This is a genomic window from Azonexus sp. R2A61, assembly GCF_021401135.1.
Lineage (GTDB): Bacteria > Pseudomonadota > Gammaproteobacteria > Burkholderiales > Rhodocyclaceae > Azonexus.
In genome coordinates, this window is sequence record NZ_JACBFO010000002.1 from 798,687 (window position 1) to 853,549 (window position 54,863).

General features: G+C 62.7%; 60 protein-coding genes (2 of these 60 cut by a window edge). 25 read left to right on the plus strand and 35 right to left on the minus strand.

Annotation, left to right across the window (positions count from 1 at the left end):
• Positions 1-555, minus strand: partial view of an MFS transporter gene (locus L0962_RS08820; RefSeq protein WP_234085998.1) — the start only. It extends 615 nt beyond the left edge of the window; the window shows 555 of its 1,170 coding nt (coding positions 1-555); it begins with the start codon at positions 553-555; its stop codon lies off the left edge, out of view.
• A 272-nt stretch (positions 556-827) separates the two neighbouring features.
• On the opposite strand from L0962_RS08820, the gene L0962_RS08825 reads away from it, so the two are divergent.
• Both L0962_RS08825 and L0962_RS08830 read left to right on the plus strand, forming a co-directional pair.
• Entirely contained in the window at positions 828-1,127 is a 300-nt protein-coding gene (locus L0962_RS08825) for a hypothetical protein (RefSeq protein WP_234085999.1), read from the plus strand.
• 94 nt (positions 1,128-1,221) lie between these two features.
• Entirely contained in the window at positions 1,222-2,850 is a 1,629-nt protein-coding gene (locus L0962_RS08830) for a Na/Pi cotransporter family protein (protein ID WP_234086000.1), read from the plus strand.
• Between the two features lie 21 nt (positions 2,851-2,871).
• On the opposite strand, the gene L0962_RS08835 is transcribed toward L0962_RS08830, so the two are convergent.
• The 3 genes from L0962_RS08835 to L0962_RS08845 form a co-directional block, all read right to left on the minus strand.
• Positions 2,872-3,819: an alpha-E domain-containing protein gene (locus L0962_RS08835; RefSeq protein WP_234086001.1), complete on the minus strand. Its 948-nt coding sequence runs from the start codon at positions 3,817-3,819 to the stop codon at positions 2,872-2,874.
• A gap of 15 nt (positions 3,820-3,834) precedes the next feature.
• The gene (locus L0962_RS08840; RefSeq protein ID WP_234086002.1) at positions 3,835-5,247 is read right to left on the minus strand and encodes a circularly permuted type 2 ATP-grasp protein; all 1,413 of its coding nucleotides are present in this window, start codon (positions 5,245-5,247) and stop codon (positions 3,835-3,837) included.
• 201 nt (positions 5,248-5,448) lie between these two features.
• The gene (locus tag L0962_RS08845) at positions 5,449-6,927 is read right to left on the minus strand and encodes a PLP-dependent aminotransferase family protein (protein ID WP_234086003.1); all 1,479 of its coding nucleotides are present in this window, start codon (positions 6,925-6,927) and stop codon (positions 5,449-5,451) included.
• Between the two features lie 108 nt (positions 6,928-7,035).
• Here L0962_RS08845 and L0962_RS08850 point away from each other — a divergent pair, with 108 nt between their 5' ends.
• The 5 genes from L0962_RS08850 to glyA are packed head-to-tail and all read left to right on the plus strand — an operon-like array spanning position 7,036 to position 12,244.
• On the plus strand, positions 7,036-8,265 hold the full coding sequence (locus L0962_RS08850; protein WP_234086004.1) for a benzoate/H(+) symporter BenE family transporter: 1,230 nt from the start codon (positions 7,036-7,038) through the stop codon (positions 8,263-8,265).
• On the plus strand, positions 8,265-9,056 hold the full coding sequence (locus L0962_RS08855; protein ID WP_234086005.1) for a YggS family pyridoxal phosphate-dependent enzyme: 792 nt from the start codon (positions 8,265-8,267) through the stop codon (positions 9,054-9,056). Before L0962_RS08850 ends, L0962_RS08855 begins: the two co-directional genes overlap by 1 nt.
• Complete coding sequence (locus L0962_RS08860; RefSeq protein ID WP_234086006.1) at positions 9,046-9,783, plus strand: GNAT family N-acetyltransferase; 738 nt, start codon at positions 9,046-9,048, stop codon at positions 9,781-9,783. Before L0962_RS08855 ends, L0962_RS08860 begins: the two co-directional genes overlap by 11 nt.
• Positions 9,780-10,976 (plus strand): aspartate aminotransferase family protein, encoded by a 1,197-nt coding sequence (locus L0962_RS08865; RefSeq protein ID WP_234086007.1) that lies wholly within the window; start codon positions 9,780-9,782, stop codon positions 10,974-10,976. The genes L0962_RS08860 and L0962_RS08865 overlap by 4 nt, the downstream gene beginning before the upstream one ends.
• Positions 10,973-12,244: a serine hydroxymethyltransferase gene (gene glyA / locus L0962_RS08870; RefSeq protein WP_234086008.1), complete on the plus strand. Its 1,272-nt coding sequence runs from the start codon at positions 10,973-10,975 to the stop codon at positions 12,242-12,244. The genes L0962_RS08865 and glyA overlap by 4 nt, the downstream gene beginning before the upstream one ends.
• Positions 12,245-12,348: 104 nt before the next feature.
• Here glyA and L0962_RS08875 read toward each other — a convergent pair whose 3' ends face one another.
• The 5 genes from L0962_RS08875 to L0962_RS08895 are packed head-to-tail and all read right to left on the minus strand — an operon-like array spanning position 12,349 to position 16,035.
• Positions 12,349-13,530, minus strand: coding sequence for an acetyl-CoA C-acyltransferase family protein (locus L0962_RS08875; RefSeq protein WP_234086009.1), 1,182 nt, complete (start codon positions 13,528-13,530; stop codon positions 12,349-12,351).
• 25 nt (positions 13,531-13,555) lie between these two features.
• Positions 13,556-14,479, minus strand: a complete 924-nt coding sequence (locus L0962_RS08880; protein WP_234086010.1) for a CobD/CbiB family protein — start codon at positions 14,477-14,479, stop codon at positions 13,556-13,558.
• Between the two features lie 48 nt (positions 14,480-14,527).
• On the minus strand, positions 14,528-15,118 hold the full coding sequence (locus L0962_RS08885) for a CoA pyrophosphatase (RefSeq protein ID WP_234086011.1): 591 nt from the start codon (positions 15,116-15,118) through the stop codon (positions 14,528-14,530).
• Complete coding sequence (locus tag L0962_RS08890) at positions 15,115-15,366, minus strand: hypothetical protein (protein ID WP_234086012.1); 252 nt, start codon at positions 15,364-15,366, stop codon at positions 15,115-15,117. The genes L0962_RS08885 and L0962_RS08890 overlap by 4 nt, the downstream gene beginning before the upstream one ends.
• A 9-nt stretch (positions 15,367-15,375) precedes the next feature.
• Positions 15,376-16,035, minus strand: coding sequence for a TIGR02281 family clan AA aspartic protease (locus L0962_RS08895; RefSeq protein WP_234086013.1), 660 nt, complete (start codon positions 16,033-16,035; stop codon positions 15,376-15,378).
• Between L0962_RS08895 and L0962_RS08900 the strand changes: the two genes are divergently transcribed.
• Positions 16,034-16,747 carry a type 1 glutamine amidotransferase gene (locus L0962_RS08900; RefSeq protein WP_234086014.1) on the plus strand — a complete coding sequence of 238 codons (714 nt, stop codon included), beginning with the start codon at positions 16,034-16,036 and terminating at the stop codon, positions 16,745-16,747. The two genes, L0962_RS08895 and L0962_RS08900, sit on opposite strands and share 2 nt — an antisense overlap.
• Before the next feature lie 67 nt (positions 16,748-16,814).
• Here the strand turns inward: L0962_RS08900 and L0962_RS08905 are convergent, their stop codons facing one another.
• The 6 genes from L0962_RS08905 to L0962_RS08930 form a co-directional block, all read right to left on the minus strand.
• Positions 16,815-17,309 (minus strand): YajQ family cyclic di-GMP-binding protein, encoded by a 495-nt coding sequence (locus L0962_RS08905; RefSeq protein ID WP_234086015.1) that lies wholly within the window; start codon positions 17,307-17,309, stop codon positions 16,815-16,817.
• Between the two features lie 69 nt (positions 17,310-17,378).
• Positions 17,379-17,690 carry a pyrimidine/purine nucleoside phosphorylase gene (locus tag L0962_RS08910; RefSeq protein ID WP_234086016.1) on the minus strand — a complete coding sequence of 104 codons (312 nt, stop codon included), beginning with the start codon at positions 17,688-17,690 and terminating at the stop codon, positions 17,379-17,381.
• Entirely contained in the window at positions 17,690-17,911 is a 222-nt protein-coding gene (locus L0962_RS08915) for a DUF2788 domain-containing protein (RefSeq protein ID WP_234086017.1), read from the minus strand. The genes L0962_RS08910 and L0962_RS08915 overlap by 1 nt, the downstream gene beginning before the upstream one ends.
• A 3-nt stretch (positions 17,912-17,914) precedes the next feature.
• On the minus strand, positions 17,915-19,147 hold the full coding sequence (locus tag L0962_RS08920; RefSeq protein WP_234086018.1) for an argininosuccinate synthase: 1,233 nt from the start codon (positions 19,145-19,147) through the stop codon (positions 17,915-17,917).
• Positions 19,148-19,353: 206 nt separating this feature from the next.
• Positions 19,354-20,274, minus strand: coding sequence for an ornithine carbamoyltransferase (gene argF, locus L0962_RS08925; protein WP_234086019.1), 921 nt, complete (start codon positions 20,272-20,274; stop codon positions 19,354-19,356).
• Positions 20,275-20,276: 2 nt separating this feature from the next.
• Positions 20,277-21,449, minus strand: a complete 1,173-nt coding sequence (locus L0962_RS08930; protein ID WP_234086020.1) for an aspartate aminotransferase family protein — start codon at positions 21,447-21,449, stop codon at positions 20,277-20,279.
• A gap of 138 nt (positions 21,450-21,587) precedes the next feature.
• On the opposite strand from L0962_RS08930, the gene L0962_RS08935 reads away from it, so the two are divergent.
• Both L0962_RS08935 and L0962_RS08940 read left to right on the plus strand, forming a co-directional pair.
• Positions 21,588-22,370 carry a ParA family protein gene (locus tag L0962_RS08935; RefSeq protein ID WP_234086021.1) on the plus strand — a complete coding sequence of 261 codons (783 nt, stop codon included), beginning with the start codon at positions 21,588-21,590 and terminating at the stop codon, positions 22,368-22,370.
• Positions 22,371-22,445: 75 nt separating this feature from the next.
• Positions 22,446-22,745, plus strand: coding sequence for a DUF3579 domain-containing protein (locus tag L0962_RS08940; RefSeq protein ID WP_234086022.1), 300 nt, complete (start codon positions 22,446-22,448; stop codon positions 22,743-22,745).
• Positions 22,746-22,840: 95 nt separating this feature from the next.
• Here L0962_RS08940 and rpsT read toward each other — a convergent pair whose 3' ends face one another.
• Complete coding sequence (gene rpsT, locus L0962_RS08945; RefSeq protein WP_234086023.1) at positions 22,841-23,113, minus strand: 30S ribosomal protein S20; 273 nt, start codon at positions 23,111-23,113, stop codon at positions 22,841-22,843.
• Between the two features lie 179 nt (positions 23,114-23,292).
• Here rpsT and L0962_RS08950 point away from each other — a divergent pair, with 179 nt between their 5' ends.
• Genes L0962_RS08950 through L0962_RS08980 form a run of 6 tightly spaced genes read left to right on the plus strand, consistent with a single transcriptional unit; the run spans position 23,293 to position 29,415 of the window.
• Positions 23,293-23,739, plus strand: a complete 447-nt coding sequence (locus tag L0962_RS08950) for a GspH/FimT family pseudopilin (RefSeq protein ID WP_255680771.1) — start codon at positions 23,293-23,295, stop codon at positions 23,737-23,739.
• A 12-nt stretch (positions 23,740-23,751) separates the two neighbouring features.
• A complete protein-coding gene (gene pilV / locus L0962_RS08955; protein ID WP_255680737.1) occupies positions 23,752-24,183 on the plus strand; it encodes a type IV pilus modification protein PilV in 432 nt (143 codons plus the stop codon).
• Positions 24,180-25,004: a PilW family protein gene (locus L0962_RS08960; RefSeq protein ID WP_234086026.1), complete on the plus strand. Its 825-nt coding sequence runs from the start codon at positions 24,180-24,182 to the stop codon at positions 25,002-25,004. The genes pilV and L0962_RS08960 overlap by 4 nt, the downstream gene beginning before the upstream one ends.
• A 3-nt stretch (positions 25,005-25,007) precedes the next feature.
• The gene (locus L0962_RS08965) at positions 25,008-25,619 is read left to right on the plus strand and encodes a PilX N-terminal domain-containing pilus assembly protein (protein ID WP_234086027.1); all 612 of its coding nucleotides are present in this window, start codon (positions 25,008-25,010) and stop codon (positions 25,617-25,619) included.
• A gap of 26 nt (positions 25,620-25,645) precedes the next feature.
• Positions 25,646-29,020, plus strand: coding sequence for a pilus assembly protein (locus L0962_RS08970; RefSeq protein ID WP_234086028.1), 3,375 nt, complete (start codon positions 25,646-25,648; stop codon positions 29,018-29,020).
• A complete protein-coding gene (locus L0962_RS08980) occupies positions 29,017-29,415 on the plus strand; it encodes a type IV pilin protein (protein ID WP_301332260.1) in 399 nt (132 codons plus the stop codon). Before L0962_RS08970 ends, L0962_RS08980 begins: the two co-directional genes overlap by 4 nt.
• Positions 29,416-29,427: 12 nt before the next feature.
• On the opposite strand, the gene ispH is transcribed toward L0962_RS08980, so the two are convergent.
• From ispH to L0962_RS09005, 5 genes are read right to left on the minus strand one after another with little or no spacing between them, the layout of a single operon-like run.
• On the minus strand, positions 29,428-30,357 hold the full coding sequence (ispH, locus tag L0962_RS08985) for a 4-hydroxy-3-methylbut-2-enyl diphosphate reductase (RefSeq protein ID WP_234086029.1): 930 nt from the start codon (positions 30,355-30,357) through the stop codon (positions 29,428-29,430).
• Positions 30,357-30,815, minus strand: a complete 459-nt coding sequence (locus L0962_RS08990; RefSeq protein WP_234086030.1) for a peptidylprolyl isomerase — start codon at positions 30,813-30,815, stop codon at positions 30,357-30,359. Before L0962_RS08990 ends, ispH begins: the two co-directional genes overlap by 1 nt.
• Before the next feature lie 2 nt (positions 30,816-30,817).
• The gene (lspA, locus tag L0962_RS08995; protein WP_234086031.1) at positions 30,818-31,288 is read right to left on the minus strand and encodes a signal peptidase II; all 471 of its coding nucleotides are present in this window, start codon (positions 31,286-31,288) and stop codon (positions 30,818-30,820) included.
• A complete protein-coding gene (ileS, locus tag L0962_RS09000) occupies positions 31,281-34,079 on the minus strand; it encodes an isoleucine--tRNA ligase (protein WP_234086032.1) in 2,799 nt (932 codons plus the stop codon). The genes lspA and ileS overlap by 8 nt, the downstream gene beginning before the upstream one ends.
• 9 nt (positions 34,080-34,088) lie before the next feature.
• Positions 34,089-35,009, minus strand: coding sequence for a bifunctional riboflavin kinase/FAD synthetase (locus tag L0962_RS09005; protein WP_234086033.1), 921 nt, complete (start codon positions 35,007-35,009; stop codon positions 34,089-34,091).
• Between the two features lie 16 nt (positions 35,010-35,025).
• Here L0962_RS09005 and L0962_RS09010 point away from each other — a divergent pair, with 16 nt between their 5' ends.
• Positions 35,026-36,168: a GGDEF domain-containing protein gene (locus tag L0962_RS09010; RefSeq protein WP_234086034.1), complete on the plus strand. Its 1,143-nt coding sequence runs from the start codon at positions 35,026-35,028 to the stop codon at positions 36,166-36,168.
• A 40-nt stretch (positions 36,169-36,208) separates the two neighbouring features.
• Here the strand turns inward: L0962_RS09010 and L0962_RS09015 are convergent, their stop codons facing one another.
• Positions 36,209-37,525 (minus strand): N-acetylmuramoyl-L-alanine amidase, encoded by a 1,317-nt coding sequence (locus L0962_RS09015; protein WP_234086035.1) that lies wholly within the window; start codon positions 37,523-37,525, stop codon positions 36,209-36,211.
• Positions 37,459-37,974 carry a tRNA (adenosine(37)-N6)-threonylcarbamoyltransferase complex ATPase subunit type 1 TsaE gene (tsaE, locus tag L0962_RS09020; protein ID WP_234086036.1) on the minus strand — a complete coding sequence of 172 codons (516 nt, stop codon included), beginning with the start codon at positions 37,972-37,974 and terminating at the stop codon, positions 37,459-37,461. The genes L0962_RS09015 and tsaE overlap by 67 nt, the downstream gene beginning before the upstream one ends.
• Here tsaE and queG point away from each other — a divergent pair.
• A complete protein-coding gene (gene queG / locus L0962_RS09025; RefSeq protein ID WP_234086037.1) occupies positions 37,969-39,030 on the plus strand; it encodes a tRNA epoxyqueuosine(34) reductase QueG in 1,062 nt (353 codons plus the stop codon). The two genes, tsaE and queG, sit on opposite strands and share 6 nt — an antisense overlap.
• Here queG and L0962_RS09030 read toward each other — a convergent pair.
• From L0962_RS09030 to L0962_RS09045, 4 genes are all read right to left on the minus strand, one after another.
• Entirely contained in the window at positions 39,027-39,866 is an 840-nt protein-coding gene (locus L0962_RS09030; protein ID WP_234086038.1) for a sulfurtransferase, read from the minus strand. The genes queG and L0962_RS09030 overlap by 4 nt on opposite strands.
• Entirely contained in the window at positions 39,863-40,213 is a 351-nt protein-coding gene (locus tag L0962_RS09035) for an STAS/SEC14 domain-containing protein (protein ID WP_234086039.1), read from the minus strand. The genes L0962_RS09030 and L0962_RS09035 overlap by 4 nt, the downstream gene beginning before the upstream one ends.
• The gene (locus L0962_RS09040) at positions 40,210-41,094 is read right to left on the minus strand and encodes a DMT family transporter (RefSeq protein ID WP_234086040.1); all 885 of its coding nucleotides are present in this window, start codon (positions 41,092-41,094) and stop codon (positions 40,210-40,212) included. The genes L0962_RS09035 and L0962_RS09040 overlap by 4 nt, the downstream gene beginning before the upstream one ends.
• Positions 41,095-41,181: 87 nt before the next feature.
• Entirely contained in the window at positions 41,182-42,330 is a 1,149-nt protein-coding gene (locus L0962_RS09045; RefSeq protein WP_234086041.1) for an aromatic ring-hydroxylating dioxygenase subunit alpha, read from the minus strand.
• Between the two features lie 112 nt (positions 42,331-42,442).
• Between L0962_RS09045 and xseB the strand changes: the two genes are divergently transcribed.
• The 4 genes from xseB to folE2 are packed head-to-tail and all read left to right on the plus strand — an operon-like array spanning position 42,443 to position 46,252.
• On the plus strand, positions 42,443-42,682 hold the full coding sequence (xseB, locus tag L0962_RS09050) for an exodeoxyribonuclease VII small subunit (RefSeq protein ID WP_234086042.1): 240 nt from the start codon (positions 42,443-42,445) through the stop codon (positions 42,680-42,682).
• 20 nt (positions 42,683-42,702) lie between these two features.
• Positions 42,703-43,569, plus strand: a complete 867-nt coding sequence (locus L0962_RS09055) for a polyprenyl synthetase family protein (RefSeq protein WP_234086227.1) — start codon at positions 42,703-42,705, stop codon at positions 43,567-43,569.
• A gap of 2 nt (positions 43,570-43,571) precedes the next feature.
• Positions 43,572-45,440 carry a 1-deoxy-D-xylulose-5-phosphate synthase gene (gene dxs, locus L0962_RS09060; RefSeq protein ID WP_234086043.1) on the plus strand — a complete coding sequence of 623 codons (1,869 nt, stop codon included), beginning with the start codon at positions 43,572-43,574 and terminating at the stop codon, positions 45,438-45,440.
• Between the two features lie 17 nt (positions 45,441-45,457).
• Positions 45,458-46,252 carry a GTP cyclohydrolase FolE2 gene (folE2, locus tag L0962_RS09065; protein ID WP_234086044.1) on the plus strand — a complete coding sequence of 265 codons (795 nt, stop codon included), beginning with the start codon at positions 45,458-45,460 and terminating at the stop codon, positions 46,250-46,252.
• A gap of 104 nt (positions 46,253-46,356) precedes the next feature.
• Here folE2 and rplS read toward each other — a convergent pair whose 3' ends face one another.
• The 4 genes from rplS to rpsP are packed head-to-tail and all read right to left on the minus strand — an operon-like array spanning position 46,357 to position 48,304.
• Positions 46,357-46,731, minus strand: coding sequence for a 50S ribosomal protein L19 (rplS, locus tag L0962_RS09070; RefSeq protein WP_234086045.1), 375 nt, complete (start codon positions 46,729-46,731; stop codon positions 46,357-46,359).
• A 22-nt stretch (positions 46,732-46,753) separates the two neighbouring features.
• Positions 46,754-47,530: a tRNA (guanosine(37)-N1)-methyltransferase TrmD gene (gene trmD, locus L0962_RS09075; protein WP_234086046.1), complete on the minus strand. Its 777-nt coding sequence runs from the start codon at positions 47,528-47,530 to the stop codon at positions 46,754-46,756.
• The gene (gene rimM, locus L0962_RS09080; protein ID WP_234086047.1) at positions 47,527-48,039 is read right to left on the minus strand and encodes a ribosome maturation factor RimM; all 513 of its coding nucleotides are present in this window, start codon (positions 48,037-48,039) and stop codon (positions 47,527-47,529) included. The genes trmD and rimM overlap by 4 nt, the downstream gene beginning before the upstream one ends.
• Positions 48,040-48,049: 10 nt before the next feature.
• A complete protein-coding gene (rpsP, locus tag L0962_RS09085) occupies positions 48,050-48,304 on the minus strand; it encodes a 30S ribosomal protein S16 (protein WP_234086048.1) in 255 nt (84 codons plus the stop codon).
• A 150-nt stretch (positions 48,305-48,454) separates the two neighbouring features.
• On the opposite strand from rpsP, the gene L0962_RS09090 reads away from it, so the two are divergent.
• The 3 genes from L0962_RS09090 to L0962_RS09100 are packed head-to-tail and all read left to right on the plus strand — an operon-like array spanning position 48,455 to position 50,955.
• Positions 48,455-49,957, plus strand: coding sequence for a hypothetical protein (locus L0962_RS09090; RefSeq protein ID WP_234086049.1), 1,503 nt, complete (start codon positions 48,455-48,457; stop codon positions 49,955-49,957).
• 30 nt (positions 49,958-49,987) lie between these two features.
• A complete protein-coding gene (gene wrbA, locus L0962_RS09095; protein ID WP_234086050.1) occupies positions 49,988-50,584 on the plus strand; it encodes an NAD(P)H:quinone oxidoreductase in 597 nt (198 codons plus the stop codon).
• Positions 50,572-50,955, plus strand: a complete 384-nt coding sequence (locus L0962_RS09100; protein WP_234086051.1) for a DUF2069 domain-containing protein — start codon at positions 50,572-50,574, stop codon at positions 50,953-50,955. The genes wrbA and L0962_RS09100 overlap by 13 nt, the downstream gene beginning before the upstream one ends.
• A 34-nt stretch (positions 50,956-50,989) precedes the next feature.
• Here the strand turns inward: L0962_RS09100 and L0962_RS09105 are convergent, their stop codons facing one another.
• The 4 genes from L0962_RS09105 to ilvN all read right to left on the minus strand — a co-directional run.
• Positions 50,990-52,531, minus strand: a complete 1,542-nt coding sequence (locus L0962_RS09105; RefSeq protein ID WP_234086052.1) for a 2-isopropylmalate synthase — start codon at positions 52,529-52,531, stop codon at positions 50,990-50,992.
• A 15-nt stretch (positions 52,532-52,546) separates the two neighbouring features.
• On the minus strand, positions 52,547-53,299 hold the full coding sequence (pssA, locus tag L0962_RS09110; protein WP_234086053.1) for a CDP-diacylglycerol--serine O-phosphatidyltransferase: 753 nt from the start codon (positions 53,297-53,299) through the stop codon (positions 52,547-52,549).
• Positions 53,300-53,477: 178 nt separating this feature from the next.
• Entirely contained in the window at positions 53,478-54,494 is a 1,017-nt protein-coding gene (ilvC, locus tag L0962_RS09115) for a ketol-acid reductoisomerase (protein WP_234086054.1), read from the minus strand.
• A gap of 24 nt (positions 54,495-54,518) precedes the next feature.
• Positions 54,519-54,863, minus strand: the 3' portion of a protein-coding gene (gene ilvN, locus L0962_RS09120) for an acetolactate synthase small subunit (RefSeq protein WP_234086055.1). The gene runs 147 nt beyond the window's last position; 345 of the gene's 492 nt are visible here — the last part of the coding sequence; the start codon falls outside the window, past its right edge; its stop codon occupies positions 54,519-54,521.

Below are 54,863 nucleotides of genomic sequence, written 5' to 3' on the forward strand. Positions count from 1 at the left end.
CAGGTGCGGCCCGTCGCCGAGCCGATGAATCAGGGCGGCGGCACACAAGGCCAGCCCGGACGAGGCCAGGATCGCCAGTTGCCACTCGGCGCTACTGGCCGCGAAGCGCACACCGTGCGGCAACGCGGTGCCCAGCGTCAGCATGCCGACCAGCCAGGCCAGCGCCGCCCCCGCTTCGGCCGGCACCCAGCTGACGACCAGCTTCATGCCCAGCGGGTAGACGCCGGCCAGACAGAAACCGACCGCGAACCGCCAGCCGATACCGGCCGCCAGGCCGTCCGCCAGCCAGGCAAAACCGGCATTGCACAAGGCACCGAGGACGGCGCAGACGGCAAAGATCCGGCTGGCCGGAAAACGGTCGGCCAGCCCGCTCAGCGAGAACAGCAGCGTGCCGGCGATGAAGCCGAACTGTACCGCGTTGGTCAGCGTACCGAGGTCGCCGACGCTCAGGCCCCACTGCCGCATCAGGTCTTCCGCCGCGGCGTTTGCCGAGAACCATAACGAGGTCCCGAACAATTGCGCGATCACGATGATCGCTACCGGATGTCTGCGCATCCTGGTCTCCTGTCTATTTTGTCTCCAGCCGCCTTATAGCACCGGAAACGGCGATCCCACCAGCGCCGGGACTTTCGTGCACCGCACCAAAACCAGCCGGAGAAAATTGCCCATGCACCACGGTCGACCGCAGAAAACCCGGGAAAACCAAGGGAATAAGCACTAAGCGGCTGAGTTGAAACCATTTTTCCGCAACGCAACAACAGGCACGATTTTCGCTGGCATGACTTGCCCCGCCCCAACGGGAAAAGTCGTACCCATAAGGAGAAACCATGTCGACCGATAAATCGATGGAAATCGCCCAGTTGCTCGCCCGCTTCAAACTCCGGGTCAAACGCTCGCTGGGACAGACGGTCGATCTGGAACGCCTGACCCGCGAGCCCGAATATGCCCGCCAGCGGCTGAGCGAGATCGAGGAAGCCGCCGAGGAAGAAGAACTGCTGATCATGCTCCTGCAACTGCGCAGCCATCTGCTGCCGGTCGCCGCGCCCCCCAGCCCTGCCAGCGACGAAGCCGCGCCGGCGCGAACGGCGGAAACCCGCAGCTATCTGCGCGGCGCCCGCGCCTGGTAAGCCCCCGGCTGCCAGTCGGCGGCCTTCCCCGACGCCCTTGACGGAATGGCTGGCGGACCGCAATCTGGCAGCCGGAAAACGGTAGGGGGAGTTCATGGAGCGCATCGACCTGGCCGGCCTGCTCGGCGGCATCGGCCTGTTCCTGCTCGGCATGACGATGATGACCGACGGCCTGAAAATGGCGCTCGGCCCCGCGCTTTCCCGCCTGTTGCAGGCGTGGACCGCAACCCGCCTGCGCGGCCTGCTGTTCGGCGTGCTGGCCACCGCTCTGGTGCAATCGTCGACGGCGATCACCGTCGCCACCATCGGTTTCGTCAATGCCGGTCTGCTGTCGCTCGGCCAGTCGCTGTGGGTCATCTTCGGCTCCAACCTGGGCAGCACCTTCACCGGCTGGCTGGTCGCCATGATCGGCTTCAAGCTCAAGCTCGAAGTCGCGGCGCTGCCGATGATCGGGATCGGCATCCTGTTGCGCCTGTCCGGTGCGGAAACCCGGCGCGGGGCGCTGGGCAGCGCGATCGGCGGCCTCGGCGTCCTGTTCCTGGGCATCGACTTCCTGCAGCAGGCGTTCGTGGCCGGCGGCGATGCCTTCGATTTCGAAGCCCTGTCGGGTTACGGTTTCTGGTCCCTGCTCGCCTTCGTCCTGGCCGGCACCGTGCTGACCGTGCTGCTGCAGGCCTCGGCGGCGACGCTGGCGATCGTGCTGACGCTGGCCGAGGCCGGGGTGCTGCCGCTGACCGAAGCCGCGGCGATGGTCATCGGCGCCAACATCGGAACCACGGCGACCGCGCTGATCGCCACCATCGGCGCAACCCCGAATGCCCGCCGGGCGGCCCTGGCGCACGTCGCATTCAACATCCTGGCCGGCGGTACGGCGCTGCTCGGCCTGCCCTGGATACTCGACCTGCTGGCAGTGCTGCGCGATGCATTGGCGCTGGGTAACCAGCCGGCGATGACGCTGGCGCTGTTCCATACCGCACAGAACCTGATCGGCATCCTGCTGATGTGGCCGCTCAGCGAGCGCCTGGCAAACTTCCTGCGCCGCTGTTTCCTGAGCCAGGAAGAGGAAATCGGCCGACCGCACTACATCGACCGCAATGTCGGCGCGGTGCCTTCCCTTGCGGTCGACGCGCTGCATCGGGAAATTTCCCGCGCCGGCCACCTGGTACTGGAACGAGCCCGCGCCCGCTGTGCGATGGACGAGGCCAACCTGGCCCGGGTCGATGCCTTTCCCGCGCTGGCCAAAGCCATCGTCGCCTTCGTCACCGAGGTCAACCGGCACCCGATGCCGGCCGATACGGCTGCGAATCTGGCATTGCTGCTGCGCGTCCATCGCTATTACGACACCTGCCACGAACTGGCTGCCGAAGCGGCGAGAACCCATGCGGCGCTGCCGGCGCTCGACAGCGAATTGGCTGGCGATGTCCGACGCACGCTGGACACCGCGCTGGCGCTGCTGCAAACGCTCGATCCCGGTCTACCGGCGTTCGCCACGCCCGGCGCCGAGGCGTTGAACGACTTCGAAAGCGCTTATCAGTGCGTCAAGGCCGCCCTGCTGCAGGCAGGGGCCAGCGGACGGCTGGATATCGACCGGATGGACGAGGCGATGAGCGGCCTGAGCGCGCTGCGCCGCTTGCTCGAACAGGCGAGGAAAGCGGCCGGCAGCCTGGCCGAATTGGCGCCGCAGCCCATCGGAACGCCGACTGCGGCAACCCAGGCGGCGTGAATCTGCCGCCGGAACGCCCAATCAGGCGGCTTCGCTCATCGGCACCAGGAAATCCTTGCTGATCCCATCGCCGAGCAGATAGATGCGATCCATGAAATCGGTCAGCCATTCATGCAGGCCGTCCTTGAGAATTTCCTCGATCCGGCCGTAGCGCAGCTGCGAATAGAGCATGCCGGCCTGCCGCTGGGTTTCGCCGGAATGGCTGTTGGCGATCAGTTCGAGGTTCTTGACCACGCTGGCCAGGCAGAAATGCAGTGAGCGCGGCATGTCGCGGTCGAGGATCAGCAGTTCAGCGACACGGTCGGGCGTGATGACATCGCGGTAAACCTTGCGATAGACCTCGAAAGCCGACACCGAACGCAGCAGCGCCCCCCATTCGTAGAAGTCGCTGGCGCCTTCTTCCTCGCTCGTCGGCAACACGTGGTATTTGACGTCGAGAATGCGCGCCGTGTTGTCGGCCCGTTCGAGCAGGGTGCCGAGCCGGATGAAGTTGTAGGACTCGTCCTGCAGCAGCGTACCCAGCGTCGTGCCGCGTGTCAGCGCGGAACGCAGCTTGACCCACTCGAAGTACTCGGTGATGCCGCTGTTGAGAATCTGCTCGAAACTCTTGCCCCGCGCTTCCAGCCACGTCGAATTGAGCGTTTCCCACATTTCGGTGGTCAGCGTGCCACGCACGGCGTGGGCATTTTCGCGGGCCATGCGCAGGCAACTGAAGATCGACGAGAAGTTGTCCGGGTCGGTGGTCATGAAACGCAGCACGTTTTCCCCGTTGACCGTGGCGTGCTTCGCGGCATACGCCTCTTCCAGACTGTTCAGGGCGATGATCCCGGCCCAACTCCGGTTGGCGGCTTCCATCGACTGCGGCACCAGCGACATCTGCCAGGTGACGTCGAGCAGGCGGGCGAGGTTCTCGGCCCGTTCCATGTAACGGGACATCCAGAACAGGTGATCGGCAGTACGGCTCAGCATTTTCTCTCTCCCTAATCAGTCTTCGAGGACCCAGGTATCCTTGGTGCCGCCGCCCTGCGACGAATTGACGACCAGCGACCCCTTGGTCAGCGCCACTCGGGTCAGGCCGCCCGGCACCATGTTCACGCACTTGCCCGAGGACAGCACGAAGGGACGCAAATCGAGGTGACGCGGCGCAATGCCTTCCTCGACGAAGGTCGGACAGTTGGACAGCGCCAGCGTCGGCTGGGCGATGTAGCCGTCCGGCTTGGCGATCAGCAGCTTGCGGAAATGCTCGATCTGCTCCCTGGTCGACGCCGGACCGACCAGCATGCCGTAACCGCCGGCCCCGTGCACTTCCTTGACCACCAGTTCCGGCAGGTGATCGAGCACGTAGGCCAGATCGTCCGGCTTGCGGCACATGTAGGTCGGCACGTTGTTGAGGATCGGCTCCTCGCCGAGATAGAAGCGGACCATGTCCGGCACGTAGGGATAAATCGACTTGTCATCGGCAACGCCGGTACCGATGGCGTTGGACAGCGTCACGTTGCCGGCCTGGTAAGCCTTCAGGATGCCCGGCACGCCGAGCGCGGAATCCGCCCGGAAGGCCTGCGGGTCGAGGAAGTCGTCGTCGATCCGCCGGTAGATCACATCAACGCGTTGCGGACCCTGCGTCGTACGCATGAAGACCACATCGTTCTTGACGAACAGATCCCGCCCCTCGACCAGTTCGACACCCATTTGCTGAGCCAGGAAGCTGTGCTCGAAATAAGCGCTGTTGTAGGCCCCGGGCGTCAGCACAACGACCGTCGGATCGGAGATGCCCTGCGGCGCAACGGCACGCAGTTTCTCGAGCAGCATGTCCGGATAGTGCTGGACCGGCGCCACCTTGTGCTTGGCGAACAGCTCCGGGAACAGCCGCATCATCATCTTGCGGTCCTCGAGCATGTAGGACACGCCCGACGGCACCCGCAGGTTGTCTTCCAGCACATAGAACTCGCCTGCTCCGGCACGCACCACATCGACGCCGGCGATATGTGCGTAGATGCCGGCCGGAACGTCGACGCCCTGCATCACCGGACGATACTGCGCGTTGTTCAGCACCTGCTCGGCCGGAATCTTGCCGGCCTTGAGGATTTCCTGATCGTGATAGATGTCCCACAGGAACATGTTCAGCGTCTTGACCCGCTGTCGCATGCCGCGCTCCAGCGCTTTCCATTCCTTTGAAGGAATGATGCGCGGCACGATGTCGAAGGGAATCAGTCGCTCTTTGCCGGCCTCCTCGCCATAAACAGCGAAGGTGATGCCGACGCGGTGAAAAGCCAGATCGGCTTCGGCCCGCTTGCGTTCGATCCGTTCCGGCGGCGTCGCCTTCAGCCACGCTTCGTATGCCTTGTAGTGCTCCCTGACGCTGCCGTCGGCGTCGTACATCTCGTTATAGAAGTTCATATTGGACTCTTCGTTTGAGGATGCTACCCACGGGAAAATTAGCAGGTTCCATGCCACGAAAAAACCCGAAACGAATCAGGACATTGGCAAAGCACCCCACCTATCGTCGCACGCTTTTGGTGCAGCAACAGACAAGCTGGTGCAATAAAGTCAAAGCGTGCACTGAAAAGGGAAAGTCGACCGGGATCGGCAAACGGAGGCCTAAGGCTTGGCCTTTGAGCGGAGGGCAGTTGCCAGTTGCCTGACCGCCTTTTCCATTTCCTCCGGCGTGTAGGCGGCAAAGCCCATCAGGAAGCCGGGCCGACCACTACCGCTACCGGACAAGGGACTCAGCCCGAGCAGTTCGACGCCCGCCCGCTGGGCGGCGGCGAGCGCCTGCGCCTCGTCGATGCCGGCGTGCAGGAAGCAGGGCATCTGCATGCCACCGGCCGGCACTTCTGCCGTCACGAAATCACCCAGATGTTCGTCGACCAGGCGCGCCAACCGATCGCGGCGGGCGGCATAGACGCTGCGCATGGCGCGCACGTGGGCGCCGAAATGCCCGCCTTCGATGAAACGCGCCAGGGTCAGCTGGGCGATCGTCGCGTTGTGGCCGTCCTGCAGGCTGCGCGCCACCGTCATCGGTGCCACCAGCGCCGGCGGCAGCAGCAGGTAGGCGATGCGCAGGCCGGGAAACAGGGATTTGGTGAAAGTGCCGATGTAGATCGTGCGCTGCTCGTCGTCCAGCCCCTGGACGCAGGCGGTCGGCTTGCCGGCGTAATGGAATTCGCTGTCGTAGTCGTCCTCGATGATCCAGGCCTGCTGCCGGCGCGCCCAGTCGATGACGCTCAGGCGCCGCGCCAGGCTCAGCGTCGTACCGCTGGGAAACTGGTGCGAGGGCGTCAGGAACACCGCCCGGGCGTTCGCCACCGCGTCCAGGTGGCCGACCTGCATGCCGTCGCCGTCCAGCGGAATCGGTACGCAGTCCAGACCGGCTGCATCGAAAGCCTTGCGGGCGCCGTGATAGACCGGGTCCTCGACGCAGATGCGCTCGCCGACATCGAGCAGGACCATGGCGCACAGGCTCAGGGCCTGCTGCGAGCTGGTCAGCACCAGAATGCGCTCGGGCGTGGCGCGGGCGCCCCGTTCCAGGTTGATGTAGTCGGCAATCGCCTGACGCAGGCTTTCCATGCCTTGCGGGTGACAATGGGCCAGGGCGCGCGCGCCGTGCTCCTTGAGCACCTGGCGCTGCAGGCGTTCCCAGACCGCCAGCGGGAAATTTCGGGTTTCCGGAATGCCCGGGGCGAAGGGTCGGGCGGTCAGCGATTCGCGCACGCCGCCGCCGGCCAGCATGGCGCTGCCGCGCCGGCTGAGCGCCGCCGCCGGCTGATCCGGCAGCAATGACGGCGGCCGTCGCGGCACCCGCAGCGCCTGCGCTGAAACAAAACTGCCGCTGCCAACCCGGCGCTCGATGAAACCTTCCGCATGCAACTGGCCGTAGGCCGCTTCGACCGTGTCGCGCGAAACCCCGAGCGATCGGGCCAAGGCCCGCGAGGCCGGCAGGGGCCGTCCGGCATCGAGGGCGCCGTCGAGGATCAACTGGCGGATCGCCCGCTGGACGCGGACATGCCGGGGCTGGGCCTGGTGGGCGGGATCACCGAGCCAGGCTTTGACCGATTCGAGTTGGGCATGGCGGAACAATTGGCCGGGTATCCAGTGATTAATTGGCGGGATTAGCCCGGCCATTCTAGCGCTATAACTGGGACTTTCCAGGCGGATCGTCGATCCCCTTTCTTCCGGAGCCGTCCCATGCATCCATCGCCCTCGCCACTACGCCTCAACGACCTCACCCATCCCGTCGTCGCCGCGCTGATCTCGGTCATCGTCAATTACGGCGGCACCTTCATCCTGGTTTTCCAGGCCGCCCAGGTGGCCGGACTCAGCCCGGCGCTGACGGCGTCGTGGGTGTGGTCGATCTCGATCGGTGTCGGCGTCACCGGCATCATCCTGAGCTGGCTGGCCCGCGAGCCGATCATCACCGCCTGGTCCACGCCTGCCGCCGCTTTCCTGGTCACCGCGCTGGCCGTCACGCCCTACGCCGAAGCGGTCGGCGCCTACCTGATCTCGGCCGCCGCCTTCGTCGCCCTCGGCTTGTCCGGCTACTTCGAGAAGCTAATCCGGCTGATTCCCCAGGGCGTCGCCGCCGGCCTGCTCGCCGGCATCCTGCTGCAATTCGGCATCAAGGCCTTTGCCGGCCTCAGCGTCGATCCGCTGCTGGCCGGGCTGCTGATCGTCGCCTACGTGGTGCTCAAGCGTTTCACCGCGCGCTACGCAGTGGTCGGCATTCTGGTGCTGGGGCTGGGTTTCCTGCTGTTGCAGGCGCGTGTCGACCTGTCCGGACTGGAATTGCGGCTGGCGGCGCCGCTGCTCACCGTCCCGGCGTTTTCGCTGAACGCCCTGCTCAGCGTCGCCCTGCCGCTGTTCCTGATCACCCTCACCGGTCAGTACATGCCAGGCATGCTGGTGCTGCGCAACGACGGTTTCCGGACCAGCGCCAACCCCATCGTCACCATCACCGGGCTGGGTTCGCTGCTGATGGCCCCCTTCGGCTCCCACGCCTTCAACATCGCGGCAATCACGGCGGCCATCTGCACCGGCCGCGAGGCCCACGAAGATCCGGCCAAGCGCTGGCTGGCCGGTATCGCCGCCGGCGTTTTCTACATCCTGGTCGGTGTGTTCGGATTGACCCTGGCCGCCGTCTTCATGGCCTTTCCCGCCACCTTCATCACCACCCTGGCCGGGCTGGCCCTGCTTGGCACCATCGGCGGCAGCCTGACCAACGCCCTGGCCGATGCCAGAACCCGCGAAGCGGCGCTGATCACCTTCGTCGCCGCCGCCGCCAACATCACCCTGCTCGGCATCGGCGGCGCCTTCTGGGGACTGGTCATCGGCCTGCTCGCCCACGCCGTGTTGAACGGCCACTTGCCCCGACTGTCGCGCCAGGCGCCGGCGGTAGCGGCCAGCGAGGCCGCCCGGTGATGCCCGACGTGCGCTACCCGGCGGCGCTGACGCTCGCCGACCTGCGCCGCAACCTGGCCGCCGTCGACACGCGGATCGCCGAGGCCTGCCACCGGGCCGGACGGGATCCGGCCGGCGTCCGCCTGCTGCCGGTGAGCAAGACTGTGGACGCGGCACGCCTGCGCCTCGCCCACGAGGCGGGCTGCCGGGAGCTGGGCGAAAACAAGGTCCAGGAAGCCTGGGGCAAAGCCCAGGCCCTGGCCGACCTGGACGACCTGCGCTGGGTCATCGTCGGCCACCTGCAAGGCAACAAGGCCGGGCTGGTGGCGCGCTTTGCCAGCGAATTCCAGGCCCTCGACAGCCTGCGCCTGGCCGAAACCCTGGAGCGGCGGCTGCAGGCAGAGGGGCGCGGCCTCGACGTGTTCGTCCAGGTGAACACCTCCGGCGAAGCCAGCAAGTACGGCCTGACGCCCGCCGAAGTGCCGGCCTTCCTGCGCGTCCTGCCGGCCTTTTCGACGCTGCGCGTGCGTGGGCTGATGACCCTGGCGCTGTTTTCCAGCGAACCCGAGCCGGTCCGCCGCTGCTTCCGCCAGCTGTACCAGCTACGCGAACAATGGCGCCAGGCAGCGCCGGCCGGCATCGACCTGAGCGAGCTGTCGATGGGCATGTCCGGCGACTTCGAGATCGCCGTCGAAGAAGGCGCTACCGTCGTCCGTGTCGGCCAGGCCATCTTCGGCGCCCGCAAGCTACCCGACGGTCATTACTGGCCGGCCGAGAGCAGCGCATCGACCCGGAGCGAACATGAAGCCTGAAACCCCATCCACCACCGCCCAAGCGCCCCTCGGCTATCCCGTCCCCGACTGGCAAGGCTGCCCGGCTCCCACACCGGTCACCCTGGCGGGCCGCTACTGCCGGCTCGAACCCCTTTCCGCCGTCGAACATGCCGAGGCCCTGTTTGCCGCCTACGCCGAGGACGTCGATGGCAGCGACTGGACCTATCTGCCGGTCGGCCCCTTCGCCAGTCTGGCCGCCTATCGCACTTATCTGCTCGCCACCACGGCCACTACCGACCCCCTGCATTTCCTGGTGCGCGACCGGGTCAGCGGGCGGGCCTTGGGGACTTTCGCCCTGATGCGCCAGCAGCCCGCCCATGGCGTGCTCGAAGTGGGCTACATCGCCTTTGCTCCGGCCCTGCAGCGCTCGCGGCTCGGTACCGAAGCCCACTTCCTGCTGATGGCCCACGTCTTCGAGACCCTCGGCTACCGCCGCTACGAGTGGAAGTGCGACAGCCTCAACGCCCGCTCGCGGCAGGCGGCGTTGCGCCTGGGCTTCACCGACGAAGGCTGCTTCCGCCAGGCCATGGTCTACAAGGGCCGCAACCGGGACACCGCCTGGTTCTCGATCATCGACCGGGAGTGGCCGGCCCTGCGCGCCGCCTTCCTGGCCTGGCTCGACGACGGCAATTTCGACGCCCGGGGCCAGCAACGGCAGCGGCTGGAAACCCTGCGCACGCAACTTGCCCAAGAGGATTCACCATGAACGACAACACCACCCACCTGATGGCAGCCTACGCCCGCCAACCCGTTTCCTTCGTCCGCGGTCGCGGCGCCCGCCTGTGGGACGCCGAGGGCCGGGAATACCTGGATGCCATCGCCGGCGTCGCCGTCACCAGCCTCGGCCACGCCCAGCCCGAGATCGCCGCGGTCATTGCCGAGCAGGCGAACACCCTGCTGCACACTTCCAACGTCTTCCGCATCGACTGGCAGGAACGGCTCGGCCAGTGCCTGTGCGGGCTGGCCGGCATGGACAAGGCCTTCTTCTGCAACTCCGGGGCCGAAGCCAACGAAGCAGCGCTCAAGCTTGCGCGTCTGCACGGGTATCGCCGGCAGGTGGCAAATCCGCTGATCCTGGTCATGGAAAACGCCTTCCATGGCCGCAGCCTGGCGACCTTGTCCGCCTCCGGCAACCCCGCCAAGCAGCAGGGTTTCGCCCCACTGCTGCCGGGTTTCCTGCGTCTGCCCTATAACGACACCGACGCCGTCCGCACAGCCGCCAGGCAGCACCCAGAAATCGTCGCCGTGCTGCTCGAACCGGTCCAGGGCGAGGGCGGCATCCGGGTCGCCGATGCCGCCTACCTGCAGCAACTACGCGAGCTGTGCGATGCCCGTGGCTGGCTGCTGATGCTCGACGAGGTGCAGACCGGCCTGGGCCGCACCGGCGCCTGGTTCGCCGCCGAGCATGGCGGAATTACGCCCGATGTCCTGATCCTGGCCAAGGCCCTGGGCAACGGCTTTCCCATCGGCGCCTGCCTGGCCCGGGGCGGCGCCGCCGAGCTGATCGCGCCGGGCCAGCACGGCTCGACCTTCGGCGGCAACCCGCTCGCTTGCCGGGTCGCCTGCACCGTCATCGACATCATGGCCCGCGAGGGGATTCCGGCCCGCGCTGCCGCCCTCGGCCAACGCCTGCTGAATGGGCTGCGCCAGGGTCTGGCCGGCCACCCCGAGGTATTGGCGATTCGCGGCCAGGGGCTGATGGTCGGCATCGAACTGCGACACAAGTGCACCGAGCTGGTCGGACGCGCCCTGGCCGAACAGCGCCTGCTCATCACCGTCACCCGCGACCGCGTCATCCGCCTGCTGCCGCCCCTGATCTGCGACGAAGCCCAGATCGACGCCATCGTCGCCCGGCTCGTCCGCCTGCTTGCCCCCATCGCCAAGGAGATTTCCGCATGAACGCCCATCAAGACCTGAACGCCTTCGATCCCGAGCTGGCCGCCGCCATCGCCGCCGAAGCCCGGCGCCAGGAGGATCACGCCGAGCTGATCGCCTCCGAGAACTACGTCAGCCGGCAAGTCATGGCCGTCCAGAATTCGGTATTCACCAACAAGTACGCCGAAGGCTATCCCGGCCGCCGTTACTACAGCGGCTGCGCGCATGTGGACGTTGCCGAGCGCCTGGCCATCGAGCGTGCCCAGGCCCTGTTCGACTGCGACTACGCCAACGTCCAGCCCCATGCCGGCGCCCAGGCCAACGCGGCAGTCTTCCTCGCCCTGGCGACGCCGGGCGACACGGTGATGGGCATGAACCTGGCCCAGGGCGGCCACCTGACCCATGGCAACCCGGCCAACTTCTCCGGCCGGCACTATCGCATCGTGCCCTACGGCCTCGACCCGGCAAGCGGCCTGATCGACTACGACGAGATGGAGCGGATCGCGCTGGAACATCGCCCGCGCCTGCTCATCGGCGGCTTTTCCGCCTACTCGCGGCACAAGGATTGGGCCCGCATGCGCGCCATTGCCGACAAGGTGGGCGCCATTTTCTGGGTGGACATGGCCCACGTAGCCGGACTGGTGGCGGCCGGCGAATATCCCGACCCGCTGCCCCATGCCCACGTGGTCACCAGCACCACCCACAAGACCCTGCGCGGTCCGCGCGGCGGCCTGATCCTCTCCCGGGGCCAGGACGACGCCTTCAAGCGCAAGCTCGACGCCGCCGTCTTCCCCGGCACCCAGGGCGGGCCGCTGATGCACGTCATCGCCGCCAAGGCGGTGGCCTTCAAGGAAGCGCTGCAACCCGAATTCAAGGTCTACCAGCAACAGGTGCTGGCCAATGCCCGGGCGATGGCCGCAGTGATCCAGCAGCGCGGCTACCGGATCGTCTCGGGCGGCACCAACAACCACCTGATGCTGATCGACCTGTCGAACCGCCCCTACACCGGCAAGGACGCTGACGCGGCCCTGAGCGCGGCCTGGATCACCGCCAACAAGAATTCCGTGCCCAACGATCCGCGTTCGCCCTTCGTTACCTCAGGGCTGCGCATCGGTACCCCGGCGGTGACGACACGGGGCTTCGACCCCCAGGCTTGCACCACCCTGGCCGGCTGGCTGTGCGATGTCCTCGATGCGCTGGAAAGCGGCGATCAGTCCGCCGTGACGGCTCGGGTCAGGGAAAACGTCAGGGACTTGTGCCGACTTCACCCTGTGTATCGTGCCCCTCTCTAACTAAGCAGAATCGCGCGACAATACTTTGTTCCGAGATATGTGGAATCCTCAAAAAACAAAAACCCGCCGGAAATCCCGGCGGGTTTTCATCTTCGGCCCGAAGATCAGGCGCGTTCTAGGATGACCGCGATACCCTGACCACCACCGATGCACATGGTGACCAGCGCGTACTTGCCGCCGATGCGTTCCAGTTCGTACAGCGCCTTGGTGGCGATGAAGGCGCCGGAGCAGCCGACCGGGTGACCGAGGGCGATGGCGCCGCCGTTCGGATTGGTCTTGGCCGGGTCGAGGCCGAGCACCTTGGACACCGACAGGGCCTGCGCGGCGAAGGCTTCGTTGGATTCGATGACGTCCATCTGATCCAGCGTCAGGCCGGCCTTCTTCAGCGCCAGCTTGGTGGCCGGGATCGGGCCTTCGCCCATGACATCGTTCGGCACACCGGCAACGGCGTAACCGGCGATGCGGGCACGCGCCTTGTAGCCGGCCTTGGCAGCGACATCGGCCGCAGCAAGCACGAAGAAGGCGGCGCCGTCGTTGATGCCGGAAGCGTTACCGGCGGTGACGGTACCATCCTTCTTGAACGCCGGTTTCATCTTGGCCAGAGCTTCGACCGTGGTACCACGCTTGACGTACTCGTCGGTATCGAAAACGACTTCGCCCTTGCGGGTCTGCTTGACGATCGGCACGATCTGCGACTTGAAGTAGCCGGCATCGATGGCGGCAGCGGCGCGGCGCTGCGATTCGACGGCGAATTCATCCTGCGCTTCACGGGTGATGCCGTGCTTTGCCGCCAGGTTTTCGGCGGTAATGCCCATGTGACCAACGCCGAACGGGTCAGTCAGCACGGCGACCATCGAGTCGACAGCCTTAGTGTCGCCCATACGGGCGCCGGAACGCAGCGCCGGCATCAGGTAGGCGGCCTTGGACATGACTTCGACACCGCCGCCAATACCGTAGTCGGCATCGTTCAGCATGATGTTCTGGGCCGTGGTCACGATGCCTTGCAGGCCGGAGGCACACAGCCGGGAAACCTGCATGGCCACCGATTCCATCGGCAGGCCAGCCTGGATGGAAGCAACACGGGATGCGTAGGCGTAACGGGAATCGGTCGGCATCGTGGTCCCGACCGTGACATAGTTGATCTGCTGCGGATCGACGCCGGAGCGGGCAACCGCCTCCTTCATCACCAGGCCAGCCAGTTCGCTGGTTTCGAAATCAGCCAGGGAGCCGCCAAAGGAACCGATCGGCGAACGAACTGCGCTCAGTACGACAACATCTCTGCTCATGTACTACCTCCTGTAGAAATTATTTTCAGCCCACCAGACTGGCGAGCCCCAGCAAAAAGAGCAACAACATCCACAGCACCGTGGCACGCCAGACCAGACCGACGGCACTTTGCATGAAATCGACGTCAGCCGGCTCGCCAAGACCCAATTCGGCCCGGTCGGCAGCATCACCTTCCTCGATCACGGATCCCCCCAGGCGCACCCCCAGCGCCCCCGCGCCGCCAGCAAGGACAATTCCCATATCCTTGTCCGGCCACAAGGCTGCCTGAGTCCGCCAGCAGTGAACAGCATCTTCGAAATCACCGACGATGGCGAAGGCCGAAGCCGTTGCCCGCAAGGGCAGCCAATCGATCATACCGAAAACCTGGCGGGCAAATTGCGAAAAATCGTTGTGCTGGGCAATATCAGAAAGCTGCCAGCGGTCGCGCACAATCAGGCCGAGACGATAAAGCAACGCACCGCACGGTCCAGGCAACAGCACGAAACAGAGCAGAACGCCGAAGACGTGACGATGCGATGCGACGAGTGCCCGTTCGATGGATACTCGGGCAATCTCCTCGCTGCCCATCCGCTGGGTCGGAATCTGCTGCCACTCGGCCAGCAACGCACGGGCACGATCCAGCTCTCCCAGACGCAGGGCGACCTGAATATCCGTGTAGTAATGACTGAATTGGCGGAATCCCATCGTCAGGTATAGCACGATCACGTTCAGCAGCCAGCCAAGCACGGGAGAAACTGCATGGAGCGCGGCATAGATCAGGGCCAGGACAATCACCGGCACCAACACGGCAACGCACCAAGCGGCAACGCCATGCCAACGGTTGCCGGCGTTGAAACCGGACTCCACGAGATCCGCCCACGCATTGGCCGGTCCCTCGACGATGCGACGGTAATCCAGCGGCTTCAGCTGTTCGATCAGGAAAACGGCGATCAGCGACAGGAGGCTCATGGGGACTCTAATTACCGCTTGCAGCGGCTATTCTCGATTATTGAAACGTCAAGATACCACAAGCCTGTCGGTCAACGAACGGATCATGCCGGCGGTCGCCCCCCAGATGAAATGCTCGCCGTAAGGCATGGCGTAGTAATGGCGCAGCGCGCCGCGGATGTTCGCACTGTGGCGCTGGTGGTTGCGCACGTCGAGCAGAAAGTCGAGCGGAACCTCGAAGACTTCCGCAACCTCGAAGGCATCCAGTTTCAGTTCGAACGGCGGTGTCACCAGCGCGACCACAGGAACGACCTGGAACCCCGTTCCGGTCCGGTATTCCGGCAGATATCCCAACGGTTCGACGTGCCGGCGATCAAGGCCGATCTCCTCTTCCGTCTCGCGCAACGCGGTAGCCAGCGGCGAAACATCTTCCGCCTCGACCCGCCCGCCGGGAAAGCTGACCTGCCCGGCGTGATCACGCAGATGTGCGGTGCGCCGGGTGAGCAATACGGTCAGATCATTTTCGTGCCGGACAATGGGAAACAGTACCGCGGCCGGCGTCAATTGCCCGGCCGCCGCACCATCCTCGGCGACGAACTGCCCGTTCGCAGGCTCCGGCAGCAGACAGGCGCGCAGTCCGGAGAGGTCAATGCGACTCATCGTACCGCCGAATCCTCCTCGATTTCGACGTGGACCGCGGCCAGCGCATCGTGCAGTGTTTCCTCGGGCAGCGCGTTGATCGCCGTCGCGACCAGATCGGCCGATTCGACCGCGCCGACCGGCAAGCGTTTGCTGTCGAGCGACGCAATCAGCGCGGCAGCGGCACCGACCACACGCAACAAGGCCTGACGCTCTCCCATGAGCATTTCCAGTTCGCCGCGCAACAAGGCGATTTCCTGATGAGGCATCTCTCTCTCCTAGAATCGTTTTTTTAAGGTCATGGTGTCGCCGTCCCGCTTCATTTCCATGCGGTTCAGGAAACTCATGCCGAGCAGCGCGACCGGCAGGTCGTTCTGATGAATCGCCGCATCGACCTGATGCAGCGTGATACCGCCGATGCGCACACTGTTCAGCTTGACGATGCTGATCTGCGTCTGGCCATTGGCGGTCTGGGAAACGCCCCGCTCGCCCTTGGCCGGATCGATGCCCAAGCGACGGGCATCGCTGGCGCCGAGCGAAACCAGGCTGGCACCGGTATCGACGACAAAGCGGACAGAACCGCCGTTGACCGTGCCATTGGTCACGAAATGTCCCTGGCTGTCGGCGTTTAGCGTAACCAGTTCGGCGCCACTGTCGGCCGCATTGCCGACCGCATGCTGACCGACCCGCAACGGCCGTTTCTTGCCGCCGATCTCGACGATCACCTGATCGCCCTGAACGGCCACGACCTTGATACCGTCGATGGTCGTTCCCAACGGCACGGAACGCGGCGGCGCACCGTTGATCATCAGCAGGGCCTTGTTGCCGATGACGCCGGCCAGTCCGACCTCTTGCGCCGCAACGGGCAACGCGACCAGACAGCCCAGCAAGGCCGACGTAAAATGGACGGCCTTCCATCGATTGCCCAACCGAGCCATGAAACCAGTCGCCATCTTTCGTCACTCCCCTACCGAAGGTCCGGGCTATTTTGCCATATTCCTTGAGCAGCACGGGATTCCATGGAAATTGATCGCCCTCGATGCCGGTGAACCGGTTCCTGCGACAACCGACGATTTCGCCGGCCTGTGCTTCATGGGCGGCCCGATGAGCGTCAACGACCCACTGCCGTGGATCGACGGTGTTTGCGCATTGATCCGCCAGGCTGTCGACCGTGGCGTGCCGGTGATCGGCCACTGCCTGGGCGGGCAGTTGATCAGCAAGGCACTGGGCGGCCAGGTGACCGGCAACGCGGCCAAGGAAATCGGCTGGGGCGAGGCGCTGGCCGAGGATCACGATGTCGCACGGCACTGGCTGGGCGATTTCGCCGGACACCGGGGCACGGTCTTCCAGTGGCACGGCGAAACCTTCAGCATCCCGCCCGGTGCCACCCGCCTGTTTTCGAACGCCTATTGCGCCAACCAGATGTATGCGCTCGGCCCGCATCTCGGCATGCAGTGTCATGTCGAGATGACGCCGGAAATGATCGCCACCTGGTGCGATCAATGGGCCGAGGAAGCCGCCGCCGTCGCCGACCAGCCGAGCGTGCAGACGCCGGACGAGATGAACGGCCAGGTCGGCGAACGTCTGCCGGCGATGCGCGCCTTGTCCGACCAACTGTATTCGGTATGGATTCGCGGCCTGGCCCGCTGAACACGCCCAAAAATGAAAAGGGTGGCCATGGCCACCCTTTTTTGCCGAATCCTGCGGTCGACCGCAATCAATCGCGATAATTGCCGTCCTTGATCGGGAAGTCGGTAATCTTCGAACGGACCAGCGCGATCGCCTCGCGCAACTCGTCGATCTTCTTGCCGGAAACACGCACCGCATCGCCCTGAATCGACGCCTGCGCCTTCAGCTTGGCATCCTTGATCAACTTGACGATCTTCTTGGCCAGCTCGCTGTCGATGCCGTCCTTGATCTTCATTTCCTGCTTGGCCTTGTTGCCGGAAACGCTCTGGATCTTCTGCACGTCAAGGCGCTTGACGCTGTCCTTTTCCTTCTTTTCGAGGGCTGGGAACAGCAGGTCCTTGATCTGGTCGAGCTGGAATTCGGAATCGCCCCACAGCGTGATCAGCTTGTCCTTCTCGTTCAGCTCGACCTTGGCCGAGGTGCCCTTGAAGTCGTAACGGTTGTCGATCTGGCGCGCCGCCACGTCGACGGCATTCTTCAGCGCCACCATGTCGGCTTCAGAGGTGAAATCGAAACTGGGCATGACCTTCTCCTTTGCTGAAATGCGAAGCCCGGCAGACGCCGGGCCAGTATTGCGGTCGACCGATGAAAATCAGCCGAAATGGCAGACGTAGTGATACGGCTCGTCGCAGGCGATCTCGAAACTCGAATTGCCCGGCACGTTGAACGACTGGCCGGCACCGTAGGCCTTCCACGCCGACTCGCCCTTCAGCTTGACGCGACAGGCACCGCCGACGCCTTCCATGATTTCCGGCGCCCCGGTATTGAAGGTCAGCGACGACGGCAGGATCACGCCGATCGTCTTCCTGGTCCCGTCGGCGAACACCACGGTGTGGCTGACGCACTTGCCGTCGAAGTAGACATTGGCGGCCTTGACCACGGAAACATTGTCGAATTGAGACATCAGATACCCCAGATTTTTTGAATGACGGACTTGGCGATGAAACCGACCATGCCGAAAGCGAGCACGAAGAACAGCACGAAGGTGCCCGTCTTGCCGGCTTTCGACTTCCAGGCGATCTCGCCGATGATAAACAGCATGAACAGGATGAAGGCACCGACGCCCCAGGTCGAGAAGAAATCGGCGATCTGTTCCTCGTTCAGGCCGAATACGGTGCCTTCCATCGCTTACTTGCCCTTCTTCGCCTGCAGGTTGGCGGCGATGCGCATGCGCAGGGCGTTGAGCTTGATGAAGCCGCCCGCGTCCTTCTGGTCGTAGGCGCCGGCATCGTCCTCGAAGGTGGCGATGGTCGGGTCGAACAGCGAATCGCTCTTCGAGTCGCGACCGACGACGATCACATTGCCCTTGTACAGTTTCAGGCGCACCGAACCGTTGACCGTGGACTGGGTGTGGTCGATCAGGGCCTGCAGCGCACGCCGCTCCGGGCTCCACCAGTAGCCGTTGTAGATCAGGCTGGCGTAGCGCGGCATCAGGTCGTCCTTGAGGTGGGCGACTTCGCGGTCGAGGGTGATCGACTCGATGGCACGGTGGGCACGCAGCAGGATCGTCCCGCCCGGGGTTTCGTAGCAGCCGCGGGACTTCATGCCGACGTAGCGGTTCTCGACCAGATCGAGACGGCCGATGCCGTGCTTGCCGCCGAGTTCGTTGAGCTTGGCCAGCAGTTCGTGCGCCTTCATGCGCACGCCGTCGATGGCGACCAGGTCGCCCTTCTCGAACTCGAGATCGAGGTACTGCGCGGCATCCGGCGCGGCTTCCGGCGACACCGTCCAGCGCCACATGCTTTCCTCGGCTTCGGCCGCCGGGTCTTCGAGGTGACGGCCTTCGAAGGAGATGTGCAGCAGGTTGGCGTCCATCGAATAGGGCGAACCGCCGTTGCGGTGCTTCATCTCGATCGGAATGCCGTTGGTTTCGGCGTAGGCGAGCAGCTTCTCGCGCGACAGCAGATCCCACTCGCGCCACGGCGCGATCACCTTGACGCCCGGCTTGAGCGCATAGGCGCCAAGCTCGAAGCGGACCTGGTCGTTGCCCTTGCCGGTCGCACCGTGCGAGATCGCGTCGGCGCCGGTGGCATTGGCGATCTCGATCAGGCGCTTGGCGATCAGCGGCCGGGCGATCGAGGTACCGAGCAGGTATTCGCCTTCATAGACGGTATTGGCACGGAACATCGGGAAGACGAAATCGCGCACGAACTCCTCGCGCACGTCGTCGATGAAGATGTTTTCCGGCTTGATCCCGAACTTCAGCGCCTTGGCGCGCGCCGGTTCGAGTTCCTCGCCCTGGCCGAGGTCGGCGGTGAAGGTCACCACCTCGCATTGATAGGTATCCTGCAGCCACTTGAGGATGACCGAGGTATCCAGACCGCCCGAATAGGCGAGAACCACTTTCTTGACGTCGCTCATTTGCTTTCCTGTTACGTTTTGACAATGCCGCCGGGCAAACCCGGCGGTTGATATTCCTGGCTTCTACCCCTGCAAACGGCCGAGGAGCAAGTACTCCATCAGCGCCTTCTGCACGCGGAGGAGGTTTTGGCTACGGCCGCCGCTACGCGGCTTAACTTGCTTGCGCAAGTTAGCCTGCACCGAAACCGCTTGCACGATCACCGCCATTACCCCTGCAAACGGCCGAGGAGCAAGTACTCCATCAGCGCCTTCTGCACGTGCAAGCGGTTTTCGGCTTCGTCCCAGACAACCGACTGCGGGCCGTCAATGACCTCGGCAGTCACTTCCTCGCCGCGATGGGCCGGCAGACAGTGCATGAACAGCGCCTGTTCGTGCGCAACGCCCATCATCTCGGCATCGACGCACCAATCAGCAAAAGCTTTCATGCGCGCTTCGTTTTCAGCCTCGTAGCCCATCGAGGTCCATACGTCGGTGGTCACCAGATCGGCGCCGCGGCAGGCGTCCATCGGATCGGCAAAAATGGCGTAGCGCGAGGCGTCGACCCCGGCAATCAGTTGCGGATTCAGTTCGTAGCCCGGCGGGGTCGACACGTGCACCTTGAAATCGAGCACTTCGGCCGCCTGCAGCCAGGTATTGCACATGTTGTTGGCGTCGCCGACCCAGGCCACCGTCTTGCCCTGAATCGAACCGCGATGCTCGATGTAGGTGAAGATGTCGGCAAGTATCTGGCAGGGATGGTATTCGTTGGTCAGGCCGTTGATCACCGGCACGCGCGAATTGGCGGCGAAACGCTCGATGATGTCCTGCTCGAAGGTGCGGATCATCACGATGTCGCTCATCCGCGAGATCACCTGCGCCGCATCCTCGACCGGCTCGCCACGCCCCAGTTGCGAATCGCGAGTATTCAGGTAGATCGCCGAACCGCCAAGTTGCTGGACACCAGCCTCGAACGACAGACGGGTACGCGTGCTGGCCTTCTCGAAGATCATCACCAGCGTGCGGTCGGTCAACGGCCAGTATTGCTGGTAGGACTTGAACTGCTGCTTGATCCAGGTGGCACGTTCGAAAACGTACTGATGTTCCTCACGCGAAAAATCCTTGAACTGCAGGAAGTGCTTGATCGCCATGCTCACCCCGCCAGAAAGGTCTTGATCAGCGGAATCATGCGGTCGACCAGTTCCCGCGCCTCACTTTCACTGAAATTGAGCGGCGGCAGCAGGCGGATCACAGTATCGCCGGTGACGTTGATCAGCAGACCGGCCGCCAACGCCTGACCGACCAGCGCAGCGCACGGGCGATCGAGTTCGACACCGATCATCAGACCGTGCCCCCGGATATCGACCAATCCCTCGACCCCGGCCAGCCCGTCGGCAAAGCCCTGGCGGATCAGCTTGCCGACACGATCGGCATTGGCCAGCAGACCCTCGTCCTCGATACAGGCCAGGGTCGTCAGGCCGGCCGTACAGGCCAGCGGATTGCCACCGAAGGTGGAGCCATGATTGCCCGGCCCGAACAGCCCGGCCGCCTTGCCACCGGTCATGCAGGCACCGATCGGCACGCCGGAGCCCAGGCCCTTGGCCAGCGTCGCAACATCCGGCTGGACGCCGGCCAACTGGTAGCCGAACCACTGGCCGGTACGGCCCATGCCGCACTGCACTTCGTCGCAAATCATCAGCCAGTCGCGGGCATCGCACAGTTCCCGGACACCGCGGTAATACGCAGCATCGCACAGGTGAATGCCGCCTTCGCCCTGGATGATCTCGAACATCACGGCGACGATGTTCTTGTTGTGTTCGGCGATCGCGCGAATCGCCTCGAGGTCGCCATAGGGCACCCGGACAAAACCTGCCACCAGCGGTTCGAAACCAGCCTGAACCTTGCGGTTGCCGGTGGCGGAAAGCGTCGCCATCGTGCGGCCGTGGAAGGCCTTTTCCATGACCACCACGGTCGGCAGCTCAACGCCCTTCTTGTGACCGAAATAGCGCGCCAGCTTGATTGCCGCTTCGTTCGCCTCACAACCGGAATTGGCAAAGAAAACTTCCTGCATCCCGGACAGTGCGCACAGCTTGTCGGCCAGTGTCTCCTGGCCGGCCACGCCGTAGAGATTGGAAGTGTGCAACAGACGACCGGCCTGCTCGGCCAGTGCGGCAACCAGGCGGGGATGGGCATGCCCGAGGGTATTGACGGCGATCCCGGAAAGCGCATCCAGGTATTCCCGGCCTTCGGTATCGGTGATCCGGCTCCCCTTGCCGTGACTGAACGTCACCGGCAAACGGGCGTAGGTGTTCATGACATGCGACATCAGACGACCTCTGAAAACAAAAACGGCGGCCAACGCCGCCGAAACGACCGCAACCCGAAGCCGGAAAAAGCCCCGGAAACAGTTGCAGAAAGCTGAATGTTAAGTGAAAAATAGCGCCTTGTATAGAACGGCCAAGCCATGCGAATCGCCATATTCAACCAGAAAGGCGGCGTCGGAAAAACCACGACCGCACTCAATCTCGGTGCCGCCCTGCATCGCGCCGGAGACCAACCGCTGCTGATCGACCTCGACCCGCAAGGGCACCTTTCCAGCATTCACGGCCAGGTCCCGCTGGAATCCGGACGCAGCCTCTTCGCCTTCTTTCAGGAGCAGAGCGGACTGGCCGAACTGGAAGTCGACTGGCACGAAATCGGCAGACTGATCCCGGCCCACCAGCAACTGATCAAGGTCGATTCGATCTTCGGCAAAGGCCCCTCCGTCCTCAACAAGCTGCGCGTCGGCCTCGACACCCTGGAGCAGGAAAACGGCGGCCGCCATATCGTCATCGACTGCTGCCCCTACATCGGCGTACTCGCCCTCAACGCGATCTTTGCCTGCGACCGGCTGATCATTCCGGTCTCCACCGACTACCTCTCACTGCAGGCGGCCGAACAGATCACCCGCACGCTGCAGGTCCTCGAACCCGTCCTCAAACGCCGGGTCGAACGCCGCTATCTGCTGACCCGCTTCGACCGCCGCCGAAGGATGAGCGACGATATCCGGCAAAAGCTGCGCGAGCGCTACGGTGAAGACGTCATGGAAACCGTCATCTCGGAGAATGTCGCGGTCGCCGAAAGTCCGTCGCTGAATCGGGATGTCTTCCGTCACAACGCCCACAGCCCGGGGGCCCACGATTATCGAAAAATGCTCGAAGAACTGGTTGACCGCAAGGATTTGAGCGTCACCGACAGATTGCGGTAAGACCACTTGGTTCTGCTAAAATGCCCAAAAAGCGAGATCGCACCGCCGCCCATCCGCACAGCGCAAGGCAGAACAATGACAACACAAGAACTGACGACATTCATCATCATCGGCGTCACAAAGGAAGGGCGAAAATTCCGCCCCAGTGACTGGGCCGAGCGCCTGTGCGGCGTAATGTCAGCCTTTGGTGCCGAACGCAAGATGAAGTACTCGCCTTACGTCGGCCCTGGCGACTACAACGGCGACAAGGCCGTATTCGTTGACGGCCGCCTGGCCGAGGTCGAGCCGATGGCTTACCGCTTCATGCTCAATTTCGCCCAGGACAACGACCTGCAGATCATTGACGGCGTCTGTTCGCTGGAAGACAAAAAATAAGCTGGTGCGGCAGTCGACCGTGCCGACAAAGACTCACGCAGCAGCACAAATAAAAATGGCGCCAGAGGCGCCATTTCTCATTGAGCGAAAAACGCTCAGGCCGCAGCGCCCAGTGCCTTGATCTGAGCAGACAGACGGCTCTTGGTGCGGGACACCGCGTTCTTGTGAACGATCTTCTTGTCAGCGATCCGGTCGATAACCGAAACGGCTTGCTGGAAAACGCCTTGTGCGGCGGCTTTGTCGCCGGCGACGATCGCCTTGCGCACGCTCTTGATCGCGGTACGCAGGGTCGAACGCAGGCTTGCGTTGTGGGCGCGCTGCTTGTCAGCTTGACGGGCGCGCTTGCGGGCTTGTGCGCTGTTGGCCATGGCAATGAATCCGTTAGAGATAAATTAAGCCGGCGATTCTAACACGACTACGCAGCGGCAACAAGCCCATCCACACCAATCCCGCTCATCCGGCAGCAACGACCGCTCAGCCATCAACAACAACAAGGAGATGATTAGGAAAGTACACTGGGGACATGGAAAATTGTGACTCGACATACATGCCCACAATACCTTCTCGCAAGGCGCGCGGCTTTTCCTTGATCGAACTGATGGTCGCCATCGCCATTCTGGCCATCCTCTCGGCGATCGCCGTCCCAGGAATGCAGGGATACATTGCATCCAGTCGTGCAACATCCGTCACCAACGAATTACTCGCCACGCTGATCCACGCACGCAGCGAAGCGATTCGACGGAACGCCCAAGTCACGGTGACGGCCAAGGATGCCGACTGGTCCAAGGGATGGACCACGACCACGGGTGGCAACACTCTCGTGTCAAGAGACAACCCATCCTCCGGAATCTCTATCGTCAGCGACGACACCGCCATTACCTTCAACGCGGACGGCACAACGGGAGACACCGGCGTAATCACCCTGACATCCAGTTATGGCAGTAGCAAAACCCTGCAGATTCTCGGTAGTGGCAAAACCCTCATCTCAAACTGACACGAACACACCATGCACCCCCCATCCCAGAACATTGCGTCGCGAAAAAGCAGGGAATCCGGCATGAGCATGATCGAAGTCCTTATCGCGATCGTCATACTCGCACTCGGCGCCCTTGGCATCGCAGGCCTGCAAGCCCGTGCACTAAAGGGAAACGAAGGCAGTCTGCAACGCAGCCAGGCGCTGATTGCGGCAAGCTACATGCTTGACTCGATTCGTGCTGACGCTGCACTCAGGGTAACCACCAGCATGGCAAGCAGTGGCTCGGGAACCATCGGCACCTGGCTGAGCGAACTCTCAAGAACGGTCGGCCCAGGTAGCCAAGGCATGATCGCATGTCAGGCCGTAACCCTGGGAACCAACTGTACCGTAACCGTGCAGTGGAATAACTCTCGAAGCGGAGGCAGTGCCTCTGAACAGCTTTCCTTGAGCACCCTGTTATGAAAACCCTTGCTCCGACCAAGCTGCAGCACGGCCTGACCATCGTTGAACTGATGGTTGCCATGGCCATTGGCATGATCCTGATGCTAGGCGCAACCGGCGTACTGGTAACAAACCAGAACGCCTTCCGCACCTCGGGAAGTCTGTCCGACATCCAGGAAAATGCGCGGATTGCCACTGAAATGATTGCCCGAGACCTCCGCGCCGCCGGCAGCAATCCCTGCACGGCAACCGACTTTTTTGATCGCACGGCTGCCAATCTCGGACTAACCGTGACCAACGAGGTTCAGACGCTCAAAACCAACCTGTCCAAAGGCTACACCCTGGAAAACGAGAATGTTGCCGGAACAGGCGTCATCAACGCCGTTGTTGCCGATGCCCAGACGATCTCCCTCACCGCCGGACAGACAACATTCAACATTACAAACCAACTCAAGGCAGGTGATCTGGTCGTGCTTTGCACGAATCAGGCTGGTTACGTACTCAAGGTTGCATCGGCCAGCGCCGCATCCTTCACAACCACGGTCGGCGTACCGAGTATTGCAAATCTGGACAGAGCGGTTCTGGTCACCAATCTGACAACCCGAGTCTGGAACGTGGGCAACGCTGGACGGAACACCCCATCGCTGTTCCGCAATGGGGTGGAAATGGTTGATCGTGTTGCAGGCCTGACCGTTCAGCAACAGGGGACGGCGATCAAGCTCACCCTCATTCTGTGCAGCCGGAATCCGGAACCTCAAGGCATCGACACCGTCGTCTCTCTATGCCCGGCCAGACACATAGAAAGAAGCGTCATCAACGTGGTTCAACGTCGAGCCAGCTAGACCATGAAAACCACTCCATACCATCAACAGCAGGGCATCGTCCTGATCGTTGCCATGATCATGCTTGTGATCATGAGCATTCTTGGCATTTCCAGTGTCCGCACCGTTGCTCTGGAAGAAAAGATGAGTGCTGCCGCGCTGGACTACAACATTGCCTTACAGGCGGCTGAAGCAGCCTTGATTGCCGGGCAGCAGGACGCGCGTAACCGTACCGGTGGAATCACCCCGGACCCCGGCGCCTCAGCGACGGACTGCCCGGGAGGCAACGCCGTAGCACCCAGCAACGGCTATGTTTCGACCATTTATCGCTGTGCTGACAACTGGATGGCTGGCAAGGACAACACTTGGTGGAGCGCCAACTCCCGCTTGCTTGCCAACAGCAATAGCGGCGCCAACCTGGGGGCTCTGGCAGGCAACAATACCCGCTACCTGATCGAATACCGCGGCACCCAGATTTGCAAGCCCAAAAGCGGTGAAATTGCCGACAAGGGCGCTTGCCTCAGTAAAAACCCCGACCCCTCCTGCAGTTGCTATCTCTTCCGGATCACTGCCAGGGCAAACCCGGCCAACGGTCGCGCGGACGTCATGCTGCAAACACTATTCACCACTTACTGAGCACTCGAGTCGCCAGGAGCATCAATATGACTTATTTCCCGAATCGCACTCGTTCATTCCAGCGCCTGACGGCGCGGACGCTCGCCGTCACCGTCGGTTTGATGGGTATCTCTCCGGGCTATGCACTCACCATTCCGGACACTCCCCTGCAAGCGAACGTTACGACCGATCCGAACATCATGATGATTCTTGACGATTCGGGTTCCATGCAGTTCGAGATCATGCCGGATGATTACACCCCAGGCAGCACCTACTATGTCTTCCCACGAGCTGATGGTATTTATGGCGGTGGCGACTACAACAACTATGTCTCGACTGTCGACAGCAACAATGCGTTCAACGCCCTGACTCGTTCGCCCCAGGTCAACACGATCTATTACAACCCATCCATTACCTATACCCCCTGGGCCAACCAGGACGGCTCGCTCTTTCCGCCAGCATCAATCACCTGCGCATTGCATAATCCGATGCGCTCGGGAACTGGCTCTGCCTATTGCCGCGATTTGACAAGCAACAACTCGCGCTACAACAGCAACACTTGGCGCTCCTGTAACTCTTCCAGTTCCTGCTCTTCCGATACCTCCAACAAGACTTTCTGGCCGGCCACCTATTTCTGGCATAACGGCGGCAGCATCTGGACATGGGGTAATTACACCCGTCAGGAAATCCGTTCAACAACCCCTTCATACTCGGGGCATGGGCGCAGTGCCCGCACCGATTGCACGGCCGGCGTCTGTACTTACGCGCAGGAAATCCAGAACTTCGCCAACTGGTACACCTACTACCGTTCCCGCGTATTGACAGCTCGCGCCGGCATCGGCCGCGCCTTCGCCGCCCAGGGAACAGGGCTGCGTGTCGGCTTTGCGGCCATCAACAAAGACAGCACAAGCATCGACGGCGTTTCCACCTCAACCGTCGTACGTGGTGTACGTCAGTTCAGCGGCACGAACCGGAGCACATTTTTCTCCGACCTGTACAACCACGTGATCCCCAATGCCGGCACCCCGCTGCGCGCGGCCTTGGATGATGTCGGCCAATATTACAGCCGAAGTGATGACCGAGGCCCCTGGAGCACTACGCCAGGAAGCACAGGTGGCGACAATTACGCCTGTCGACAGTCCTATAGCATTCTGATGACAGACGGCTACTGGACCGAAGGTACCTCATACCAAGCCAGCACCAGCGGTGCCCGGAGCGACAACGACAGCTCAAACGGAGTAACCATTACGGGTTCGAACAACCAGAGCTATACCTTCAACGCGAGCTCCCCTTTCAGGGATAGTCGATCAAATACGCTTGCCGATGTCGCAATGTACTACTGGAAGCGCGACCTGAGTTCATTGCCAAATGCCGTTCCAACCAGTGAAAAGGACCCCGCGTTCTGGCAACACATGGTGACTTTCGGGGTCGGACTTGGTGTTACCGGCTCGGTAAACCCTGATGACGCTTTTGCTGCTATCGGCAACACTTCAACCACGATCACCTGGCCCGATCCTGTGGGCAGCAATACCGGCAAACTGGATGACCTGCTGCATGCCGCCGTCAACAGCCGCGGCGGTTTCTTCAGCGCCAAGGACCCCAAGGAATTCGCGGATGCTTTGACCGCAATGCTCAACGACATCGTGGACCGCAAGAGCAGTTCAGGCTCGGTCAGTGCCAATAGCACCCGCCTCACCACCTCTTCGAAAGTCTTCAGTGCAAGTTTCAACACCACGGGCTGGGGCGGAGAGCTGGAAGCTTACAGCATCAGCGCCAGCGGCGTTGCCAGCACACCGGACTGGAAGGCTTCCGGCCTGATTCCGGCATATGGCAGCCGAAAGATTTACACGACCACCGGTGGCAACAAGCGGGAATTCCTCTGGACCAATCTGAGCAGCGCTGATCAGACGAGCATTGGTAGCCAGACAATCCTGAACTACCTGCGTGGCGACCGAAGCCAGGAAACCACAAACGGCGGCACATTGAGAAAGCGCACCTCGCTGCTTGGCGACATCATCCACTCATCGCCAGTTCTGCATAACGAAACTCAAACGGTTTACGTCGGTGCCAACGACGGCATGCTGCATGCTTTTGATGCAACGACCGGCGTAGAACGCTTCGCTTACGTACCAAGCCCGATGTATTCGAAACTCAGCCTGTTGAGTCAGACAACTTATGCCCACAAATATTTTGTCGACGGCGAACTCACTGTCGTCGACCGTTCGGAAAGTGGATTAACCAATTCTTATCTGGTTGGCACCCTGGGGGCGGGCGCCAAAGGACTGTTTGCGCTTGATGTCACGACTCCGGCGAATTTCACAGCATCCAGCATTGCCTGGGAATACGTCACTGCCTCGGACAACGACTTGGGCTACATGATCGGGCGCCCGGTCTACGCCAAAATGAACGATGGACAGAATGTCGTGATCGTCGGTAACGGCTACAACAGCGCCAGTGGCAAGGCCGCGTTGTACATCATCAATCTGGCCACCGGGGCTTTGGTAAGGAAATTCGACACCGGCATCGCCGGAGACAACGGCATGGCTACACCGGGCGTGGTCGACGAAGACGGTGATGGCGATATCGATTACATCTTTGCCGGGGACCTCAAGGGTAACCTCTGGAAATATGACGTCAGATCCAGCACTTCCTCCGTGTGGACCCAGTCGATATTCTTTGCGGCCAAAGACGCGAACAACAATGCACAACCGATTACCTCGCAGATCAGCTTTGGCATCAACTATCTGGCCAGCGATGCGAACGTCGGCAAGCGATTCATTTTCTTCGGTACGGGAGCTTACTTCCGCAACGCTGATCCGGACGACAAATCGGTGCAAACCTGGTACGGGCTGATCGACGGGGATTCGGCCATCAGCGGGCGGGGACAACTGACAGCAAGATCCCTCAAAACATCCTTTACCGCCGACGGCAAGGCCGCCCGGGCATTCAGTGAGCAGACCGACACCAACGACATGGCCGGTAAACGGGGTTGGTACATTGACTGGATCAATGCGGACGGCACCAAGGTCGGCGAGCGGATCGTCACTCCCTCAACGCTTTATCGCCTGACCGAGCCGACGCTTCTCGGCAGTTCGGTTATTCCGGAAGCAGACGACCCATGCCAGCCAGGTGGAACCGGCTACATCAACGCAATCAATGCTTTTACCGGTGCCAGTCTCAAGGAATCGATTTTCGTATTGACTTCGCTACCCAGCGGCGGCATCGTCGGGTCGATTGATCTCGGCATCGGCATGCCCAGCCAGCCAGCACTGTTTGTGGGTGATTCGGGGACCGGCCAGCTGATCGTCAGTGGTACCGGCGACAGTTCGGGGACTCAGGGTGGCAAGCCGATCAGCAAGGCCTTCAATCCATCCGACCGGGGTGGCAGGATATACTGGCGCGAAATCGTGAGGACACAATGATGCTCAAGCAACACCGTTCACAAACCGGATTCACGCTGGTCGAACTCCTGATCGTCGTCACCATCATCGGCATCCTGGCGTCGATCGCCTATCCCTCGTACCAGGAATACATCCGCACATCCCGACGTACGGCTGCGATGGGCTGCGTGATGGAGCAGACGCATTTCATGGAGCGTTTCTATTCAGGCAACATGACCTATGTCGGCGCAGTTCCGCCGGCCTGTCCGGGGGAAGTGACCAATTTCTATAACGTGGCAACGGCTAATCTTGGCGCGGCAACCTACACGATCTCGGCCGCACCTACCGGCGCACAGGCCTCTGATCGCTGCGGAACACTATCCGTCAACCAGGCCGGTACGCGTGCAGCGACAGGTACCGGTACCTGCTGGCGTTAAGCGACAGGAAAATCAGGGCGTAGCCAGTTCCCGCGGCAACGGAAAGGCAACGCCCTCCTCCACCCCTGCCAGTTGGGTCACACTGGCACCGCTGAGGTTGGCCAGCCGCTCGATCACTGCCTGAACCAGAACCTCCGGTGCCGACGCACCGGCGCTGACACCGATGCGCGCCTTGCCTTTCAGCCAGTCGGACTGGATTTCCGCGGCGTTATCGACGAGATGGGCCTCAATGCCCAGACCGGCAGCCACTTCGCGCAAGCGCCTCGAATTCGAACTGTTCGGACTGCCGACAACGATCACCAGGTCGCATCGCTCGGCCAGCACCTTGACCGCATCCTGGCGGTTTTGCGTGGCGTAGCAGATGTCGTCCTTCTTGGGGCCCTGGATCAGCGGGAAGCGGGCCCTGAGCGCGTCGATCACCCGTGATGCGTCGTCTACCGACAGGGTCGTCTGGGTGACGAAGGAGAGTTGTTCCGGCTCGGCCACCGTCAGACGCTCGACGTCCTCGGCAGTTTCCACCAGATACATGCCGGTGGTCGATTGCCCCATCGTGCCTTCGACCTCGGGATGCCCCTTGTGGCCGATCATCACCACTTCACGGGTCTGGCCGCGCATCTTGCCAACCTCGACGTGAACCTTGGTGACCAGCGGGCAAGTCGCATCGAAGACCTTCAGGCCGCGCGCCTCGGCTTCGGTGCGGACGGCCTTGGAAACCCCGTGGGCGCTGAAAATGACCGTGCTGCCAGCCGGCACTTCGGCCAGTTCCTCAATGAAGATGGCCCCCTTGGCACGCAAATCGTCGCAGACGAACTTGTTGTGCACCACTTCGTGGCGCACGTAGATCGGTGCACCGAACTTGGCCAGTGCACGCTCGACGATGGCGATCGCGCGCTCGACGCCGGCACAGAAGCCGCGGGGATTGGCGAGGAAAATCTGGCGCATTACATGATTCCGATGATTTTCACCTCGAAACGGATCGTTTTGCCCGCCATCGGGTGATTGAAGTCGAACAGGGCGTGCGTCGCGTCCAGCGAGCGCAGGAAACCCGCAAAAGTCGCGCCGTTGGGCGCGCTGAATTCGACGACCGAATTCTCCTTGAGTTCCATGCCTTCGGGCAGGCCGGTGCGGGCAATGCGTTCGACCAGACGCTCGTTATGCTCGCCAAAGGCCTGTGCGGGCGGCAGTTCGAATACGTAATGCTCGCCGGCATTCAGGCCGAGCAGGACATTTTCGAGGTTTTCGGCCAGTTGACCGCTACCCATCTGCAAGGTGGCCGGGCTCATGTCGAAGGTGGACAGAAATTCCTCGCCATCCAGCGCGGTTACCCGGTAATGCAGGGTCAGGTAGCTATCGGGACGGACAACCGGTTCATTCGTCTTGTTCGTGGTGCTCTCGACCATCTTCAATCTGCCTTTCTTGCGGTCAACGAGGCGAAAACCAGCAAAACCGCGCCGATGCTGATCGCCGAGTCGGCAACGTTGAATGCCGGCCAGTAATAACCGGCGGCGTGCCATTGGATGAAATCGACCACGGCGCCAAAGCGGATGCGGTCGATGACGTTGCCCAGCGCACCACCCATGATCAGCGCCAGCGCCAGCGACAGCAGCCGCTGTTCAGGATGGCGCCGCAGTTCCAGCGCGATCCAGCCGGAAACGCCGAGTGCCAGCAGGGTGAAGAACCAGCGCTGCCAGCCCGGCTGATCGGCGAGAAAACTGAACGCGGCCCCCGGATTGAAGGCAAGCACCCAGTTCCAGAATGGCGTGACGTAGATGCTGTCGGCCGGCCCCAGCGTGTTCAGCACGATCCATTTGCTCAACTGATCGAGCACCACCACGACGGCAGCCAGCGCATACCAGGAGCGTGCCTCACGCATGCGTACGTACCTCGCCGTCGCCATGCAGATTGCTGACACAACGGCCGCACAGGCCCGGATGCGCCGGATCGGCCCCGACATCGTCACGCACGTGCCAGCAACGCTCGCATTTGGCGTGGGTCAGCGGCGTGGCGGTGACGGATTCCTCGGCGGATTCGATCACTGCGGTCGACGAGCAGATGAAGACAAATTTCAGATCGTCGCCAAGCGCCGTCAGGGCAGCGAACTTGTCACCGGCACATCGGATTTCGACGGCCGCCTGCAGCGCGGCACCGATCTCGCCGGCCTCGCGACGGGCTTCCAGCGCCTTGGTCACGTCGTTGCGCACCTCGCGGACGATGCCCCAGCGGGCGAGCAGCGCCGCTTCATCGGCAACGGCCGGCAGTTCGTGCCAGGTCTGGAACATCACCGAATCGTCCTCGTTGCCTTGCAGCACGGCCCACACTTCTTCGCCGGTGAACGCGGCGATCGGCGCCAGCAGGCGAACGAAAGCCTGCGTGATGTGCCACAGCGCCGACTGCGCCGACCGGCGCGCACGCGATTGCGGGGCCGTCGTGTACAGACGGTCCTTCAGGATGTCGAGGTAGAAACCGCCCAGGTCTTCCGAACAGAAGGTCTGCAAGGCCTGGACCACGCGGTGGAACTCGTACTGGTCGTAATCGGCGCGGCAGTTCTCCTGCAGGTTGCGCGTCAGTGCCAGCGCATAGCGGTCGATTTCCAGCCACTGATCGACCGGCAGCATTGCGGTCGACGCATCGAAATCGGAAATATTGGCGAGCAGGAACCGCAAGGTGTTGCGAATGCGGCGGTAGCCCTCGACGACGCGCGCCAGGATTTCCTTGGACATCGCCAGCTCGCCGGAATAGTCGGTGGCGGCGACCCACAGGCGCAGGATGTCGGCGCCCATCTTGTCGGTGACTTCTTCCGGCAGGATGGTGTTGCCCAGCGACTTGCTCATCTTGCGGCCCTGCTGGTCGACGGTGAAACCGTGCGTCAGCAGCGCCTTGTACGGCGGATGACCGTCGATCGCCGAACCGGTGAGCAGCGAGGAATGGAACCAGCCGCGATGCTGGTCGGAACCTTCCAGATAGAGATCGGCACGCGGCCCGACGGCATGGCCATCGTTATGCGAACCGCGCAGCACGTGCCAGTGCGTCGTACCAGAGTCGAACCAGACGTCGAGCGTATCGCTGATCTTGTCGTACTGCGCGGCTTCTGCGCCCAGCAGTTCGGCGGCGTCGAGCTTGAACCAGGCCTCGATACCTTCCTTCTCGACGCGTTTGGCGACTTCTTCCATCAGCTCGACGGTCCGCGGATGCAGTTCGCCGGTTTCCTTGTGCAGGAAGAAGGGAATCGGCACGCCCCAGTTGCGCTGGCGCGAGATGCACCAGTCCGGCCGGTTGGCGATCATGTTGTGCAGGCGCGGCTTACCCCAGCCGGGATAGAACTCGGTCGCCTCGACGCCGCGCAGCGCGATCTGGCGCAGCGTTTCCGCCCCGGCATTGGCCGAGCGATCCATGCCGACGAACCATTGCGCGGTCGCCCGATAGATCACCGGCGTCTTGTGCCGCCAGCAATGCATGTAGCTGTGGCTGACGTTGCCGTGCGACAGCAGGCAGCCGACTTCGCTCAACTTGTCGCAGATCGGCTGATTGGCCTTCCAGATCAGTTGACCGCCGAAGTAAGGCAGATCGTCGACATAGACGCCATCGCCCTTGACGATGGAAATGATCTCGTCGTTGCCCCGCCCGTAGGCCAGCCAGGCGTTGAAGTCGTCGACGCCGTGCGCCGGCGCACAGTGCACGATGCCGGTGCCGGCATCGAGTCCGACATAGTCGGCCAGGAAAACCGGCGACACGCGGTCGTACAGCGGATGACGGAACTGCAGCCCTTCCAGCGCCTTGCCCGGCACGGTCGCCAGCACGCTGCCCGGCAGGCCGTAACGCTGCAGCGAGGCCTCAACCAGTTCGGCGGCCAGCACCAGCAGCCGCTCGCCGGTATCGACCAGCGCATACGCATGCTCGGGATGAATGTTCAGCGCCTGGTTGGCCGGGATGGTCCATGGCGTCGTCGTCCAGATCACCGCGAACGCCGGCCTGGTCAGCGCCGGCAGCCCGAAGGCGGCGGCCAGTTTTTGCCCGTCGGCGGCGTCGACCGGAAAAGCCACATCGATGGTCGGCGACTTCTTGTCGGCGTACTCGACCTCCGCCTCGGCCAGCGCCGAGCCGCAGTCGAAACACCAATTCACCGGCTTCAGGCCCTTGAACACGTAGCCCTGACGAACGATCTCGGCAAGCGCGCGGATTTCGCCGGCTTCGTTGGCGAAGTTCATCGTCAGGTAGGGATTGTCCCAGTCGCCCAGCACACCAAGGCGGATGAACCCGGCCTTCTGGATGTCGACCTGTTCGGCGGCGTAGGCACGGCACAATTCACGCACCTTGTCGGCCGACAGGTTCTTGCCGTGCGTGACCTCGATCTTGTGCTCGATCGGCAGACCATGACAGTCCCAGCCCGGCACGTAGGGCGCATCGTAGCCGGCCAGCGTCTTCGAGCGGACGATAATGTCCTTGAGGATCTTGTTCAGCGCATGCCCCAGGTGCAGGCTGCCGTTGGCGTACGGCGGGCCGTCGTGCAGAATGAACTTCGGCCGGCCGGCGCTGATCTCGCGGATGCGCTGGTAGCGCTTCTTCTGCTGCCAGTCGGCAACCCATTTCGGCTCGCGCTTCGGCAGATCGCCGCGCATCGGGAACGGGGTATCGGGAAGATTCAGGGTGTCCTTGTAGTCAGCCATCGCAATCACTCACAGCTTGAAGAAGGCCCGCGCCGCCGCGGCATCCGCCGCGATCTGCGCCTTGAGGGCATCGAAATTGGGAAAACGTTGCTCGTCGCGCAGCTTGTGCAGGAAGCGCACCGAAATGTGCGCGCCGTAGATGTCGCGGTCGAAATCAAAAAGATGCACTTCCAGCAGCGGCCGCGTACCGCCTACCGTCGGCCGGATGCCAAGATTGGCCACCCCGGGCAGCGGCCGCTCGCCGAGGCCGGCAACCTCGACGGCGAAAATGCCGCTCAACGGCAGCGGATTGTGCCGGATACGGATGTTCGCCGTGGCGAAACCGAGCTGCCGCCCCAGTTTCTGTCCATGCGAAACCTGGCCGTCCATCGCGTAGTGCCGGCCGAGCAGACGGCTGGCGTGCATCATCTCGCCGGCCGCCAGTGCCGCCCTGACCGACGAACTGGACACCCGCTCCCCGTCGAGCAGCACGCTGCCCACGGCATCCACGGAGAATCCCAGGCGCTCGCCCGCTTCCCGCAACATGACGGTATCGCCGGCGCGACTGCGGCCGAAACGGAAATCCTCGCCGACAATCACATGACGAACCCCAAGCGAGCGCAGCAGCACCTGCTGCACGAAGTCCTCGGCCGTCAGTGCCGCAAAAGCCGCATTGAACGGGCAGATCATCGTCTGCCGAACGCCGGCGTCGCCCAGCAGTTCGAGTTTCTCGCGCAAGGTGCTCAGTCGCGCCGGCGCGGATTCCGGCGCAAAAAATTCGCGCGGATGCGGTTCGAAGGTCAGCACGGTCGGCACCAACGCCCGCCGCTCGGCTTCCTGCCGGAGACGATCGAGCAAGGCAGCGTGTCCGAGATGCACGCCATCGAAATTGCCGATGGCCAGAACGACGGGAGCAGGAAGCGGACGCGAGTGACCGCGGAAGACGCGCATGGGATCGAAGCGAAAAATGGCGAATTATACCGGTGCTCACCCGGCTTCGCCCCAAAATGCCGCCGGACTCGCCGACATCAGTGGTTATAATCGGCCATCCGAACGCTACCCCGCTGCCATGCTCGAGCTGATCGCTCACGTCGTCAAGATTTCCGCCCGGCGCGACCGGACGGAAATCAATTCCGCCATGGTGGACGCGTTGATGGATCTGTTCAATCCGCAGCGGCTGACCATCTATCGATGCTACTCGGGGCACCGCAAGAGCGTCGTGTTTGCCTGCGCCGGCAGCGGGCCGCAAGGCCAGTTCCTGCGCAACGCCTACCTGCCGGACCACCGCTTCTGTCAGACGATCGAACGCGATCCCCTGCTTCGCCAGTGCCACAAGGAACTCTCGGCGGTCATCGACTTTCTTGAAGACGGCACCCACCGGATCATCTTTCCGGTCATCCGGCTCGACGAACCGATCTACTTCATCGACCTGGAGCTGACCGACGAGTTCTCGGCCGACCAGCGCGTCACGCTGATGGGATTGATCGAATACTTCGGCAACCATATCGCGCTGCTCGACTACGGCGAAGCCGATACGCTGACCGGGCTGTCCAGCCGCAAGACCTTCGACAAGCACCTGTTCGAACTGCTCGGCCAGGCGGCGACCGACCGGATGCTCGGCGAAAGCGGCTGGAAACGCCGCCAGGGCCCGCCCAACAGCAATCACTGGCTGGCCGTCTGCGATATCGACCATTTCAAGCAGATCAACGACAACCACGGCCACCTGATCGGCGATGAAGTGTTGATCATGCTGTCGCAGGTGATGCGTCAGGCTTTCCGTTTCGACGACCAGTTGTTTCGTTTCGGCGGCGAGGAATTCGTCGCGCTGCTCCAGCCGACCGACCAGAATTCGGCGCAAGCGGTGCTCGAACGCTTCCGGACCGATGTCGAGCAAACGGTGTTCAGCCGCGTCGGACACGTCACGGTCAGCGTCGGTTTCAGCAAGTTGCTGCCCAACGACACGCCGACCGATGTCATCGACCGTGCCGACGAGGCGCTGTACTACGCCAAGCGCAACGGACGAAACCGCGTCGACGGGTACGAACAACTGATCGCCAGCAACAAGCTGGCTGCCAGGGAAATCGCCAAGGGCGAGGTCGAACTGTTCTGAACCGGCCGCCTGCGGTCGACCGGCCGGTTAGCGGAAAAACTTAGCCCAGGCTGGCCAGCTTCGCCTTCGGCCCCGGCGGATGCTTGATGAAGAACTGGCGAATGCCGCGCATGATGGCATCGGCCAGTTTTTCCTGATAATCGGCATCGGCCAGGCGCAATTCCTCTTCCGGATTCGAGATGAACGCGGTTTCGATCAGCGCCGATGGAATATCCGGCGCCTTGAGTACGGCGAAACCGGCCTGTTCGACGCTTTCCTTGTGCAGGGTGTTGATTGCCCCCAACTCGCCGAGCAGGTACTTGCCGAGCTTCATGCTGTCGTTGATGGTGGCTGTCTGGGACAGGTCGAGCAAGGTACGCGCCAGGAACATGTCTTTGGTCTGTGCCAGATTGACCCCGCCGATCAGGTCGGCGCTGTTTTCCTTCTGTGCCAGCAGGCGAGCCTGGGTACTCGAAGCGCCCTTTTCGGACAGCACGAAGACCGACGACCCCCGCGCATCCGGCTTGATCCACGCATCGGCATGGATCGACAGGAACAGATCGGCCTGGATGCGGCGCGCTTTCTGCACACGCATCTGCAAGGGCACGAAGAAATCGGCATCGCGGGTTAGCACCGCGCGCATGTTCGGTTCGGCGTCGATGCGCGCCTTGAGCTGACGGGCAACGGCCAGCGTCACGTTCTTTTCGTAGGTGCCCCGCTTGCCGACCGCCCCCGGATCCTCGCCCCCGTGCCCCGGATCGAGCATGACGGTGACCAGCCGGTCGACCACCGGTTTGCCGGATTTCCGGGCGGTCTTGACCTCCGGCGCCTTGGCCGGCTCGTTCCGGCTTTCGCCGAGCGCCTGGTCCTGCTTGAGCGGCTGCACCGCATCCTCGCGCCCCTCGATCAGCGACAGCAATGGATCGACCGGTGTTTGCGGATAGACGTCGAGCACCAGACGATGGCCGTAGTTGCCAGCCGGTTCCAGCGAAAAGACCTGGGGCGCCACCTTGGTCTTCAATTCCATCACTAGGCGCACCACGCCCGGCTTGAAACGTCCGGCCCGCAACAACTTGATGTAGGGATCGTCGGCCGCCACCTTGCCGGCCAGACTGTCGAGCACGCTGTTGAATTCGACGCCTTCGATGTCGACCACCAGACGGTCCGGGTTTTCAACGGTGAACTGGTTGAACTTGAGCGGCGCATCGTGTTCCAGCGTGACCCGCGTGTAATCCTGGGCCGGCCAGATGCGCACGGCGACGATGGCCGGCCGGCTGGCGGCAGCGCCGGCCAGCGGCGTCACCGAAAGAATCAGCGCCGAACCGGCGCCCCGCAGGAGGTGCCGTCGGCGGGCGTCGATGCGATCTTGCTCAGACATGACCGTCCCCTTTCCGAGCAGGCTTCGAGTTCGGCGATGCGGCCGTCTGCGACATGACGCAGGCGGATCCGCAAATCCGGGGCCGGCACGCAACCCGCCGCCCTGTCAGGCCATTCGACCAGACAGACCGATGCATCGTTGAAATATTCGGCAAACCCCGCATCGAGGAATTCCTCTGCTGACTCGAAGCGATAAAAATCAAAGTGATACAAGTATAAGCTCGAAAATACGTAAACTTCAACCAAGGCATAGGTCGGACTCTTCACCGGTCCGGCATGACCCAATGCCCGAATCAGCGCCCGCGCCAGCGTCGTCTTGCCGGCCCCGAGGTCACCTTCGAGGAAAATGTTCAGGCCCGGCAGCAGCGAGCCGGCCAGCATCGCCCCCAGCGCCTGCGTGGCGGGCTCGTCGGGCAGGTCGAAAACGGCGGTAACATCCGGGCTATGCATGATGGTGACTCCACGAAACAGATTGCGGCGCTGCAGGAAAACATCCGCAGGCACGGCCGGCGCCTGGGTTTTTCAGCGATCGGCTTCGCCCGGGCCGAACCCGGCGCCGCGGTCGACCGGCTGCGCGCCTGGCTGGCCGCCGGCCGGCACGGGGAGATGGATTATATGGCCCGCCACTTCGATCTGCGCGCCGAACCGCAGCGCCTGCATCCCGGTACGCTGAGCGTGATTTCGACGGCCATCGACTATCTGCCGCACCGGGAAGCCGGTCAGGCCGGCGACCGGGCGGCGATTTCCCGCTATGCCCAGGGGCGCGACTACCACAAGGTCGTCCGCCAGCGTCTGCAGAAGCTGGCCGATGTAATCGCCGGCGAAATCGGCCCTTTCGGCTATCGCGTCTTTTCCGATTCGGCGCCGGTCATGGAGGTCGAGTTCGCCCGCCAGGCCGGACTCGGCTGGCGCGGCAAGCACACCCTGCTGCTGTCGCGTGAAGGCTCGTGGCGCTTCCTCGGCGAAATCTACTGCGATCTGCCGCTGACGCCCGATGCGCCGGCTGACGAACATTGCGGCCGTTGTACCGCCTGCCTGGATGCCTGTCCGACGGCGGCGATCGTCGCGCCCTACGAAGTCGATGCCCGCCGCTGCATTTCCTACCTGACCATCGAACTGGCCGGCGCCATTCCGGAAGCCCTGCGGCCGCTGATCGGCAACCGCATCTACGGCTGCGACGACTGCCAGACCTGCTGCCCGTGGAATCGCTTCGCCCGTCTCGGCGACCCCGATTTCGCGGCGCGTCACGGACTGGATTCGGCCAGCCTGATCGACCTGTTCAACTGGACTGAAGCGGCGTTCGACACGCGCCTGGCCGGCAACCCGATCCGCCGCATCGGGCATGAACGCTGGCTGCGCAACATCGCCGTCGCGCTCGGCAACGGGCCGGCCACGGTCGACGCGGAAAATGCACTGAAAACCCGGGCCGACCATCCGTCGGCACTGGTTCGCGAACACGTCGGCTGGGCGCTGCGGCGCCTCGCCGAAAACCGCGGGAAGGCCTAGGTCTCGACCGGGCGCACCGGATCGGCACACCATTCGCTCCACGACCCGGCGTACAGCCGCGAGCCCGGCAGGCCGGCGATTTCCATGGCCAGCAGGTTGTGGCAGGCGGAGACGCCGGAACCGCAGTAATGGACGATCTCCGTTGCCGGACGACCGGCGAGCCGCCGCAACCAGTCCTCGCGCAACTCGCCGGCCGCCTTGAAACGGCCGTCGGCCTGCAGGTTGTCGCGGAAGAAGCGATTGCCGGCACCGGGAATATGGCCGCCGACCGGATCGAGCGTTTCGTTCTCGCCGCGGAAACGATCCGGCGCCCGGCCATCGATCAGGCGGACCGACGGCGTAGCGAGCGTTTTCTGCACGAATGCCGCGTCGACCGCAGCCGGCTGAAGCGCAACCGGGAACGACAACGGCGTCGGTGTCCCCACCACTGTTTCCAGCGCGCCGCCCGCCGCCAGCCAGGCCTGCCATCCGCCATCGAGCACCGCCACCCGGGTATGCCCGAGCCAGCGTAGCAGCCACCACAGGCGGCCGGCGATCATTCCCTGGGCATCGTCGTAGACCACCACCTGCGTTTCCCGGTCGATGCCAATGTCGCCCAGCCGTCGGGCCAGCACCTGCGGATCGGGCAAGGGATGACGTCCGTTGACGCCGCTCATCGGCCCCGAAAGGTCGCGGTCGCAATGCAGGAACTGGGCGCCCGGCAGATGGCCGGCGGCATAACTGCGTTCGCCGTAGGTGACGTCGGCCAGTTGATGGCGCACATCGACGATGCGCCAGTCGGCGTCGTCCAGATGCGCCGCCAGCGTCGCAACGTCAACGACGGTGGTGAAACTCACGCCGCCCCGTCCAGCCAGCCGCGTGCTTCGGCAACATCGTCGAAGACCTCGACGTCGGCGCTGACGAAGGTCTGCGAAATCCAAGCACTCCAGGTCACCCACTGGCTGTCGGTCACCACGGCGACACGCTTGAAATCGCTGGCATGGGCCCGCGAAAACTTGACCTCTTCCCAGGCGACGTCGAGGGTCAGCCCGGCCATCTGGCCGAGATCGAACAGCAGGTCGACCGGGCCTTCGAATTTCACCTTGTAATTGACGACTTCTTCGAACTCCCGGTAGTCGGCCAGCGTGAATTCGCCGAACACCGATACATTGACGCGGTTCGGCTGATGGTCGATGACGATCATGGTCTTTCTCCTTTGTTGTTTTGTCCCCAGTTTAATCCGGTTCGCGCCGGCTGACGCGAAAACTGCGTCGCTGCGACGCCGGACAGCACGATCAGGCCGATCGCCGTCCACGCCGTCGTGTCGAGCAATTCCCCCCACACCGCCATGCCGAACAGGCTGGAGAAGATCACGGTCGAATAGGCCAGCGCCGCCGACAGTAGCGTCTTGCCGCGGGCGTAGGCGCGGGTCATCGCCAGTTGCGCGCCGGTGGCGAACACGCCGACGGCCAGCAGAATCGGCCCGCTCTGCCAGTCGACCGCATGCAGGTCGGCAAACGCCAGCCAGATTGCCGATCCTGCGGTCGACACCAGGGCGAAGTAAAAAACCGTCCGGGTCTCCGGCTCGCCGCGCGCGCCCAGTTCGCGCACACTGAAATAGGCCATGCCGGCCCCGGCCCCCGACAGCAGCCCGACCAGGCCGCCGAACAGCTGATCCTGGTGCAGCGTCGGCCGCAGCAGCAGGACGATGCCGAGCAGACCGAGCAGCAACGCGCCGAGCATGGCCTTGCGCAGGCGCATGCCGTCGAGCGCCAGGTACAGGGCAAGGAAGATCGCCGAGGTGTAATTCAGCGTCACCGCCGTCGCCAGCGGCAACAGGGTGATCGCGTAAAAATAGGCGAACAGCGCCAGAAACCCGACCGTCCCGCGGGTCAACTGCCAGCGCCAGTGCGGGGTGGCGAGCGGCACCCGGCGCAGGCGGACCAGCGCGAACATCAGCACCAGCGACACGGCGCCTCGCCAGAATGTGATCTCGACCGCCGAATGGGTCTGCGCGGCCAGCTTGACGCAAACGCCCATGCAGGCGAAGAGAAAGCTGGCGACCAGCATCCACAGGGATTGCATCGATCGAATCTCGCCGGAAAAAGAAAAGGCGCCGGATTTTACCCCGGCGCCTGCGGTCGACCGCGCGAATCGGCGAAAAACCGGCGTTCAGCCGGCAGTGCGCATGCGCTCGATATCCTGCTGCATGATCCGGCGGTAGAACTCGTGGAAGTGCTGCATGCCGTCCTCCATCGGGCTCTGGTACGGGCCGACCTCGTTCTTGCCTTCGGCCAGCAGCGCCTTGCGGCCGCGATCCATGCGCTCGCCGATGTCGTCGTCCTCGATGGCGGTTTCCATGTAGGCGGCGCGCTCGGCCTCGATGAACTCGCGCTCGAAATCGACGATTTCCTCGGGGTAATAGAACTCGACGACGTTCATCGTCTTGTCCGGCCCCATCGGGATCAGCGTCGACACGACCAGCACGTGCGGATACCACTCGACCATGATGTTCGGGTAGTAGGTCAGCCAGATCGCGCCCTGCGGCGGCGTCTCGCCACGGTCGCCGTAGTACTCGCGGACGACCTTCTGCCAGCGGTTGTAGGCAGACGAGGTGGAGTCCTTCATCAACGAAGTGATGCCGACCTTCTGCACCGAGTACCAGTCGCCGAACTGCCAGGTCAGGTCGTCGCAAGTGACGAAATTACCCAGGCCCGGGTGGTAGGGCACGACGTGGTAGTCCTCGAGATAGACCTCGATGAAGGTCTTCCAGTTGTAGTTGCACTCGTGCATCTCGACGTGGTCGAGCTTGTAGCCGGTGAAATCCAGATCGCGGGCAACGTTCATGCCGGCCAGGTCGCCGTTGGCCGAACGCGGCCCCTTGAACAACAGGCCGTTCCAGTTTTCCAGCTTGACCTTGTCGAGGTTCAGGCAGGGATTCTGCGGGAAGTGCGGGGCCCCGATCAGCTCGCCGGACTGCGCGTAGGTCCAGCGGTGGATCGGGCAGACCACCGGCCCGCTCAAGGTGCCGCTGCCCTGCAGCATGATCGCCTGGCGATGACGGCAGACGTTGGACATCTGCCAGAGTCCGGCATTTGTCCCGACTGTGCCGCCGTTGAGCAGCATCTGGCCGTGATCCTTCCATTCCAGGGAACGGTAATCGCCTGCACCGGGCACCATCAGCTGGTGGCCGACATAGCCGGGACCGGCATCGAAGATGAGTTTCTTCTCCAATGCGTAGATCCGTTCATCGAAGTACCAGTCCACCGGCAGTTGGGAAACTGCGGGTGCCAACCGGGACAGCGTCGCCATGTCGGACATTCCAAGCCTCCAGCGGGGTTGCAAAACAAGAAAAGGGCATGAATTTTAACCCGAATTTGACCGTGGCGCCCCGGATGGAGTATTTTCACGCGTTTCCCCGAATGCTGCAGCCATGGATCAGACTCCGCTCGCCGACATGAAATTCGAAACGGCGCTGGCCGAACTGGAGGCCATCGTCGCCAGCATGGAAGGCGGCCAGCTCGAACTGGACGCCTCGATCGCAGCCTACAAACGCGGTACCGAACTGATGAAACACTGCCAGGCCCAACTGGCCGACGCCGAAGCGCAGATCGCCGTTCTGGAAAACGGTGAAACCAGCCTCGTTGACCGCAACACGCTGGAGGCCCGGTGAACGCAAGTTTCAGCGACTGGATGGCGGGTACCCAGACCTGCGTCGAACACGCCCTGGCCCACTACCTCCCCGCTGCCGACAGCATTCCGCAACGCCTGCATGATGCGATGCGCTACGCAACGCTGGGCGGCGGCAAGCGGGTTCGCCCGCTGCTCGCCTTCGCCGCCGGCGAACTGACATCGGCACCGGCCGACCGGCTGGCCGTCGTTGCCTGCGCCGTGGAAATGATCCATGCCTATTCGCTGGTCCACGACGACTTGCCGTGCATGGACGACGATGTATTGCGGCGCGGTCGACCGACCTGTCACGTCGAATACGATGAACCGACCGCGCTGCTGGTCGGCGACAGCCTGCAGACCCAGGCTTTCGAACTGCTGGCCACGCAGCCGCTCGGCGAACCGCTCCGCCAGCTGGAAATGATCGCCCTGCTCGCGCACGCCAGCGGCTCGCGCGGCATGGCCGGCGGCCAGGCGATCGACCTGGCGTCGGTCGGCAAACCGCTGGAGCAGGCCGAACTGGAATTGATGCACGCACTGAAGACCGGTGCACTGATCCGTGCCGCCGTCCTGCTCGGCGCGCTGTGCGGCACACCGCTGAGCACCGACGAACGCCAGCGACTGGACCGCTTCGCCAAACGCGCCGGCCTGCTGTTCCAGGTCGTCGACGACATCCTCGACTGCACCGCCAGCACCGCCACGCTCGGCAAGACGGCCGGCAAGGACGAAGCCGCCGACAAACCCACCTATGTTGCCCTGCTCGGCCTCGACCGTGCCCGCCGCTACGCCGAGGAACTGCGCAACGACGCCCTCGACGCCCTGTCCGCCTTCGGCACGCGGGCCGCTCGCCTGACCGAACTGGCCGACTTCATCTGTCACCGGCAATTCTGACCATGGCCCAGGCCGAACCCACTCCCCTGCTCGACATCATCACCAGCCCGGCCGATCTTCGCTCGCTCGACCGCAAGCAACTCAAGCAACTGGCCGACGAACTGCGCAGTTTCCTGATCGATTCGGTCTCGCAAACCGGCGGCCACCTGTCGTCGAACCTCGGCACCGTCGAACTGACCATCGCGCTGCATGCCGTATTCGACACGCCGGCCGACCGGCTGGTCTGGGATGTCGGCCACCAGTGCTACCCGCACAAGGTGCTGACCGGGCGCCGCGGCGGCATGGACCGCCTGCGCATGCGGCACGGCATCGCCGGCTTTCCGAAGCGTTGCGAAAGCGAGTACGACACGTTCGGCGTCGGTCATTCCTCGACGTCGATCTCGGCCGCACTCGGCATGGCGCTGGCCGCCAAACACAAGGGCGAAGACCGGCAGGTCGTGGCGATCATCGGCGACGGTGCGATGTCGGCCGGCATGGCTTTCGAGGCACTGAACAACGCCGGCGTCGGCGACGCCGACATGCTGGTCATCCTGAACGACAACGAGATGTCGATCTCGCCACCGGTCGGCGCACTGAACCACATCCTGACGCGACTGACCTCGAGCAAGACCTACAATGCCGCGCGCAACGCCGGCCGGCACATGCTCGGCTTCGCCCCGCCGCTGCTCGAACTGGCGCGCCGCGCCGAGGAACACGTCAAGGGCATGATTGCGCCGGGTACGCTGTTCGAGGAATTCGGCTTCCACTATTACGGCCCGATCGACGGCCACGACCTCGACGCGCTGATCCCGACACTGGAAAACCTGAAGAAGATCAAGGGGCCGAAGTTCCTGCACGTGATCACCCGCAAGGGCCATGGCTACAAATTGGCCGAGGCCGATCCGGTGCTCTACCACGGCGTCGGCAAATTTTCGGCAGAAGAAGGCATCCAGACCGCCGGCAAGGCTGGCGGCAAGCTGACCTATACCCAGGTCTTCGGCGACTGGCTGTGCGACCAGGCCAGAGCGGACAGCCGGCTGATCGCCATCACCCCGGCGATGCGCGAAGGCTCTGGCATGGTCCGCTTCGCTCAGGAACACCCTGAACGCTACTTCGATGTCGGTATCGCCGAACAGCACGCCGTGACTTTCGCCGCCGGGCTCGCCTGCGAAGGCCTGAAACCGGTTGTCGCGATCTACTCGACCTTCCTGCAACGCGCCTACGACCAGTTGATCCACGACGTCGCCCTGCAGAATTTACCGGTCGTTTTCGCTGTCGACCGTGGCGGCCTGGTCGGCGCCGACGGCCCGACCCATCATGGGACCTTCGACCTGTCGTTTGCCACCTGCATTCCGAATCTCGTGGTGATGGCACCGGCCGACGAAGCCGAATGCCGGCGCATGCTGTCGACCGCCTACGGCCTCGACGGCCCGAGCCTGGTCCGCTACCCGCGCGGCGCCGGCACCGGCGCGCTGCCATCGACCCAGCTCGACACGCTGCCGGTCGGCCGGGCCGAAGTGCTGCGCCAGGGGCGCAACATCGCCCTGCTCGCCTTCGGCAGCCTGGTGCCTGCCGCACGGGCAGCAGGCGAAGTGCTTGACGCCACCGTCGTGAACATGCGCTTCGTCAAGCCGCTCGATATCGACCTGATCGTCGAACTGGCCGGGAACCATTCGCTGCTGGTCAGCATCGAAGAGAACGCCGTGATCGGCGGCGCCGGTTCGGAAATCGAACGGGTGCTCGGCGAGCGCGGGTTGAACGTGGCCGTGCTGCGTCTCGGCCTGCCGGATCGCTTCGTCGATCATGGCGAACAGGGTCAGCTCCTCGCCGAGCTGGGCCTCGACAAGGATGGTATCGTGCGCAGCGTGCGCGAATGCCTGCCCCAACCATAACCCCGACAGAACAGCCCATGACCACCAGCCCCATCCCTGACGTCCAGAGTTCCGCCGACACGCGCCAGATCGCGATCAACAAGGTCGGCATCAAGGCCATCCGCCACCCGATCAAGGTCCGCGACAAATCCGAAGGCATCCAGCACACCATCGCCATGTTCAACATGTACGTCGGTCTGCCGCACAACTTCAAGGGCACCCACATGTCGCGCTTCGTCGAGATCCTGAACTCGCACGAGCGCGAAATCTCGGTCGAGAACTTCCCGGCCATGCTGCAGGACATGCTCGTCCGTCTGGAGGCGCAGACCGGTCATATCGAGATGAATTTCCCCTACTTCATCAACAAGACCGCACCGGTTTCGGGGGTGCAGAGCCTGCTCGACTATGACGTCACTTTCATCGGCGACATCGTCGACGGTCGCGTCGATGTCGCGGTCAAGGTCGTCGTGCCGGTCACCAGCCTGTGCCCGTGCTCGAAGAAGATTTCCGAACGCGGCGCCCACAACCAGCGCTCGCACGTCACCGTCACGGCGCGCACCAACGACTTCATGTGGATCGAGGAATTGGTCCAGCTGGTCGAATCCGAAGCCTCCTGCGAACTGTTCGGCCTGCTCAAGCGCCCGGACGAGAAGTACGTCACCGAACGCGCCTACGACAACCCGAAGTTCGTCGAAGACATGGTGCGCGACGTCGCCGCCCGCCTCAACGCCGAAGCACGCATCGATGCTTACGTGGTCGAATCGGAGAATTTCGAGTCGATCCACAATCACTCCGCCTACGCGCTGATCGAGCGCGACAAGCGTCAAGGCTGAAAAATTGCCGATGGCTGCGGTCGACCGCAGGCATCGGCAAAAAACGGCAATAAAAAACGGGGCGCCTGAGCGCCCCGTCTGCATTGGGTAAATGCAAAAACCGATTACGCGGTAGCGACCTTCTTGGCCGGCAGCTTTTCCTTGATACGGGCGGACTTGCCGGAACGCTCGCGCAGGTAGTACAGCTTGGCACGACGCACATCGCCGCGACGCTTGACTTCGATCGAAGCCACCAGCGGGGAATAGGTCTGGAAAGTACGCTCGACGCCTTCGCCCGACGAAATCTTGCGGACGATGAAAGCCGAATTCAGGCCGCGGTTACGCTTGGCGATGACGACGCCTTCGTAAGCCTGCAGACGCTCGCGGTTACCTTCCTTGACCTTCACCTGGACGACGACGGTGTCGCCCGGCGCAAATTCGGGAATGGTCTTGCCGAGGCGGGCGATTTCTTCCTGCTCGAGTTGTTGAATCAGGTTCATGTGAGATCCTTGTTGTAAAAAATTACTCACCGCATTGCTCCTCTCCGGCGATTTCCGTGAGGAGTTGCGTCTCTTCCGCAGTCAGACTGCGTTGCGCCAGCCATTCAGCAAACAGCTCCGGACGACGCCTCCGGGTCCGCAGCAGCGACTGTTTCAGTCGCCACCGGCGAATTCTCTTGTGATCGCCGGACATCAACGCATCCGGCACACCTTGTCCTTCATACACTTCGGGCCGCGTGTAGTGCGGGCAATCGAGCAAACCCGTCACGAACGAGTCCTCCACCGCCGACGCCGCATCGCCCAGCACACCCGGCAACTGGCGGACGACGGCATCGATCAGCACCATCGCCGGCAGTTCGCCGCCGGACAACACGAAATCCCCGATCGAAATCTCTTCATCGACGCAGCGCTCGATCAAACGCTCGTCGATTCCTTCATAACGGCCGCAGAGCAGGATCAGCCCCTCTCCGCCTTCCGCCAGACGCATGACCCGTTCATGGGTCAGCGGCGCCCCCTGCGGCGACAGGTAGATCACCCGACTGGCCGCGATACCGGCTTCGCGCTGCGCAACCCGTGCCGCGGCGATCGCCTTTTCCAGCGGCGCAGCCTGCATCACCATGCCCGGCCCACCACCAAACGGCCGGTCATCGACCCGACGCCAGGCATTGTCGGCAAAATCGCGCGGATTCCACGCCTGCCAGTGCCAATGCCCTTCTTCCAGTGCCCGGCGGGTAATCCCGCTGTGCGTGACGGCCTCGAACATTTCCGGGAACAGCGTCACGCCGTCGAAACGAATCACCAGTCGCTGCCCCAGTCCACACGAATCTGCCGCGCCGCGGTGTCGACCGCAAGAACGACCGCATCGACAAAAGGCAACAGCCGCTCCTGACCGTCCTTCCCAACGACGCGTAATACGTCATTGGCACCGGTTTCGATCAATCCGGCCACAATGCCGAGATCGTCGCCGGCTTCATTGAGCACCGCCAAACCGATCAGATCAGCCCAGTAGTACTCGTTTTCGCCGGTTGCCGGCAACTGCTCGCGCATCACGCCAACCAGCAAGCCTTTCATGGCCTCGGCCGCCGTCCGGTCGGTGACGTCATCAAACGCCACCACCAGACCGTCGCCATGCGTCTTCAGACCATTCAGTCGGATTTCGCGCCAGGGGCCATCTTCCCGACCGATCTGCCAGACCGGGATCGTTTTCCAGTTCAGCGGATCGTCCCCGAAGGGATGCAACTTGATCCAGCCACGTATTCCGTAAGGGTCGGCAAGCCGACCGAGAACGACGATATCGCTGCTGGACAAACGATGAATCTCAGGCAGCAACGGCCTTGGCGTTCTGCTTGACCAGACGGGCAGCAGTCGGCGACAGCTGGGCGCCGTTTTCCAGCCAGTAAGCCAGGCGGTCGCCAGCGATACGCAGGCTTTCGGCAGCACCGGAGGCAACCGGGTTGTAGAAGCCGATACGCTCGACGAAACGGCCATCGCGACGGTTACGGGAGTCGGTCACGACCAAGTTGTAGAACGGGCGCTTCTTGGCGCCGCCACGTGCCAGACGGATAACAACCATGTGAATACTTTCGTTAGCTGGAAAAAAGACGTGGGATTATATCTTTTTGTCGATGAAAAACAAGCCACTGACAACCGGAAAGCCATTCATCGGACGATTGCCACCGCCTCCCGGTATTTTGGTAAAAATTTGTTATGCTGCGGAACAGCAATGGAAAACCTCGCTTCCCCCCCTCCGGCTTCCGCCAATGAAAACAGCGTCAAGCGCATTCTCGAATGGCTTGCCCTGGCCCACGGCCGCGCCACGGAAGATGCCGAAGGCTTGCTGCAGCAGATCCTTGACCTGCGCGGCGCAGCCGTTCCGCTGACCCAACGCGTCAAACTGCTCGACCTGCTTTACGCGCACGCCGACAGCATCGTACAAGGCGAACTGCCAAGGTTGCGCGATCTGTCGCTGCCGATCTCGCGCAAGACTCGCACCCGCACCCGCCTGCTGCTCGACCTGCTGGAAACGCTCGCCCAGGATTACTTCAACAATCTGGCCGGCTTGTTCGACCCGACCGGCAAGGCCATGGGCAGCGTTCCACAGGCCTCGCTACGGCGTGCGACACTCTCCCTTTCCTGGCAGATTCGCATCCATCATCTGGTCGCCTCCCCTCCCCGGCCCGGGCTCTGGCAACAGTTGCACGCAGCCTATCGCACGGCACGCCGACTCGGCGTGACACAGATTCCCGGCCCGCGCGACGGCGCCAGCATCGAACACCTGTACATCCATGCCCTGCTGACAGCCATTGCCCAACCCGCATCGTTTTCATCGGACGAACTGGAGTTCATCCATCACTACGTCGAGCATGCGATTTCACCGCCGGCGTTGAGCGAACACCCGTCGGGCGATGCAGACAGCCTGTTTTGGATCGACCTCGACCGCGACTTTCCGGCACATGCGCTGATCCGTCGCAATCCGGGCAGCGATATCGCCCCGCTGTACTTTTCCTGCGGCGACGCCGCCCAACAGGCAGCCGTGCATCGCCAGGCCATTCGTGCCGGCCAGTCCGCCGCATCGCTCGGCTTGCCGGATTTTGCCGACAGCCATGCCGGCCAGGGAATTCTCCAGCGACTGGAGTCGCTGTGGGGCAAACCTTCGAAACGAAAATTTCCCCGCCGCCGGCAATCCTACCGGGCCAACCTCTGCTCCGGACTGGACAAGCTGTGGTACCTGCTCAAGAAACCGGATGCGGAGCTCGAGGGCAGCGAATGGATGGTGATCAACGAAAGCCCGGAGGGTTTCGCACTGATGCACATGTCCGGCGACACCCAGGATTTGCGCGTCGGCGACATCGTCGCACTGAAGCCGCACCGCGAACTCGAAACACCAACCTGGCACGTATGCATCATCCGCTGGGCCATCTCGGAAAACCCGGAGCACATCGAGCTCGGCCTCCAATTGCTCGCGGCCCGGGCCGTTTCGGCAGAAATCGTCCAACCCTCGGAAACACCGGGCAACCGTTACAGCGCACTCATCCTGCCCGAAGCCCCGCCTGTCCGCCCGCATCAGGCGTTGCTGCTACGTCCCGGCCTGATCAAGGAAAAGAAGGGGCGGATCGTCGTGCTGATCGAAAGGGACAACCTGGAAGTCCGTGAAATGCAGGCAACCAGCCTGGACGAGCAAACCTCGGCCATTGAAATTTTCACCGTCCAACCGGACGAAAACTGAGACCCGGGCGGGCATCGGTATAATCCCGCCATGCAGGAAATCCTCGTTCTCTACTACAGCCACCGCGGCTCGGTCCGCGCCCTGGCCGAGCGCATCGCCCGCGGTATCGAGTCGGTCCCCGGCATCCAGGCCAGGCTGCGTACCGTGCCCCGGGTATCCACTGTCTGCGAAGCCAGCGAAGCCGCCATCCCGGAAGACGGCGCCCCCTACGTCGAAGCCGCCGATCTTGAGGAGTGCGTTGCCCTGGCCCTCGGCAGCCCGGTTCGTTTCGGCAACATGGCCGCACCGATGAAGTATTTTTGGGACGGCACCATTGCCGCCTGGCATAACGGCACACTGGCCGGCAAACCCGCCTGCGTATTCACCTCCAGCGCCAGCCAGCACGGCGGTAATGAAGCGACCCTGCTCAGCATGATGCTGCCGCTGTTGCATCACGGCATGCTGCTGCAGGGGCTCCCCTATAGCGCGCCGGAACTCTCCGCCACGCAGACCGGCGGCACGCCCTACGGCGCCAGCCATGTCGCCGGCAGCGACGGTAATCCGGCGTTGAGCGACAGCGAAAGCCGCCTGGCTTTCCTGCAAGGCCAACGCCTGGCAAATTTGACGCTTCAGCTATGTCGACCGTAAAAGCCAGCCGTTACCAGAGCCTGACCAGCGCCAGCCTGATCGCGCTGATCTTCCTTTGCCTGGCCTGGGAAGGTTGGCTGGCCCCGCTGCGGCCGGGCGGCTCGTGGATGATCCTCAAGGGCGCCCTGTTGCTGTTGCCGCTGTTCGGCATCCTGCGCGGGCGACGCTACACCTACAAGTGGCTTTCATTGTTCATCCAGTTCTACCTGCTTGAAGGGCTGGTCCGCGCGACCAGCGACCATGGACCGAGTCAGTGGCTGGCACTTGCCGAAACCATCCTGGCGGCAACGGTTTTTGTCGGGACCATCATGTTCATCCGGTCAACCCGTCATAACCCCGAAAAACCGGAGACAACAAAAAACCGCCCCTGACGACTGAGCGGTTTTTTCCGGGTAATCCGACGAATCAGACGTCGCCTTGCGCCCTCACCTTGTCCAGGGTCGTTTGCAGCTTGTTCAGCGCATTCAGGTAGGAACGCGCCGAAGCGATGACGATGTCCGTATCGGCACCATTGCCGTTGACGATGCGCCCCCCCTTGGAGAGGCGCGTCGTCACTTCACCCTGCGCATCGGTGCCGGTGGTGATCGCATTGACCGAATAGAGCAACAGTTCGGCACCGCTGCCGGCGATGCTTTCGATCGCCTTGAAGGTGGCATCGACCGGTCCGCCGCCTTCGGCCTCGGCCTTCTGCTCGATGCCACCGACGTTCAGGATCACCGACGCACGTGGCATCTCGCCGGTCTCCGAGGTCACCCGCGAATAAACCAGCTTGTAATGCTCCTGTTCCGGTGTCACGACCTCGTCGGAGACCAGTGCGTGCAAATCTTCGTCGAAGATTTCGTGCTTCTTGTCGGCCAGTTCCTTGAAACGGGCAAACGCGGCATTGAGCGCCTCGTCGCTATCGAGTTCGATACCCAGTTCCTGCAGGCGGGTCTTGAAGGCATTGCGCCCGGAATGCTTGCCCAGCACCAGTTTGTTCTGTGTCCAGCCGACATCCTGGGCACGCATGATTTCGTAAGTCTCGCGATGCTTGAGCACGCCGTCCTGGTGAATGCCGGACTCGTGCGCGAAAGCGTTCGCCCCGACTACCGCCTTGTTCGGCTGCACCGGGTAACCGGTGATCTGCGAAACCAGCTTGGAAGCGGGCACGATCTGCGTGGTATCGATGCGGGTTTCGACCGGAAAAATATCCGGACGGGTACGCACGGCCATGACGATTTCCTCAAGGGCCGCGTTACCGGCCCGCTCACCAAGGCCATTGATGGTGCATTCGACCTGACGGGCACCGGCCAGCACGGCGGCCAGCGAATTCGACACCGCCAGCCCGAGGTCATTGTGACAATGTACCGACCACACCACCTTGTCCGAATTCGGCACCCGCTCAATCAGGCGGCGCATGGTTTCGGCATACTGAAAGGGGATCGCATAACCGACGGTATCCGGAACATTGATCGTCCTGGCACCAGCCTTGATCACCGCCTCGAATACACGACACAGGAAATCAAGATCGGAGCGACCGGCATCCTCCGCCGAAAACTCGACATCGTCGGTGTATTGCCGCGCCCAGCCAATCGCCTTGACGGCCTGATCGACAACCTGATCCGGCGTCATGCGCAGCTTCTTCTCCATGTGAATCGGGGATGTCGCAATGAAGGTATGGATCCGTCCCGAAGCCGCAGGGCGAATCGCTTCGCCGGCCTTCGCTATATCGTTCTCGTTGGCTCGTGCCAACGAACAGACGGTGGATTCGCGAATCGCCTGAGAGATCGCTTGAATCGACTCGAAATCCCCCGGCGATGCGGCGGCAAACCCCGCCTCGATGACGTCGACCCGCATTTTCTCGAGTTGTCGGGCAACCCGGATCTTCTCCTCACGGGTCATCGAAGCGCCCGGACTTTGCTCGCCGTCGCGCAGGGTGGTATCAAAGATGACGAGATGCTGTTGCATGGAAAACTCCGGAATTCAGATGCTTTTACGCTTGATCAGTCCGATGGCGGCGATCACGTAACCCGACAGGCCATAGACCACAAAAAAAGCGAACAGCGCGATTTCGGGGCTGTAGGCGATCAACGCAAAGCCGAGGGCAATCGCTGCAATCACGAAGAAAGGTACGCTCTTCTTCAGATTGACGTCCTTGAAGCTGTAATAGCGAATATTGGAAATCATCGTCAGCCCGGCGAATACGGTCAGTACGCAGGCCAGCCAACGGACGTCACTGCCCGGCACGTCCGCCAGGATCATCACCCAAACCAGACCGGCAACCAGTGCAGCGGCAGCCGGCGACGGCAAGCCCTGGAAGAAACGCTTGTCGACCACTTCCAGGGTGGTATTGAAGCGCGCCAGACGCAGGGCGGCACCGGCGCAATAGATAAAGGCAGCGATCCAGCCCAGGCGCCCCAGATCGCGCAAGGCCCATTCGTACATGACCAGCGCGGGGGCGGCGCCAAAACTGACCATGTCGGATAGCGAATCGTACTCGGCGCCGAAAGCCGACTGGGTATTGGTCAGGCGGGCAACGCGGCCATCCAGGCCATCAAGCACCATGGCGATGAAGATGGCCATCGCGGCGCGTTCGAAATCACCCTGCATCGCCTGGACGATGGCGAAAAATCCGGCGAACAGGGCTGCCGTCGTGAAGAGGTTGGGCAGGACATAAATGCCGCGCCGCTTGACCTCGGGATTGAACAGGGCTTTGCGGGGTTTCAGTTCAGTCATGGGTAACAGCGATGATCCGGAACAGCCGAAGGATACACCCGGCCGAAGCCTATAAATGACTTGGGCGGTGCAGTCTCCTACACCGCCCAAAGCGAAGGTAGCGCTAGGCGCGCTCGCGCAGACAGTACGTCAGTACGGCAAGCGGGCGCAATGAGGCGCTACCGAGCCAGCGACCGGCTTAGTTCTTGGATTGGTCAACCAGCTTGTTCTTCTTGATCCACGGCATCATGTCGCGCAGCTTGCCGCCGACCACTTCGATCGGGTGGGCAGCGGTATTGCGGCGACGCGCAGTCATCGAAGGATAGTTGGTACGGCCTTCGAGGATGAACATCTTGGCGTAGTCACCGTTCTGAATGCGCTTCAGGGCGTTGCGCATGGCTTCGCGGGACTGGGCGTTGATGACTTCCGGGCCGGTCACGTACTCGCCGTATTCGGCATTGTTCGAGATCGAGTAGTTCATGTTGGCGATGCCACCTTCGTACATCAGGTCGACGATCAGCTTCAGTTCGTGCAGGCACTCGAAGTAGGCCATTTCCGGCGCGTAGCCGGCTTCGACCAGGGTCTCGAAGCCCATCTTGACCAGTTCGACGGCGCCGCCGCACAGAACAGCCTGCTCACCGAACAGATCGGTCTCGGTTTCTTCCTTGAAGTCGGTCTCGATGACACCACCCTTGGTGCCGCCGTTGGCTGCGGCGTAGGACAGGGCGATGTCCTTGGCCTTGCCGGTCTTGTCCTGATAAACGGCGATCAGGGACGGCACGCCGCCACCCTTCAGGTATTCGGAACGGACGGTGTGGCCAGGGCCCTTCGGCGCGATCATGATGACGTCGACGTCAGCGCGCGGCACAACCTGGTTGTAATGCACGTTGAAGCCGTGAGCGAAGGCCAGGGCAGCACCCTTCTTCAGGTTCGGGGCGACTTCCTCGTTGTACACCTGCGGAATGTTCTCATCCGGCAACAGGATCATGACCACGTCGGCGCCCTTGACAGCCTTGGCGATCTCTTCGACCTTCAGGCCGGCCGCTTCGGCCTTGGCCCACGAAGCACCACCCTTGCGCAGGCCGACGGTGACCTTGACGCCGGAGTCCTTCAGGTTCTGGGCGTGGGCGTGCCCTTGCGAACCGTAACCCACGATGGTGACCTTCTTGCCCTTGATGAGGGAGAGGTCGGCGTCCTTGTCGTAATAAACTTTCATGAAATCCTCTTTGTGGACAGATAGTTAGACTTTGAGAATGCGATCGCCACGGCCAATGCCGCAGACACCGGTACGCACGGTTTCGAGAATCAGGCCGGCATCGAGCGCGGCAATGAACGAATCGAGCTTGGCACTCGATCCGGTCAACTCGATCACGTAGGTCGATTCCGTGACATCAATGATGCGGCCACGGAAGATATCGGCCATCCGTTTCATTTCCTCGCGATCCTTGCCCGTCGCCCGAACCTTGATCAACATCAGTTCGCGCTCGGTATGAGCCGCTTCGGAAAGGTCAACCACCTTGACCACATCGACCAGCTTGTTGAGTTGCTTGGTGATCTGCTCGAGTACCTCGTCCGAGCCCCGGGT

What these genes read in the sequence shown, in the direction of transcription:
- L0962_RS08825 (WP_234085999.1), top strand. Translation starts at nt 828, where the DNA reads ATGTCGACCGATAAATCGATGGAAATCGCCCAGTTGCTCGCCCGCTTC.
- L0962_RS08830 (WP_234086000.1), top strand. Translation starts at nt 1,222, where the DNA reads ATGGAGCGCATCGACCTGGCCGGCCTGCTCGGCGGCATCGGCCTGTTC.
- L0962_RS08835 (WP_234086001.1), bottom strand. Translation starts at nt 3,819, where the DNA reads ATGCTGAGCCGTACTGCCGATCACCTGTTCTGGATGTCCCGTTACATG.
- L0962_RS08840 (WP_234086002.1), bottom strand. Translation starts at nt 5,247, where the DNA reads ATGAACTTCTATAACGAGATGTACGACGCCGACGGCAGCGTCAGGGAG.
- L0962_RS08850 (WP_234086004.1), top strand. Translation starts at nt 7,036, where the DNA reads ATGCATCCATCGCCCTCGCCACTACGCCTCAACGACCTCACCCATCCC.
- L0962_RS08855 (WP_234086005.1), top strand. Translation starts at nt 8,265, where the DNA reads ATGCCCGACGTGCGCTACCCGGCGGCGCTGACGCTCGCCGACCTGCGC.
- L0962_RS08860 (WP_234086006.1), top strand. Translation starts at nt 9,046, where the DNA reads ATGAAGCCTGAAACCCCATCCACCACCGCCCAAGCGCCCCTCGGCTAT.
- L0962_RS08865 (WP_234086007.1), top strand. Translation starts at nt 9,780, where the DNA reads ATGAACGACAACACCACCCACCTGATGGCAGCCTACGCCCGCCAACCC.
- glyA (WP_234086008.1), top strand. Translation starts at nt 10,973, where the DNA reads ATGAACGCCCATCAAGACCTGAACGCCTTCGATCCCGAGCTGGCCGCC.
- L0962_RS08875 (WP_234086009.1), bottom strand. Translation starts at nt 13,530, where the DNA reads ATGAGCAGAGATGTTGTCGTACTGAGCGCAGTTCGTTCGCCGATCGGT.
- L0962_RS08880 (WP_234086010.1), bottom strand. Translation starts at nt 14,479, where the DNA reads ATGAGCCTCCTGTCGCTGATCGCCGTTTTCCTGATCGAACAGCTGAAG.
- L0962_RS08885 (WP_234086011.1), bottom strand. Translation starts at nt 15,118, where the DNA reads ATGAGTCGCATTGACCTCTCCGGACTGCGCGCCTGTCTGCTGCCGGAG.
- L0962_RS08890 (WP_234086012.1), bottom strand. Translation starts at nt 15,366, where the DNA reads ATGCCTCATCAGGAAATCGCCTTGTTGCGCGGCGAACTGGAAATGCTC.
- L0962_RS08900 (WP_234086014.1), top strand. Translation starts at nt 16,034, where the DNA reads ATGAAACCAGTCGCCATCTTTCGTCACTCCCCTACCGAAGGTCCGGGC.
- L0962_RS08895 (WP_234086013.1), bottom strand. Translation starts at nt 16,035, where the DNA reads ATGGCTCGGTTGGGCAATCGATGGAAGGCCGTCCATTTTACGTCGGCC.
- L0962_RS08905 (WP_234086015.1), bottom strand. Translation starts at nt 17,309, where the DNA reads ATGCCCAGTTTCGATTTCACCTCTGAAGCCGACATGGTGGCGCTGAAG.
- L0962_RS08910 (WP_234086016.1), bottom strand. Translation starts at nt 17,690, where the DNA reads ATGTCTCAATTCGACAATGTTTCCGTGGTCAAGGCCGCCAATGTCTAC.
- L0962_RS08915 (WP_234086017.1), bottom strand. Translation starts at nt 17,911, where the DNA reads ATGGAAGGCACCGTATTCGGCCTGAACGAGGAACAGATCGCCGATTTC.
- L0962_RS08920 (WP_234086018.1), bottom strand. Translation starts at nt 19,147, where the DNA reads ATGAGCGACGTCAAGAAAGTGGTTCTCGCCTATTCGGGCGGTCTGGAT.
- argF (WP_234086019.1), bottom strand. Translation starts at nt 20,274, where the DNA reads ATGGCGATCAAGCACTTCCTGCAGTTCAAGGATTTTTCGCGTGAGGAA.
- L0962_RS08930 (WP_234086020.1), bottom strand. Translation starts at nt 21,449, where the DNA reads ATGTCGCATGTCATGAACACCTACGCCCGTTTGCCGGTGACGTTCAGT.
- L0962_RS08935 (WP_234086021.1), top strand. Translation starts at nt 21,588, where the DNA reads ATGCGAATCGCCATATTCAACCAGAAAGGCGGCGTCGGAAAAACCACG.
- L0962_RS08940 (WP_234086022.1), top strand. Translation starts at nt 22,446, where the DNA reads ATGACAACACAAGAACTGACGACATTCATCATCATCGGCGTCACAAAG.
- rpsT (WP_234086023.1), bottom strand. Translation starts at nt 23,113, where the DNA reads ATGGCCAACAGCGCACAAGCCCGCAAGCGCGCCCGTCAAGCTGACAAG.
- L0962_RS08950 (WP_255680771.1), top strand. Translation starts at nt 23,293, where the DNA reads ATGCCCACAATACCTTCTCGCAAGGCGCGCGGCTTTTCCTTGATCGAA.
- pilV (WP_255680737.1), top strand. Translation starts at nt 23,752, where the DNA reads ATGCACCCCCCATCCCAGAACATTGCGTCGCGAAAAAGCAGGGAATCC.
- L0962_RS08960 (WP_234086026.1), top strand. Translation starts at nt 24,180, where the DNA reads ATGAAAACCCTTGCTCCGACCAAGCTGCAGCACGGCCTGACCATCGTT.
- L0962_RS08965 (WP_234086027.1), top strand. Translation starts at nt 25,008, where the DNA reads ATGAAAACCACTCCATACCATCAACAGCAGGGCATCGTCCTGATCGTT.
- L0962_RS08970 (WP_234086028.1), top strand. Translation starts at nt 25,646, where the DNA reads ATGACTTATTTCCCGAATCGCACTCGTTCATTCCAGCGCCTGACGGCG.
- L0962_RS08980 (WP_301332260.1), top strand. Translation starts at nt 29,017, where the DNA reads ATGATGCTCAAGCAACACCGTTCACAAACCGGATTCACGCTGGTCGAA.
- ispH (WP_234086029.1), bottom strand. Translation starts at nt 30,357, where the DNA reads ATGCGCCAGATTTTCCTCGCCAATCCCCGCGGCTTCTGTGCCGGCGTC.
- L0962_RS08990 (WP_234086030.1), bottom strand. Translation starts at nt 30,815, where the DNA reads ATGGTCGAGAGCACCACGAACAAGACGAATGAACCGGTTGTCCGTCCC.
- lspA (WP_234086031.1), bottom strand. Translation starts at nt 31,288, where the DNA reads ATGCGTGAGGCACGCTCCTGGTATGCGCTGGCTGCCGTCGTGGTGGTG.
- ileS (WP_234086032.1), bottom strand. Translation starts at nt 34,079, where the DNA reads ATGGCTGACTACAAGGACACCCTGAATCTTCCCGATACCCCGTTCCCG.
- L0962_RS09005 (WP_234086033.1), bottom strand. Translation starts at nt 35,009, where the DNA reads ATGCGCGTCTTCCGCGGTCACTCGCGTCCGCTTCCTGCTCCCGTCGTT.
- L0962_RS09010 (WP_234086034.1), top strand. Translation starts at nt 35,026, where the DNA reads ATGGCGAATTATACCGGTGCTCACCCGGCTTCGCCCCAAAATGCCGCC.
- L0962_RS09015 (WP_234086035.1), bottom strand. Translation starts at nt 37,525, where the DNA reads ATGTCTGAGCAAGATCGCATCGACGCCCGCCGACGGCACCTCCTGCGG.
- queG (WP_234086037.1), top strand. Translation starts at nt 37,969, where the DNA reads ATGCATGATGGTGACTCCACGAAACAGATTGCGGCGCTGCAGGAAAAC.
- tsaE (WP_234086036.1), bottom strand. Translation starts at nt 37,974, where the DNA reads ATGCATAGCCCGGATGTTACCGCCGTTTTCGACCTGCCCGACGAGCCC.
- L0962_RS09035 (WP_234086039.1), bottom strand. Translation starts at nt 40,213, where the DNA reads ATGATCGTCATCGACCATCAGCCGAACCGCGTCAATGTATCGGTGTTC.
- L0962_RS09040 (WP_234086040.1), bottom strand. Translation starts at nt 41,094, where the DNA reads ATGCAATCCCTGTGGATGCTGGTCGCCAGCTTTCTCTTCGCCTGCATG.
- L0962_RS09045 (WP_234086041.1), bottom strand. Translation starts at nt 42,330, where the DNA reads ATGTCCGACATGGCGACGCTGTCCCGGTTGGCACCCGCAGTTTCCCAA.
- xseB (WP_234086042.1), top strand. Translation starts at nt 42,443, where the DNA reads ATGGATCAGACTCCGCTCGCCGACATGAAATTCGAAACGGCGCTGGCC.
- L0962_RS09055 (WP_234086227.1), top strand. Translation starts at nt 42,703, where the DNA reads ATGGCGGGTACCCAGACCTGCGTCGAACACGCCCTGGCCCACTACCTC.
- dxs (WP_234086043.1), top strand. Translation starts at nt 43,572, where the DNA reads ATGGCCCAGGCCGAACCCACTCCCCTGCTCGACATCATCACCAGCCCG.
- folE2 (WP_234086044.1), top strand. Translation starts at nt 45,458, where the DNA reads ATGACCACCAGCCCCATCCCTGACGTCCAGAGTTCCGCCGACACGCGC.
- rplS (WP_234086045.1), bottom strand. Translation starts at nt 46,731, where the DNA reads ATGAACCTGATTCAACAACTCGAGCAGGAAGAAATCGCCCGCCTCGGC.
- rpsP (WP_234086048.1), bottom strand. Translation starts at nt 48,304, where the DNA reads ATGGTTGTTATCCGTCTGGCACGTGGCGGCGCCAAGAAGCGCCCGTTC.
- L0962_RS09090 (WP_234086049.1), top strand. Translation starts at nt 48,455, where the DNA reads ATGGAAAACCTCGCTTCCCCCCCTCCGGCTTCCGCCAATGAAAACAGC.
- wrbA (WP_234086050.1), top strand. Translation starts at nt 49,988, where the DNA reads ATGCAGGAAATCCTCGTTCTCTACTACAGCCACCGCGGCTCGGTCCGC.
- L0962_RS09100 (WP_234086051.1), top strand. Translation starts at nt 50,572, where the DNA reads ATGTCGACCGTAAAAGCCAGCCGTTACCAGAGCCTGACCAGCGCCAGC.
- L0962_RS09105 (WP_234086052.1), bottom strand. Translation starts at nt 52,531, where the DNA reads ATGCAACAGCATCTCGTCATCTTTGATACCACCCTGCGCGACGGCGAG.
- pssA (WP_234086053.1), bottom strand. Translation starts at nt 53,299, where the DNA reads ATGACTGAACTGAAACCCCGCAAAGCCCTGTTCAATCCCGAGGTCAAG.
- ilvC (WP_234086054.1), bottom strand. Translation starts at nt 54,494, where the DNA reads ATGAAAGTTTATTACGACAAGGACGCCGACCTCTCCCTCATCAAGGGC.